The sequence below is a fragment of the Membranihabitans marinus genome, from assembly GCF_019802045.1.
Taxonomy (GTDB): Bacteria; Bacteroidota; Bacteroidia; order Chitinophagales; family Saprospiraceae; genus Membranihabitans; species Membranihabitans marinus_A.
On record NZ_JAHVHU010000004.1, the window covers coordinates 1 to 57671 of the forward strand.

43 protein-coding genes (1 of these 43 running past the window's edge) are annotated in these 57671 nt (G+C 43.6%); 20 read left to right on the forward strand and 23 right to left on the reverse strand.

Annotation, left to right across the window (positions count from 1 at the left end; translation table 11 throughout):
* Nucleotides 1-228: 228 nt before the first annotated feature.
* The 4 genes from KUV50_RS03000 to KUV50_RS03015 are packed head-to-tail and all read right to left on the reverse strand — an operon-like array spanning nt 229 to nt 2471.
* Nucleotides 229-1002, reverse strand: coding sequence for an enoyl-CoA hydratase/isomerase family protein (locus KUV50_RS03000; RefSeq protein WP_222578611.1), 774 nt, complete (start codon nt 1000-1002; stop codon nt 229-231).
* A 7-nt stretch (nt 1003-1009) separates the two neighbouring features.
* Nucleotides 1010-1486, reverse strand: a complete 477-nt coding sequence (locus tag KUV50_RS03005) for a DUF4252 domain-containing protein (RefSeq protein WP_222578612.1) — start codon at nt 1484-1486, stop codon at nt 1010-1012.
* A gap of 18 nt (nt 1487-1504) precedes the next feature.
* Nucleotides 1505-1969 (reverse strand): hypothetical protein, encoded by a 465-nt coding sequence (locus KUV50_RS03010; RefSeq protein ID WP_222578613.1) that lies wholly within the window; start codon nt 1967-1969, stop codon nt 1505-1507.
* A gap of 1 nt (nt 1970) precedes the next feature.
* Nucleotides 1971-2471, reverse strand: a complete 501-nt coding sequence (locus KUV50_RS03015) for an RNA polymerase sigma factor (RefSeq protein WP_222578614.1) — start codon at nt 2469-2471, stop codon at nt 1971-1973.
* Nucleotides 2472-2528: 57 nt separating this feature from the next.
* On the opposite strand from KUV50_RS03015, the gene KUV50_RS03020 reads away from it, so the two are divergent.
* Entirely contained in the window at nt 2529-4229 is a 1701-nt protein-coding gene (locus KUV50_RS03020; protein ID WP_222578615.1) for an LptF/LptG family permease, read from the forward strand.
* A gap of 266 nt (nt 4230-4495) precedes the next feature.
* Here KUV50_RS03020 and KUV50_RS03025 read toward each other — a convergent pair whose 3' ends face one another.
* The 4 genes from KUV50_RS03025 to KUV50_RS03040 all read right to left on the reverse strand — a co-directional run bounded on the left by KUV50_RS03025 (nt 4496) and on the right by KUV50_RS03040 (nt 12109).
* Entirely contained in the window at nt 4496-5032 is a 537-nt protein-coding gene (locus KUV50_RS03025; protein WP_222578616.1) for a hypothetical protein, read from the reverse strand.
* Nucleotides 5033-5038: 6 nt separating this feature from the next.
* Nucleotides 5039-6700: a hypothetical protein gene (locus KUV50_RS03030; protein WP_222578617.1), complete on the reverse strand. Its 1662-nt coding sequence runs from the start codon at nt 6698-6700 to the stop codon at nt 5039-5041.
* Nucleotides 6701-6764: 64 nt separating this feature from the next.
* Entirely contained in the window at nt 6765-9896 is a 3132-nt protein-coding gene (locus KUV50_RS03035) for a tetratricopeptide repeat protein (protein ID WP_222578618.1), read from the reverse strand.
* A 767-nt stretch (nt 9897-10663) separates the two neighbouring features.
* Complete coding sequence (locus KUV50_RS03040; RefSeq protein WP_222578619.1) at nt 10664-12109, reverse strand: acetyl/propionyl/methylcrotonyl-CoA carboxylase subunit alpha; 1446 nt, start codon at nt 12107-12109, stop codon at nt 10664-10666.
* Nucleotides 12110-12365: 256 nt separating this feature from the next.
* On the opposite strand from KUV50_RS03040, the gene KUV50_RS03045 reads away from it, so the two are divergent.
* From KUV50_RS03045 to KUV50_RS03060, 4 genes are all read left to right on the forward strand, one after another.
* Nucleotides 12366-12752: a DUF983 domain-containing protein gene (locus tag KUV50_RS03045; protein ID WP_222578620.1), complete on the forward strand. Its 387-nt coding sequence runs from the start codon at nt 12366-12368 to the stop codon at nt 12750-12752.
* Nucleotides 12753-12762: 10 nt separating this feature from the next.
* Entirely contained in the window at nt 12763-13815 is a 1053-nt protein-coding gene (locus tag KUV50_RS03050) for an NAD(P)/FAD-dependent oxidoreductase (RefSeq protein ID WP_222578621.1), read from the forward strand.
* Between the two features lie 320 nt (nt 13816-14135).
* Complete coding sequence (locus tag KUV50_RS03055; RefSeq protein ID WP_222578622.1) at nt 14136-19967, forward strand: MG2 domain-containing protein; 5832 nt, start codon at nt 14136-14138, stop codon at nt 19965-19967.
* Nucleotides 19968-20637: 670 nt separating this feature from the next.
* Complete coding sequence (locus tag KUV50_RS03060) at nt 20638-21900, forward strand: arginine deiminase family protein (protein WP_222578623.1); 1263 nt, start codon at nt 20638-20640, stop codon at nt 21898-21900.
* Nucleotides 21901-21961: 61 nt separating this feature from the next.
* On the opposite strand, the gene ychF is transcribed toward KUV50_RS03060, so the two are convergent.
* Entirely contained in the window at nt 21962-23059 is a 1098-nt protein-coding gene (gene ychF, locus KUV50_RS03065; RefSeq protein WP_222578624.1) for a redox-regulated ATPase YchF, read from the reverse strand.
* 102 nt (nt 23060-23161) lie between these two features.
* Between ychF and KUV50_RS03070 the strand changes: the two genes are divergently transcribed.
* A complete protein-coding gene (locus tag KUV50_RS03070; protein WP_222578625.1) occupies nt 23162-23761 on the forward strand; it encodes an ACP phosphodiesterase in 600 nt (199 codons plus the stop codon).
* 300 nt (nt 23762-24061) lie between these two features.
* Here KUV50_RS03070 and KUV50_RS03075 read toward each other — a convergent pair whose 3' ends face one another.
* Together KUV50_RS03075 and ubiE are read right to left on the reverse strand one after the other, a co-directional pair.
* Entirely contained in the window at nt 24062-24769 is a 708-nt protein-coding gene (locus tag KUV50_RS03075; RefSeq protein WP_222578626.1) for an outer membrane beta-barrel protein, read from the reverse strand.
* Nucleotides 24742-25485, reverse strand: coding sequence for a bifunctional demethylmenaquinone methyltransferase/2-methoxy-6-polyprenyl-1,4-benzoquinol methylase UbiE (gene ubiE / locus KUV50_RS03080; protein ID WP_261394974.1), 744 nt, complete (start codon nt 25483-25485; stop codon nt 24742-24744). Before ubiE ends, KUV50_RS03075 begins: the two co-directional genes overlap by 28 nt.
* Nucleotides 25486-25615: 130 nt before the next feature.
* On the opposite strand from ubiE, the gene gyrA reads away from it, so the two are divergent.
* The 4 genes from gyrA to KUV50_RS03100 all read left to right on the forward strand — a co-directional run bounded on the left by gyrA (nt 25616) and on the right by KUV50_RS03100 (nt 31449).
* The gene (gene gyrA / locus KUV50_RS03085; RefSeq protein WP_222578627.1) at nt 25616-28111 is read left to right on the forward strand and encodes a DNA gyrase subunit A; all 2496 of its coding nucleotides are present in this window, start codon (nt 25616-25618) and stop codon (nt 28109-28111) included.
* A 100-nt stretch (nt 28112-28211) separates the two neighbouring features.
* Complete coding sequence (locus tag KUV50_RS03090; protein WP_222578628.1) at nt 28212-29534, forward strand: tetratricopeptide repeat protein; 1323 nt, start codon at nt 28212-28214, stop codon at nt 29532-29534.
* Between the two features lie 89 nt (nt 29535-29623).
* Complete coding sequence (locus KUV50_RS03095) at nt 29624-30157, forward strand: TRAP transporter small permease subunit (RefSeq protein WP_222578629.1); 534 nt, start codon at nt 29624-29626, stop codon at nt 30155-30157.
* The gene (locus tag KUV50_RS03100) at nt 30157-31449 is read left to right on the forward strand and encodes a TRAP transporter large permease subunit (RefSeq protein ID WP_222578630.1); all 1293 of its coding nucleotides are present in this window, start codon (nt 30157-30159) and stop codon (nt 31447-31449) included. The genes KUV50_RS03095 and KUV50_RS03100 overlap by 1 nt, the downstream gene beginning before the upstream one ends.
* On the opposite strand, the gene KUV50_RS03105 is transcribed toward KUV50_RS03100, so the two are convergent.
* Nucleotides 31439-32365, reverse strand: coding sequence for a hypothetical protein (locus KUV50_RS03105; RefSeq protein WP_222578631.1), 927 nt, complete (start codon nt 32363-32365; stop codon nt 31439-31441). The two genes, KUV50_RS03100 and KUV50_RS03105, sit on opposite strands and share 11 nt — an antisense overlap.
* Nucleotides 32366-32491: 126 nt before the next feature.
* On the opposite strand from KUV50_RS03105, the gene KUV50_RS03110 reads away from it, so the two are divergent.
* The 4 genes from KUV50_RS03110 to KUV50_RS03125 all read left to right on the forward strand — a co-directional run bounded on the left by KUV50_RS03110 (nt 32492) and on the right by KUV50_RS03125 (nt 35780).
* Nucleotides 32492-32986: a hypothetical protein gene (locus KUV50_RS03110; protein ID WP_222578632.1), complete on the forward strand. Its 495-nt coding sequence runs from the start codon at nt 32492-32494 to the stop codon at nt 32984-32986.
* Nucleotides 32987-33133: 147 nt separating this feature from the next.
* The gene (locus KUV50_RS03115; RefSeq protein ID WP_222578633.1) at nt 33134-33838 is read left to right on the forward strand and encodes a DUF547 domain-containing protein; all 705 of its coding nucleotides are present in this window, start codon (nt 33134-33136) and stop codon (nt 33836-33838) included.
* A gap of 23 nt (nt 33839-33861) precedes the next feature.
* Nucleotides 33862-34449, forward strand: coding sequence for a porin family protein (locus KUV50_RS03120; protein ID WP_222578634.1), 588 nt, complete (start codon nt 33862-33864; stop codon nt 34447-34449).
* A gap of 371 nt (nt 34450-34820) precedes the next feature.
* On the forward strand, nt 34821-35780 hold the full coding sequence (locus KUV50_RS03125) for a D-2-hydroxyacid dehydrogenase (RefSeq protein WP_222578635.1): 960 nt from the start codon (nt 34821-34823) through the stop codon (nt 35778-35780).
* A gap of 61 nt (nt 35781-35841) precedes the next feature.
* Here KUV50_RS03125 and KUV50_RS03130 read toward each other — a convergent pair whose 3' ends face one another.
* Genes KUV50_RS03130 through KUV50_RS03145 form a run of 4 tightly spaced genes read right to left on the reverse strand, consistent with a single transcriptional unit; the run spans nt 35842 to nt 39927 of the window.
* Nucleotides 35842-36627, reverse strand: a complete 786-nt coding sequence (locus tag KUV50_RS03130) for a thioredoxin family protein (protein ID WP_222578636.1) — start codon at nt 36625-36627, stop codon at nt 35842-35844.
* Between the two features lie 9 nt (nt 36628-36636).
* Nucleotides 36637-37782 (reverse strand): acyl-CoA dehydrogenase family protein, encoded by a 1146-nt coding sequence (locus tag KUV50_RS03135; RefSeq protein ID WP_222578637.1) that lies wholly within the window; start codon nt 37780-37782, stop codon nt 36637-36639.
* On the reverse strand, nt 37757-39064 hold the full coding sequence (locus KUV50_RS03140; protein ID WP_222578638.1) for a replication-associated recombination protein A: 1308 nt from the start codon (nt 39062-39064) through the stop codon (nt 37757-37759). Before KUV50_RS03140 ends, KUV50_RS03135 begins: the two co-directional genes overlap by 26 nt.
* A 53-nt stretch (nt 39065-39117) precedes the next feature.
* Nucleotides 39118-39927 (reverse strand): glycerophosphodiester phosphodiesterase, encoded by an 810-nt coding sequence (locus tag KUV50_RS03145; RefSeq protein ID WP_222578639.1) that lies wholly within the window; start codon nt 39925-39927, stop codon nt 39118-39120.
* A 283-nt stretch (nt 39928-40210) separates the two neighbouring features.
* Between KUV50_RS03145 and KUV50_RS03150 the strand changes: the two genes are divergently transcribed.
* On the forward strand, nt 40211-40579 hold the full coding sequence (locus tag KUV50_RS03150; protein WP_222578640.1) for a hypothetical protein: 369 nt from the start codon (nt 40211-40213) through the stop codon (nt 40577-40579).
* 22 nt (nt 40580-40601) lie between these two features.
* Here KUV50_RS03150 and KUV50_RS03155 read toward each other — a convergent pair whose 3' ends face one another.
* The 6 genes from KUV50_RS03155 to KUV50_RS03180 all read right to left on the reverse strand — a co-directional run bounded on the left by KUV50_RS03155 (nt 40602) and on the right by KUV50_RS03180 (nt 52733).
* Nucleotides 40602-41252 (reverse strand): WbqC family protein, encoded by a 651-nt coding sequence (locus KUV50_RS03155; protein WP_222578641.1) that lies wholly within the window; start codon nt 41250-41252, stop codon nt 40602-40604.
* 139 nt (nt 41253-41391) lie between these two features.
* Complete coding sequence (locus tag KUV50_RS03160; protein WP_222578642.1) at nt 41392-43197, reverse strand: acyl-CoA dehydrogenase family protein; 1806 nt, start codon at nt 43195-43197, stop codon at nt 41392-41394.
* A 119-nt stretch (nt 43198-43316) separates the two neighbouring features.
* A complete protein-coding gene (locus tag KUV50_RS03165; RefSeq protein WP_222578643.1) occupies nt 43317-43664 on the reverse strand; it encodes a 4Fe-4S dicluster domain-containing protein in 348 nt (115 codons plus the stop codon).
* A 481-nt stretch (nt 43665-44145) separates the two neighbouring features.
* Nucleotides 44146-45219: a hypothetical protein gene (locus KUV50_RS03170; RefSeq protein WP_222578644.1), complete on the reverse strand. Its 1074-nt coding sequence runs from the start codon at nt 45217-45219 to the stop codon at nt 44146-44148.
* 259 nt (nt 45220-45478) lie between these two features.
* The gene (locus KUV50_RS03175) at nt 45479-47767 is read right to left on the reverse strand and encodes a BamA/TamA family outer membrane protein (protein ID WP_222578645.1); all 2289 of its coding nucleotides are present in this window, start codon (nt 47765-47767) and stop codon (nt 45479-45481) included.
* 7 nt (nt 47768-47774) lie between these two features.
* Nucleotides 47775-52733 carry a translocation/assembly module TamB gene (locus tag KUV50_RS03180; protein ID WP_222578646.1) on the reverse strand — a complete coding sequence of 1653 codons (4959 nt, stop codon included), beginning with the start codon at nt 52731-52733 and terminating at the stop codon, nt 47775-47777.
* Nucleotides 52734-52946: 213 nt separating this feature from the next.
* Here KUV50_RS03180 and KUV50_RS03185 point away from each other — a divergent pair, with 213 nt between their 5' ends.
* From KUV50_RS03185 to KUV50_RS03205, 5 genes are all read left to right on the forward strand, one after another.
* A complete protein-coding gene (locus KUV50_RS03185; RefSeq protein ID WP_222578647.1) occupies nt 52947-53276 on the forward strand; it encodes a cupin domain-containing protein in 330 nt (109 codons plus the stop codon).
* Entirely contained in the window at nt 53273-53701 is a 429-nt protein-coding gene (locus KUV50_RS03190; protein WP_222578648.1) for a hypothetical protein, read from the forward strand. Before KUV50_RS03185 ends, KUV50_RS03190 begins: the two co-directional genes overlap by 4 nt.
* 124 nt (nt 53702-53825) lie before the next feature.
* On the forward strand, nt 53826-54863 hold the full coding sequence (locus tag KUV50_RS03195; protein ID WP_222578649.1) for a sugar kinase: 1038 nt from the start codon (nt 53826-53828) through the stop codon (nt 54861-54863).
* Nucleotides 54864-54897: 34 nt separating this feature from the next.
* Nucleotides 54898-55563 carry a bifunctional 4-hydroxy-2-oxoglutarate aldolase/2-dehydro-3-deoxy-phosphogluconate aldolase gene (locus KUV50_RS03200; RefSeq protein WP_222578650.1) on the forward strand — a complete coding sequence of 222 codons (666 nt, stop codon included), beginning with the start codon at nt 54898-54900 and terminating at the stop codon, nt 55561-55563.
* 3 nt (nt 55564-55566) lie between these two features.
* Complete coding sequence (locus KUV50_RS03205) at nt 55567-57084, forward strand: NAD(P)H-hydrate dehydratase (protein WP_222578651.1); 1518 nt, start codon at nt 55567-55569, stop codon at nt 57082-57084.
* A 281-nt stretch (nt 57085-57365) separates the two neighbouring features.
* Here the strand turns inward: KUV50_RS03205 and fbaA are convergent, their stop codons facing one another.
* On the reverse strand, nt 57366-57671 hold the 3' portion of the coding sequence (gene fbaA / locus KUV50_RS03210; RefSeq protein WP_222578652.1) for a class II fructose-bisphosphate aldolase. 774 nt of this gene lie beyond the right edge of the window; only the last 306 of its 1080 coding nucleotides appear in the window; its start codon lies beyond the right edge, outside the window — the gene reads right to left on this strand; its stop codon occupies nt 57366-57368.

Consider the following 57671-nt stretch of genomic DNA (forward strand, 5'->3'; position numbering starts at 1 on the left):
TTTTACATTAGTATGCGGATAACTCTTTCATTCCTGAAATAATCCGGCTGAAATTATCGGCAGCTAAAGCAGCCGTTACTAGGGGTGTAGTGGGTTTTGACAACTTTGGTGGAGTGTCATTGGTAAGGCACTTAACTCCTAACGCCTAACTCCTAACCCCTTATAGCGCAGCGCCCTAACACCTAACCCCTTATAGCGCAGCGTCCTAACCCCTAACTCCTAACCCCCTTACTCAAACTCCGGTTTACGTTTTTCGATAAATGCGGTCATGCCCTCTTTGGCATTGTCGGATTGAAGCAGCTTGGCAAAAGCTTCCCGTTCATAACGAAATCCATCCTCGGCCTGCTCGTGATCGAGCGTGGCTTTTAATATTTTCCCTACCGAGGTCGGTGCATTTTTTGTCATCTTTTTGATGACTTCTATGGATTTTTGAACTTCAAATCCAGGCGTGGTGACATAGCTCACAATACCGAGTTCTTTGGCATACGTGGCATGGATCATCTCACCGGAGCACATGAGTTCGATGGCCTTGGCCCGTCCAATAATCCGGGGTAATCGTTGGGTTCCCCCATATCCCGGGATTAATCCAAGCGTACTTTCAGGCAATCCCATCTGTGCGACGGTATCAGCCACCCGGATGTGACACGCCAGAGCCAGCTCAAATCCGCCGCCCAACGCATAACCATTGATAGCAGCTATGACTGGTATGCTGCATTCCTCGATTAGATTAAATGTGGTGTGCCCATCCTTTGAAATCATGTACGCATCATCTACGTTCAGCGTCATTAATTCTTTGATATCGGCACCTGCCGCAAATGCTTTAGAACCGCTACCGGTAATGACCACCCCTTTGTACCCCTTTTCATTGCTTTTCAGTTCTTCAAATAGTTGGCGCAACTCAGCAACCATTTCATGGTTTAGTGCATTGAGGTGATCTTCACGTGACAGTCTGATGATCAAGATATTACTTTCAATCCGATTGTCCAAATACTTATATTCCATGATAAAATTATTTGTTCAGGGTATTGCTGAGTTTCGTTAATTGGTCGATCGACAGATTCCCAAGTATCTGCATTAATACAAAGTTATTGGTATCTCCGCGAAGCATTACGACTTCTTTGAGTTTTTCCTTTCCGTCACTCTTACCATAAATTTTGACATTTTCCCCTTTCTCCTTGATGGTCATCATTTCCTGTAAACCTTGATTTGTGATGGTTGTCAGGGCTTCGTTGTAATAAGGCTGTCCCCCGGATTCCTTCGTTAGAATTTTCAAACCGGTAATATTATCCAGGATGGCTTTGACATCCGGATCTATGTTTTCAATATCCATGCCTGATATTACCTGAAACATACTCGCACTGATGCTTACAACCGTAAAGCTGTTGTCATCCTGGTATTTCTGAAAATAGGCGTCCATGCTACCAGTTTGTGCAACGAGTGTATTCATTCCTACGATTAGCAGGCACATACTCAAAAAAGTCTTCATAGTTTTATATTAATTTATTTAAAATACGTTGAGATATTTATTGAAGTTATCAAATTCTTTCATTTGGTCGAGCGCAAGCGTACGCCCCCTGTTTAATTCTCCCGACAACAATTCCAAAGCTTGTGCTGCATTTTGCGCTGCAATTTCCGGATCATCGTACGTGTCTGCCGGAGCGGTTACCGGCGATTGATTGAAAAACAATAAGGTCACCACCAGAATCGCCACTGACGCTGCCACAGCCATCCAACGCATAGAAATAATTCGTGCGTTGGGTTGCTTTGACGGCGCAGCCGGATTTTGAAAATCGGGAACAACGGTATGTTCTTTTTGCAACTCATAATAGTCAAAAAGTGTACTCAAATACTTAAGATCAGCCGGAACATCTTGACCGCGCAATGCTGTTTTCAATTGTTCTTCCTCCTGTCTGGTTGACTCTGCATTTATATATTTTTGAACTAATGTGTCCATATCATTGCGTGTCATATCATAATTTGTTTTTCAATTTGTCTCGTAATTCCAATCGGCCTCGGTGAAGATTTACTTTCACTTGTGCCATGGTCAGATCCGTCATATCTGCTATTTCCTGATAGGTATGCCCTTCAATATCGCGCAACTGTATCACCATGCGTTGGATTTCATTGAGTGTTCCGATCGCTTTGTGAATGATGCATTCGACATCCATACTAATGACCCGCTGAACTGGATTCGCACTGTCAGCAGGGGTGTCATACCCTTCCGGTATGGTATACAGCTGATTGTTTTTACTTTTTAATTTGTCCAGTGATAGATTTTTTGTCATCGTATATATCATGGCATTCATATTGCGCCATTTTTCCCAGTCTTCTCGTTTATCCCATACTTTAATGAGTATTTCCTGAACTACATCCTCTGCAATATCGTTCTTACGAACAATGCTCAAAGAAAAACGATATAACTTGTCGCGAAGCGGAAACACATCTTCGTTAAAAACTTGATGGTAATTCATTACATTGATTTGACGAATTATCTGTTATTTTTGTTACAAAAATAAGACAAACATTCATTGAAAAAATTAGACCGACTCATATTATTTGAAATTCTACCCGTTTTCATCGTTTCATTCCTGATCTCGGCTTTTGTGTTGATGATGCAATTTATGTTTTTGTACATCGACGATATTGCCGGAAAAGGGGTAGGGATACTTGTCATCATGGAATTCATTTTCTATTTGACATTGACATTTATACCGCTCGCTCTGCCCATCAGTGTCCTCATAGCCAGTGTGATGGTGTATGGTGCCTTGGGAGAACGGTATGAACTGGCTTCCATTAAATCTGCTGGGATTTCGTACCAACGTATGCTAGCGCCCACACTCGTCTTTTCCGTATTTGTCGCTTTGTTTTCATTTATCGCCTCCGAATATATCATTCCTGTCGCCAATGTCAAAGCTCGGAGCCGATTGTTTGATATGTCGACCAAAAAACCGACGCTCAACATCAAAGAAGGAATCTTTAATAATGACTTTGAAGGGTATGGAATCCGGGTCGGCGAAAAAGACGCCGACGGGAGCCACATCCGGGATATCATACTGTATGATTATAGTTCCAACTACAAAGGGAGTTCAAGTATTATTATAGCCGAAAAAGGCCAAATGGTTATTACCCCGGATGAAAGCGCTTTTGTTATGGTGCTGGAAAATGGAAGACAATACCAGGAGGTGAAACGGTACAACCGTGGCCAGGCCGCTAACGAACCCTTTATGGTGACCCATTTCAACAAATATCAAAAAGCTTTTGATCTGTCGGATTTTCAACTGCAAAGTACCAATGAAAATTATTTTAAGAACCATGAATCGACGATGAATACGGCGCAGCTTCGTTCCACCATAGATTCTACGAAGACGCGGCTGAACAATCTTCAGGACCGGGTCGATCTTGAGATGTCCTATGAGCTGCCCTTTATACGCTCTGCCATTCTGGAAAAAAGAGAACAGGAAAAGCAAAGAGAAAAAGACAGTCTCGCTCAAGTGGAAAAAGACAGTTTGCTGCTGGATTCGGTGCAGCTGGATACGGACACCACGATCGCTGCCATGGATTCCGTGGATACCGATGAACCGGAGGAAGATACCGTCGAATTACTGACCAAGTCATCGACCATCATCAATCCAAACCGGACAATTGATGTATCCGGAGAAGAAGGGATGAAGGCTTACGATGCTTTTTCATGGAAACACCTGACTCCGACCTATCTGGCCAGCTTGCCGTCGGACAGTCTGTTGATGGAGGTTATCCCGGGGGTCAATAAGTCGGATATGGTTAGTTCACTGCGGAGTAATCTCCAGTCAATGAAAGATCAAATCTCTTATCGCTCCAAACAGATGGATTCTGATCACCGTAAAATAATTAAATCGACGTATGAACTACACTTCAAGTTTGCCTTGGCTATTTCCTGCATCCTGTTTGTTTTGGTGGGTGGCGCCATGGGTTCCATCGTACGAAAAGGAGGTTTCGGTTATTCTCTGCTGATATCCATTGTCTTTTTTGTGGCTTTTATCATGATGACCATTTTATTTCGAAAAACTTCTGAGGGAGGACGGATCTCGCCGGTACTAGCGGCCTATCTACCTGTGCTCATCTTGCTTCCTATCGGTGTTTTCCTGGTGTATAAAGCGGTTAAAGATTCCAAAATGGCGTTGGACGTGGATCGAATACGAGCCTGGGTCCTCAAGTTTGTGAACAGAAGAAAGATGCAAAAAGAAATGTAGGATTTATAATCCATTGAGTAGATTACTGTTGGTCAATGGTATAATTTGCCACCACAAAATAGCTGACATCATTGGTTGTGTGTCGATCTTGTTGCGTTTGACAGGTGTATTCATACGGATGAAGTTTCCACCCAAAGTAGTTGAAAAAGGGGTAGCTATTTGTGTATGTCGAGAGCTCCTGCTCGCGGAAAAGTCTCATCCAAAGTAGTTGTAAAAAGGTTAGCTACTGGCTGAGGCCGAAACAGCTAATGCATGATTATACCATGTCAAATCACCAAACCATTCTCCTGAAAGGGTTTATTAAATCCAATGGTTTGGGGTAGATCATCGTCATAGTCTTCCCACTCGATGATTTCTGTGAGAAAGGTATCCAGATACCGAAGCATAAATTCGTCTGTCAATTCTTCTGGACGGATAATTTCCAGGGTTTTTGGTTGCTTGGGTTTGGCGACCTCTTCGATGTGCGGGTAGGCAATCATCACGATAATCTTTCCATTGTACAGTTGTTGGAAGACCAGCATACCATTGCTTTTGTAGAGTTGTTTTCGGAACTGATCACTGACGGGTTCAAAAATCCCGCTGGGTTCTACACCCAGTGTAAATATGACGGATTCCAGATTTTTTAAGTTATTGCGTATTTCAATATCCCCGGCAATGTCGGTCTCATCAATAAAGGATTGAATAAAATCACGAATTTTCTGCTTGATAGAAGTGTCCCAGGCTTTTCTATAGGATTGGGTGTTAGCAAGAATCTGCTCGTATTTTTCTACTTTTGTGGATAGCGCGCTGAAATCTGTAGCCATAAATGTTTATTTAAATCGAACTGAGATCCCGGCCAGAACATTGAGACCAAGACCTTCGTAATCCTGCCAGCGAATATACCGGCTGTCGGCTAAGTTATTCAATTGTATAAAAGCACCAAAATTATCCGTGAAAAGATACTCGCCATTCAAGTTAATATCAAAAACGGCGTTGGGTTTTTCAAATTCATTTTCAGGATACTTGACGGCTGTCAGAAAACTAAAGTCTGCACCAAGGTTCAGCCGACCTTCCAGCATGCTGTATTTCCCGCCGAGTTGTACTTTGGTCGAAGGGATGTAATAGGCTTCCGGTAAGACGTCCATTTCATAGTGATCATAGCGAATCAGTGTGTACAGATTCAGATTGTCCAATAAGGGCATGCTCACCGAAAGCTCACCATATATGTTTTGCGCATCGTCAAAGACAGGAGCGTACAGCAGAAAGTGAGGCTCCAGGGGATTAATCGGTGGATCAAGCTGAAATATGGGCAGGTCCTTGCGAAGGCGATAGCCACCCTGCAGATTGTAAGTGATGGCACTGATGGTACCTTTGACCCCGCCATAATAATGGTTGGTGTTTGTGATCTGCAGGCTGTCCATGGTGTGTGCCATAAATGGATTCTCCGTGATCAGGCTTCGAAGTGAATTGATCTGATAACCACCGTCTGCTCCGATAAACGCATGCAGCCGGTTGGGGAGAATTCCGTATTCTATTTCTGCATCGGGTTTGATACTGGCATCATCGCCTGACGAAAGAACATAGACACCACCGCTCAAACGAAATCGGCCGGTGGAGTAGGAAAGCACGGGGTTGAGTTCAAAATAATTTTGTTTGATTTTCTTGATTTCTTCGTAGCTGTCATTGTAACTGGCCAATCCAACTTCCAGCAAAACAGATTCGCCAAAGCTTTTGGATACCTTTCCCTGGATGTTGAAGGTGTGGTTTTTTTGTGCGAAACTGGATTTTAAAAATTTTCCTTCCAGACCAATTTCATAATCGATTCCCAATGCATTTTCTTCATAATTTTTGAGGGAAGCACCAATTGAAAAATCACTGTAACTGACTTTATTTGTCGTTAAACTATCTACATAGACGGGCGGATTATAGTAGTGATACATATCTCGCTGATAGCCGGCAAATCCGTTTAATTTCAGACCAAGATCGGTGTACCAATTCATATCCCCCTTGACATTGGCGTTCATCACTTTCCGGTTTTCTATTTTGCCGTCATTGAGCCCACGCAGATCTGCATACACATTCGCATTGCGATCTCGATCCAGATCAAACCGATATCCAAATTGTCCCAAATAGTTTAATGGCCATCCGGCACCGGCTTTTAAAAATCCGCGATAAGCCTCCGGCCCTTTTCCGGTTCGGTATCCACGTGGCTTGATTACCGGCGGATCGTACGATATAGATTCCTGATGGTCGATCACGTCATAGTCAAAATTGTGGGGCAAAGGTTTGACCACTACTTCGCCGGGTTCCACCGGTATTCGCTGCGATTCTATGAGCCGGGCTTCAAATTGCTTAACGACCTCAACTTCACTGGTCGGTAGATCCCCTTGGGCATACATGGCTGGTGCACAAACGGAAACAATAAAAAGGAGTCCGAAGATTGCGGAAAGCTTCCGATTGCGGCCAATTTGTTGATGATAGTGGGTCTTCATGAAATGAAACGATATTGATTGAGCGAATTGATTTGGGTGATTCATGGTGTTGTTCTTCTCTGTACTATTGATTTCCATAATCCAATTCCAGTTCTCCGTTTTGCGGACTTTTTTCGATCCGACTGGATTTTGCTTCGAGGTCTTTGATCTCGGCATGCAGGGCATTGGCCTCTGCTATGATCTCCGGGTCACCGGGGAAATTGTCTATGACGGCTTCCACCGCCGCTTTGGCGTTGAATAGATCGTCCTGTTTGATGAGTATGCGGGCATTGAGGAGCAAACTCTTAGCTACCCACTGCGGATAGGCTCCGTTTTGGGTATAAGCTTCTTTGACCTTTACCGCAGCCTCTGTCAAATTATTGTTTTCGTACAAGATGCGTGCAATAAGAAATCTGGACTCTGCCGTCTGTTCGTTGTTGGAATGACCGACGACAAACTCCAGATCACGCAACGCTTCTGCAGAATTTCCGGCTTGAATTTTTGATTTTGCTAGTGTGAAATAAGCCAGGCTGCGTTGTTGGTCGTTTGCTAGCGGATTGTCTTTGACCTTATCTGCAAATTTTAATATAGCCGCCTGATCCTTTATTTTAAAAGCAGAATTCAGTGCATTGACCTGCGCTTTAAAGCGTTCCTCTTCATCAGTTACCAAGGTTTCATAGAGTGCATAGTATTTTAGTGCTCGTGTGAAATCTTCCTGGTCATTGAAGGCAATAATAGCGGCTTTGCGGACAGCGTCTCTGTAGTACGAGCTGTTCCCTCGCTGGATCACATTTTCATAATCCGAAAGCGCAGCATCAAACCGTTTGAGGAGAACATTGGATTCTGCCCGGTTGTAGTAAGCATCCAGGGCGTAAAATCCCTTGGGGTATCGGTTGAGGTACTCTCCAAATGCAGTGACTGCTTTTTCATATTCTCCATTGTTGTAATAGCTTCCGGCCACGCTGTACTGAAGTGAATCTTTCTGGCGCTGCCCGACCTTCATACCTGGAATAGACTCGAGAACTTGAAAATACGCATCCGGATTGCCCCGGTCGATGACATAGATTTCTTCGATGGCTGCCAGCGCATTGGTCGACTCCTGGCTGGTTGGATTGTTGGACAGGATTTGTCGATAATAATTCAGAGCCTGATCACTGTTGCCCAGGTTGTATTCGATCAGCCCCAGTTTGAAATACGCTTTGTTGATGAGTTCGCTTTTGCCTTTGTACTTTTGCACCAGAACCTGAAGGGGATTTCGTGCTTGTGCCATCTGATTGGACTGAATTAACGCATCTGCTTTTTCTAGTAAGGCAATATCGGCGTATTTTGAACTGGGTGCTTCCTGCACCAATCGGTCGAGGACCGTTGTCTGCCGGGATGTGTTTCCTTGCAGAGCAAGAATCTGGGCATATTGATAAAGCGCATAGTCATAACCGGAAACTTTCTCATTTGCAGCTTTTTGATACCATTCGGAGGCCTGGTTGTACCGGGACATTTGAAAATAATTATCTCCAATTCGAATATAGGCATCCCCCATGATGTCATTCAATCGCTTTTTGTCCGTGGGGTCCTGGAACGAGATCCTCCGTCCTTCATTGATGCTGTTTTGGAGTGCCTTGACCGCCATTTGATGTTCTCCACTCCGGATGTAATTATATCCCTGGATGTACGAAGCAAATGCCGGATTGACCTGTGTATGCGTGGATTGATTTGCTTTTGCCAGGGCCAGGTATTTATTGAGCGCTGCTTCGCTTTCCGGATAGTTTTTCTTTCGATTTAGTATTTCACCAATCCAGAAGTATGCTTCTGCCTGCATTTCAATCGATGCGGCATATTTCAGGCTTTTATTAAAATGGATCAACGCCTCATCGAGTTTGTTTTCTTTCAGATCCAGGTTGGCTTGGCGCAGGGTAACCTTTTGATACGCCGTTTTCAGGTCGGGAGAAAGGTCATTGATGGATTCCAAAATCTCGATGGATTTTTTATAGTTGTTGGTGTTAACCAGGACATCAGCCATATATCGCTGTGCCTCGTTGTAGTATTTTGAGGTAGCCAGGAATTTGGAGAATGCATTGATGGCATCAATGTCGTAATCCAATTCTGCCGAGAGCTTTGCGTAGTTGAACAGGGCGTTCTCACGCAACGGCATGTTCTCCGGATACTGAACCACATTGTAGAATGCGTTTCGGGCAGAAGCTTTGTTCCCGGATTGAAGGTAGGATTCAGCGAGGTAATACATGGCCGTTTGGCCCATATCGCTCTTCTCATTGCTGAGCTCGCGGAAATTGGGGATGGCTTTTTCATAGTCCCCGTTTTTATACTGTACATACGCTAACTGATAAAAATCCTCGGCTCGCATGGTGCCGGAGTTGGATTCGTATTCCTCCAGGTACGGCTGTGCATTTTTAAAATCACCAAGTTCAAAATAGCTTTGTCCGATCAGGTGATTGATTTCTTTTTGATTTTGAATTCCACTTTCCTTGGCATAGGGAACCGCATAGCTGATTAATTTTTGATAATCGCCGTTGGAAAAATAGATCTGTGTCAGGTAGTAGGGGATGAGTCGCTCATAGGTCTTATCCTGCTGCGCAATTTGCCACGACCGTATCGCGGTGTCATAATCGCCTTCAAAATAAGCAGCCATGCCATAGTAATAGTTTAAGTCATGATAATAGGTCCCCCGTACGTTTTTACCCGATTGAAAAACCTCCATGGCATCTTCAAATTCTTTTTTTACAAAATGACTATAGCCCAACTTAAAAGCCACTTCGCCAGCCTGGTCGGCAGGTAGAGTACCCTGACCGATCCGGTTGTAGTATTTGATCGCCAAATCATACTTCCGGCTGCGGAAATAGTAGTCCGCCAGATTGTACAACGCTTCATTAGCCTGTGGATCAGGCTGGTATTTGTCAATAAAATTGACCAGCATTTCTTCGCCGTCCGGATCTTCATTGTAGAGCGTGGATTGGGCTTTCAAGAGCTCAGCATGAACTCGAATATTACGGAACTCCGATTGATACACCTTGTTGTTCTCTTCTAAAAACTCGTCAATGACCGGTATGACCTGTGCAAAATTGTTCTTTTGATAGAGCTCAACGGCTTGACGGTATTTTTTGAATTCATCCTGATCCTTGTAGGAGTACTGCCCAAATGAAGATTGGGCGATGAGTAGTAATCCGGTCAGTAAAGGAAATATTCTCAAAAAGTTGACTTTCATTGGATGGTATTTTAACTCTATTGAAAAAGCGTAATCGGGCTGTTTTATTGTATGTAATTGAATCTTATGTAAAGTTTATATGCCGTCCATGGCTTTATAGATGCAATATAGTTATAATATGTTAACTGAATGGAATGTTGGCAGAGGAAAATGGAAAAGAGGGGAGGCCAATAGAATTTAATTAAGATGTGAGCTCTAATGTGCTAGGAACTAAATACCGCGTGGCGCGGCAGGCGATATGTATCACTATAGTAACGGCGAATTCATTCGTCTAGAGTCGGCGGTTAAAACCGCCGGTACGGGGGATACTGCATGTTTATGGTGTTTAGTAAATGATGAGCTACACTGGTTCGCTTTTTTTTGTATTTGAGGTATTTGTAATTGGATAGAAATTTTCATCGTATCCCACCTATGTGCTGATTGATAAGGATGGAAAGATAGCGATGGATAAGGCACCGAGGCCAAGCGGAGAGCAGTTGATAAAAGAGATCCGCAAGCGGTTGGATTGATGGATAATAGAATAAAACACCAAGTTCTAATCAGGATGTACCAGGGTTTAAACACGTGCGGTGAGAACGAGAGATGAGCAGTGCCCGACATCTAAAACACTCAATCTCAGGGTCTGGGTCTCCACCAAGGGTCGGAACCACGCACCATCGAAAGCTCCATTTTTTTTTCTCGACGGCGGGACTGCGGTTTCGAACATTATTTATCTATAAAATTAACCTTTATTCGTTGATCCAAACTTGGCATACCATCAATTTGTGCTACTCCCCCAGCAAATACGCTTCACCCTTTTCCTTCTCCAGCAGCCAATGCGCAAATGCCGCCGCCGTTTCTCCTTTTTCTTTTTCTGCACTTTCCAAGTCTTCTTGTTCCAGATCCGCATAGTAAGTGATGGCATAGTCACCGGATTGGAAGTCCGGTGAACTAAGCACATACTGGCCAAAGGGGATGGTGGTATCAATCCCCGTGACCAGGGTTTTCTTTAACCACTCCTGCATCTTCCGGATACATCGCTCACGATCTTCTGCATGACCGATGATCTTCCCGATCATCGGGTCAAAATACAAGGTGACTTCCTGACCGGCCTCAAACCCCATATCCAATCGGATGGATGGATCCTCCGGAAATCGCATATGATCGATTCTGCCTGGGGACGGCGAGAAGTTATCGAGATAATCTTCCGCGTATAGACGAAGTTCGATGGCATGACCATCGATACGAAGTTCGTCCTGGGAGCGGGGCAGGGGCTTTCCCTCGGCGACCAGAATCTGCCATTTTACCAAATCAGTACCTGTAATTAACTCGGTCACGGGATGTTCGACCTGCAGCCGCGTGTTCATTTCCAGGAAGTAAAAATTCTGATCACGATCCATCAAAAATTCCACGGTTCCACTGCTGAAATAGCCCACTTCTTGCGCCAACCGAATCGCTGCTTTCCCCATTTTTTGCCGCGTCGAACTCCGAATGGTGGCACAAGGAGCCTCCTCGATGACTTTTTGATGCCGGCGTTGAATGCTGCAATCCCGCTCAAACAAATGCACATAATTTCCCTGCTGGTCACCAAACAATTGAATCTCTACGTGCTTGGGATCCTCCAGGTATTTTTCAATAAAAACCTCTTCATCTCCAAACGAAGACTTGGCTTCACTTTTGACGCGGTCATACATTTCCTTCATCTCTTTATCGCTTCGGATGGTACGCATCCCTTTCCCGCCACCCCCGGCTGCGGCTTTGAGCAGCACGGGATAACCGATCGATTGTGCCTCTGACAAGGCTTGATCCAGGGACTGGACTGGCGAAGTATTGCCGGGGATCAGCGGAACATTCGCCGCCAAAGCCAGTTTTTTGGCTCGTATCTTATGCCCCATCGCCTCAATACTTTCTGGGGATGGCCCTATAAATATCAATCCACTATCTTCAACGGCCTTCGCGAATTCAGCATTTTCACTGAGAAAACCATACCCGGGATGGATAGCATCTGCCCCCTGGTCCTGAGCAATCCGGATGATCTTTTGACCATCAAGGTAAGTGTTTGTACTGGATGTCCCCGGAAGATGCACCGACGTGCTAGCTTCCCGAACGTAGGGGAGGGGTTCGTCCGGATCGGCGTATATGGCGATGGTTTCAATGGCCATTTTTGTACAGGTGCGGATGATCCGTCGTGCAATCTCACCTCGATTGGCTATCAGTATTTTCTTTATTTTCATGATAGAGGTAAATATAAAAAACTAATCTCAAAACCCACCTGCATTGGTTTTTTTTGGAAAAGCGCATGAATTTCATCGACTGATTTATTATTTTAGATTTCTTAAAAATAAGCACTCTTCGTCGCGAAGTGACATGTTTTTTCCGACTAACCCGTATATTTGCACGCCACTAAATCCAAGTCCGGAACAATTCGAATTGCAGTTTATTATACCGGATAGAAAAAGGTATTTCTTTCAACCGTAAAGCATATTTAAGATGGAATCAGTCATGGGATTAATAAAGTCAATATTTACTTTAAAGTGCCCGCGCTGTCGCAAAGGGAAATTGTTTGATCAACCTTTCAATTTTTCCAATGCTTTTTCCATGCCATCGCACTGTCCGAAGTGTGGACTCAATTTCTATCGGGAACCCGGGTTTTATTATGGAGCGATGTTTTTCGGATATGTCATCACCTCCGGGCTGTTTCTCGTGATCGGATTGGTCATGACTTTTGGTTTGGGTATGGATGTGAACACTGCATTAATCGTTATTGTAATCCTGGGTGTTTTACTATTTATATATTTTTTTCGTCTGGCTCGGTCGTTGTGGATCCATATGGTGGAAAAATACGATCCGGATGTATTGAATTCAGAAACCTGCTGAATATGCGTTTATGCAAGAAGTAGATGCCATTATAGTGGGAGGTGGTCTGGCGGGCATTCACCTGGCCTTGGCGATGAATCGGAAAGGTTTCAACCCCCTGGTGGTTAATCGGCCGGATGCTCATTCCTCTTCCCGGATTGCTGCCGGCATTATCAATCCCATCACAGGCCGCCGCTTTGCATTAACTTGGTTGTATGAAAAGCTCGAACCGGCATTTTTAGAAGTGTATGAATATTGGCAAAATAAGTGGGAAAGCCGGTTTTTTGGTCCAAAAAATATCTATCGGTCCGTCCCTGACAATAAATTGGTCAATGATCTTGATGCTAAATTAACTTCGCCTGCTTTTGAGACGTATTGCCGTAAAATGACCGAAGCTGAAATCAATGAAAGTAAATCTGTCGTTCAATTTAAAACGCCGGGCTATGTCATGAAAGGCTACCAGCTGGATACCGTGGCATTTCTTGACCAAGCCATTGCTTATCTTACCAAGAAAGGGCAATATATGGAAGCTGATATGGACAAGAAACATTATTCGTTGGCTCAAAATAAATATGAATTCAAAGGGTATCGGACCGATAAGCTGATCTGGGCAACAGGAGCAGCTATTGTGGAGCATCCCCATTTTGCCTGGGTAAAAATGAATCCGAACAAAGGTGAAATTCTGCACTTGAATACGACCCCACCACATTTGGATCACATCGTCAAACAATCCACCTTTTTTGTTCCATTGGCGCAGGATGAAATATGGATAGGTAGTTACAACTCCTGGAATCCGCGTGATAAGACTCCCACCAAAGCAGGATTGGACTACCTGGAATCAAGAGCAAAATTCCTGAATAAACCTTACCAGATTACCGCACATCACGCGGCGATCCGCCCGGCTGTGGAAGATCGCCGGCCTGTGATTGGTGCACATCCGGATAATCCGACCCTGTTTTTGTTCAATGGTTTTGGCTCTAAAGGATCCAGCCTGATTCCGTATTTTGCTGAAAACCTGGTGGAGCATATAACTAACCAAGTGGAGATCTGCCCGGAGGTGAGTGTGTCTAGATATTGGTCGTGATTGAACGAATGTTTCATTAAGATTCCCAAATATTAATCTTTATCCGTTTTGATATTTGAATACTTTAGCTTCTAATAAATATCATTTCTAGTGCTCAAGGAACTAAATAGGTGCCTTACCCATGGACTTTTGTCAAAGCGGGTTAGCTTGGCCACATAGGACAATCCGTGCAGCCCACGCTTCCTCCCGCACGTTGATGCTGACGCTTTATCGCTAGAGTTGGCTTTCCGACCTGGTTGATTATCGTTAATTATCTGTTATTTTGGAGTTTGTTTAGACTTTTGGCGCCTCCCAATTCATCTTACAGGTAAATAACTTATATGACAATCGTCCGGAATTTCTTTATCTTTCTCTTTTTAATATGGTTTTCAACTGCCATAGGACAAACGGATACTTCAGCATTGAACTGGTCTGATAATTATGACGCCGAACTCGCGGAAATCGCCTCGTTGGAACAGCAGGGCCAGAACAGATCAGCTTACCTGAAGGCCGAAAAACTTTTTGACCAGAAGGTCCATGAAAAGAATATTCCCGGCATGGTGGGGTCGCTTAATCTCCTGATCCGGAATATTTACAGGGTCGATGACGAAGCCCTACTCAAGGTTCTGAAAAAAATGGGTTCAACCCAATCCGATCATCCTGTGGTGTCAGCAGTGGTGAATAGTTATCTGGCTGAGCTTCTCACCCAATATTATGAACGAAACCGGTATCAGATCAGTCAGATCACGGCTCAAGAGTCTCTTTCTTGGGACGACGTAAATAGATGGGCTGCACCCCAGATAGAGCATGCGATCGACAGTTTGTATCATAAAAGTGTCAAACCCGAATCACTCAAAGAGATTTCATCGGAGAAGGTAAAACCACTTCTTGACCACAAAAACAAAGAAATACATTTTGAACTGCGACCTCGTTTATATGATTTGCTCCAAGAGCGATTACTGACCTATTTGCAGAATAATCGGTTGAACTGGCACGCACAGCTGAGCCAGTATGATGAATCCATGGTGGATCAATTAACGAAAGAGGATCTTTCAGACTATCTCAAAGCTCCACAGAAGGACACCAGGCTGTATCTCATCATCAAAGCCTATAATCAGTGGGAGCAGTCACTTAAAATGACAAATCATACCGAAGGATATATAGATGTTCTATTGCAGCGTATTAAATATGTGGGTACTAATCTGGATAAGAAATATATCCCTGCTTCTGGATCCCTGCTTCAGGCCCTTATTGACAAATATCCGTCAGTGCGAAACCGGGCGGAAATTTCTTTCACCCGGGCGCACTTCCAATATACGCAAGGGGATTATGTGGCTGCACTCCGGACGCTCGAAACTGCTTTGGACCAAAAGGCCGATGACGCTTATAAAAACAACATCGACCAGATCCATTCTCTGATCAAAACCATTAAGACACCAAGCACATTTATAGAAACCGAAGAGACCTATCCAGATGGCCAACGACCACTCCTCATGATCCATTATCGAAATTTGGATCAGGTTCGTCTGGAATTGTACCCGCTCGATTTGGACGAGTATGTCAAGTGGCGTTTTACCACCGTCCGGCGGGAAATGAGTGATTTCAATTTGACGAGACTAAAAACACCGATCTGGAAAAAGACGGTCGAACTACCGGATGTATCAGACTACAAGGAACACCGCACCGAAACCCTTTTAAACCGGAATCTTAAGAAAGGTGCTTATGCATTGCGGTATTGGCATCGAAGAGATGGTCTGGATATATCCGGGATGGTCTTATTCCAGGTATCAGATCTTACCTTGGTGGGTTCCACACAGGAGCATAACCGGCAGTTGCACGTCTTACACCGGCAGACAGGTAAGAATATTCAGGGCGCCCGGGTAGAATCCATTACTGTGGACCGGCGTAATCAATTTCGAAACTCAGAAATCCGGATTCTTCGTGAACAAGGTTCTGGGATCTTTGTTCCGGACGATAAGGCAATGAATCAGTATTACAAAGTCACCCATGGCGATGATTGTTATATTTCTCCGCTGACTTACCAAAATCATTCCTACCATAGCGCCTATCAACCCTTTCGCCGGACGGTTCTAAAAACAGATCGCGCCGTATATAAACCCGGACAAACGATTCATTTCAAGGCGCTGACCGTATTGGCCCGAAAGCTCGATGCAGAACTTTTAAAAGACCAACCTATAGACATTTCGCTGCGAAATGCAAATGGCAAGGAAGTGTGGCAGAAAACCTACCGGACTGATGAATGGGGAACTGTAACCGGAAGCGTACCCATTCCTGTATCGGGGCTCAAAGGAAGTTGGTCATTACAAGCCTCACCGGCAGGACACGCCAGAATTCAGGTGGAGGATTATCAACGGCCCAACTTTGAAGTAACCGTGCCCGATTCATCCGTTTATCGCCCGGATAGTAACCATGTTGCATTACCCGGAAAAGCCCTAACTTATCATGGGTTTCCGGTTCAGAACGGGCAGGGAGAATTCCGTGTTGAGCTTCAGAGACATCATTGGTTTTATAGTATCCGGCCAAGTCACACAGAAGAATTAATGTCAGGATCATTCCGAACCAATGAAGAGGGAGCTTTTGAAATCACCTTTGAAGGTGTTGATCCTCCAGAAGAGAAATATCGGTATGGGGCATTTTATTTTTATGCTATCCACGTTTCCGTGCAAGCACCTTCCGGAGAGATTCGTGCGGTGATGAAAACCCTTCCACTCGATCCGGATCAGGTGCAGGTACAGTTGAATTACCCTACTTTTCAGGTCCTTGAGGACATGGCTCCATTGCGGTTTTCGGTGAAGAATGCCTGGCAAAAACCCGATAGTGAGCAAGTGGAGATGCGGATCAGCCGATTGGAGGCCCCGGAAAACTACAAAGTCAATCGAGCCTGGTCCATGCCCGATCAACCCATTTTGACCCCAAAAGACTTCCAGAAGCACGTAGACCACTTGTTTTATGATCATTCCGCAAATATGGAGGATTGGGGGGTGAGAAATTCCATTAAAGAATGGTCTCAGCACTTGGAGGATGGGGATTCCCTGGATCTGGTACCACTGATTAAACAACCTGGATACTACCGGGTCATCGCTGTGTCTGCGAAAGGAGACACATTATCCACGGCGTCATTTGGAATAGGGAGCTTGAAAAAGCGGTTCGCCATGGTTCATGATGCTGTAGAGGTCGTGGCGAGCAGTGAAAGCGCTCAACCCGGAGAAACGGTTCGACTGAATTTATTCACACCACCAGAGACCCGTGGAGGGCGAATTGTAATTTCCCGTTCAGATGGATCTTCTGATACATACAATCTGTCAGACCAAAAGTATATAGAAGTAAAAATCAAAGAAAAAGATCGGGGCGGGATCCATGTCCGTTTTTTTGGATATTTGGCCAATCGCTTCTATGAGAAGAGTTTGTTAATAGAGGTACCGTGGAAAAACAAAACGTTGGATATCGGTGGGTTAGATGATCTAGTAAAACTTGAAGTGAATACCGATACAGCTTTGAATATAAGTATAAAGGACTATTTGGGTGAAGGTGTAGAATCTGAAGTAGCCATCGCTATTTACGATGCTTCTCTGGATGCTTATGTGCCGCATGACTGGTCGATGCAACAGCGTTTTTTTCGGGACTTTTCTAACCCGTTGACGATTCATCGAATTGCAGGGACACACGGTGATCGGATTATTTCCCGGAACAATTACTTCGACCATCGAATCTCGATACACCCTCTTATTATTCCTCATTTACCGGGTTTGAACTTCGGGTATGGGGGGCTCCAATATATGCGACGTAATCTGAAGGTGACAGGGATGGTCAGTGCCCCAGCCATGGAGTCTTCTGATGTGGCCGTGGAAGAGTTTTCGATGGACGCTGGTTCCTCTGTCGAGAAGGAGCAAGACTTGGCAGGACCAGAGGATAACGCGGTACACGTTCGAAAAGACTTTTCGGAAACGATCTTATTTCGAGGTAAATTAAAAACGGACTCCAGCGGTCAGATTCGCATACCTTTTCATACCAACGACAAGGCAGGTCGTTGGAAAATAGTGGTTTTTGCGCATACACCGGATTTGAGTTCTGGTGTCGCATCGCATACTTTTGAGACTTTTAAGGACCTTATGCTGGAAAGTTATCTGCCGGGTATGGTCCGTCAGGGAGATCAAATGAATCTTAATTTTACCCTATACAACAATGCAAACAAAGCCATTTCCGGAAAAATTCAGTTTGAGATGCACGCTTTGTTTGATAACGACAAATCGGTATATCAAAAAAATCTTGGGTTTGATTTGAATGCCGGTGCATCTTCCGTTTTATCCATACCTGTTTCCATTGCTTCGGATGAAGTCGGTCCTTTGATTTTTAAGACGCGTGTGGTCGACGATGCTGGTAATGTGTGGGATGCTACCGAAGAGGTGGTGCCGGTGTATCCGGCTTCTGAAACGATCTATGACGGTGATGTGATTGTGCTCAAAGAAGGGGAAAGTTGGTCTGGCGAGGAGATCGCACCTATGCTTGATAATGGGCAAGGAGATGTTACAATTCGTATTGTTCATAATATGTATTCGGAGTTATTGAAGTCCATTCCATATTTGCAAAGTTCCAATCCGGTGACGACGGATCAGTTTTTCCGCAATGGTATTCAGGCGCTCTTAGGACAATACCTGACGGACAAAATTCCTGATTTTGAAATGATCTATCAGGAATGGAAACGAAAAGGAGAGTTGGAAAGCCGGCTGGCTCAAAATGAGGATAAAAAATATGTCAACCTGGAAAACACGCCTTGGGTGCGCCAAAGCGATTCCGGTACGGAGCAAATGGCTTTATTGGGCTTGTTCTTTGATGATTCACATATGAATCAGGTCATCGAAGAAAATATAGCCAAATGGCTTCAAAGTCAAAATAGTGATGGTGGATTCCCCTGGATAAAAGATGGACCATCCAGCTTTTTTATGACAATTCGGTTTCTGAGTCAATGGAATAAACTAAAATGGGCTGGCTTGGCACCGGAATATTTTTCGGGGGAGGATCAAAGGAGAGCACAGGCGTATGTGGATTCAGAATTCCTCCGTCAATGGAAAAAGATGAAGAATGATTCATCGGATTCTACGGTGCATTTTCAGCGATTTATTTCCTATTTTAAAGAACGTGCGCTTGGCTTTGCGGCTCAGGATGATCGCGACGGTTACATGGAAGCCTGGAGCGAACTCAAAGACTCTGTTTATGCCAACTGGCCGGATTATTCACCCGGGTTTCGGGCGGATATTGGGATTGCCGCCTGGCATCTGGGGGATAAAAATGTGAGTCAAAAGATTACAGCGGCGACGGTGGACAATGCGGCCCATGACCAGAAACTTGGTACCTATTGGCGGTATAACAACCGCAGCTATCAAAGCGGCTACCTGGGAGATTTGGCAAAAATTACGGAATTGCTGATTTTAAATGATAATTCCAGTCTGAATCCAGGCATCACGCAATGGGTGTTGGTGAATAAAATGACCAACGACTGGCAACAAAATCCGGATGTGCTGCCTTTGATGCTCAGTCTGTTGAAAATGGATGGCAAATGGACGACGACTTCTAAGTCAACGATCATAAAGGATGGAAAAGAAACCGCCTTGAAGGGTATTGGCGATGCCGGTGAAATTGTTCTTGATGCCAATACATTGGCGACTTTCAGAATCGATCACCGGGAAGGACCGCCCATCTGGTTGGGAATGATCACCCGGAAAGAAGTCCAGCCGGAGGACCAGTTGAAGCAGCGTGGCGACATCTTGAAGATTGAGAAATGGATTGCTGGTATAAAATCCACAGACACGCTCCAGGTGGGTGATCAGGTGACTGTTCGATTGACGGTGAAAGCAGATCGCGACTTGGATTATGTGTATATCAATGACCCCTTGGTACCAGGAATGGATCCCGGGATCAGTTTGAGTGGTTTTCAATGGAAACTAGGATTGTCTTATTATCAAAGTTTTGATGCAGGATCTGCTCAATTTTATATCCAGCACTTACCCAAGGGAGAATATATTCTGGAATATAAACTGGGGGTGGTTCGATCGGGGGTATTTCGTCATCCACACACCAAAATACAATCGTATTTTGTGCCGGAAATTAACGGTTTTGATCAATGGAAACCGGTAATTAAAGTGGATAGTCGATAGTTTGTGGTAAAAAGTTAGTAGGATTCATAAGCTTCCGTTTAGGTTGGAGACGCTGTGGATTGTGAAGCCGGCTTAACCCGCAAAATTCATGGCTTTTGATTTATGCAGATGCAAGGAATGACTGAATATAGTCGGAGTGCAACGCAGACCAAAGATGGTAAATCCATCTTTGATGAGGGAACCAAAATGCCCTCATTTTGGAAGGGTAGCCTCACGAATAGTATTCTATTTCAAGGAGTTAGTAACATGAGCGAATGTAGTCTCATCTCGGCAAGGCAGAGCTGAGACAGAAAGTTCAGTGAACTTTCTATGAGAGAACCGAGGGCTCTGTCCCGAGGATAATGTATGAATCAAAAGTCAAACGTCAGCCAAAATTGGGCTATGTAATATGCCTAATTTTGGAATTTAAGCAATTGATGCACTGTGTATTATGCGTCATAATAGATTGACGTGGTGAATAAAGCGGCTTAAGTATAGAAGTTTAGGAAACATAGCCATCAAGTCCAGTTTCATTTTGGACGAGACAAGTGATGAGGGGAAGGGGCAACGTCGAGTCGCCTACGTACACTCTCAGCTGTCCACACGCTCACACGGTCTTGTCAGGAAAGTCGAGACCACATAGCAGTGTCATTTTTCATATTGCATGATTTAATGCTATATTTACGTCAATATGATCGATATCAGCGTAAATTCAGAAATTCAGCCTTTACAGAAGGTACTTGTTCATTCTCCGGATGAGGGTGTCAGCCGGGTCAGTCCCCAAAGATCTGGCGAACTGCTCTTTGACGATATAGTCGATTATCAGGGGATTCGGGAGGAACATGCTACATTCATTCACTTATTGAAACTTTTGATCGGGGAGGAGCATGTACTCGAAGCGGAAGATATGCTCTGCGAAGCCATCGAACAGGGGAAAAATGTGAAAAATGCTCTGATTCATGACCTTCTCCAATTTGAAGAGTTGCCTGACCGCGTGGGTGAAATCCTGGGTCAATTGTCTGCAAATGAACTGGCGCATTCTGTGATTACAGGTTATCTGGAGAAAGAAGATATCTATTTTCTGGATCCGATCCCCAATTTTATTTTCACCAGAGACATTGCTGCTGTGGTGAAAGATCACTTGATACTGACCCGAGCTGCGCGCAAAGCGCGGTATCGTGAAAATCTGCTCAGTCGATATATTTTCAAGCATCATCCTTTCTTTGAACCATTGAATAAAGCGGGTCGGATCATTGATATGAATGATGTGAATCTGTTCCCACCCTCGAAAATGGGTGAGTCTGTCTCCATGGAAGGGGGTGATATTATGATGATCAATCAGGAATATCTGCTCATCGGAGTCAGTGAACGAACCAACGAATATTCCGTACAGATACTACGGGATGTTCTTTTTGAAAAAGGTCTGGTCGATCATGTGGTACAGGTAAATATTCCGCTCGAGCGTTCGTTTATGCATCTGGATACGATCATGACCTGGATTGATCATGGCATGTTGGTGAATTATAAGCCGGTCATCCAGGAAGGCAGGAGTTCGTATGTGACGCTTTTTCATCGAAAAGGGATGGAGCGGCACTATCCCTCCGTACGGGAATTTGTAATCAATGAAATTAATCAAGATACCCGATTTTTACCCGTTGGAGGGGGCGAGAGTCCATATCAGGAGCGCGAACAGTGGACAGATGGCAGTAATCTGGTTGCCATCAAACCTGGTGTTGCGATCGCTTACGATCGCAATCCCAGGACGGAAGAAATTTTTAGAAATCATGGATTTTCCATCCGACCAGCGAAGGAGGTGATCCAGGAACTGGAAAATGGAACGATAAATGCTGAAGAAATTCGCAATACCATAATCACACTTCCATCCGCAGAATTATCCAGGGCTCGTGGGGGGACGCATTGCATGACCTGTCCGTTGGTTCGCGTGCCCCTCTAGGAAATGGTACAAATGCAACCTGCTTTTGGAGATTATCCCGAGGCTGGAAGCTTTGGCTACTTTACACATTAAACCGGAAATGCATGATGTCTCCATCCTGGACGACATACTCTTTGCCTTCGACAGCCATTTTGCCTGCTTCTTTGACCGCGGCTTCCGAACCGTATTTTATATAATCTTCATACGAAATGACTTCTGCACGAATGAACCCTTCTTCAAAATCAGAGTGAATCACACCGGCGGCCTGGGGAGCTTTCGCGCCCTTGGGGACAGTCCATGCACGAACTTCCTTCACCCCGGCTGTGAAATAAGTGATGAGTTCCAAAAGTTCATAACTGGTTCTTATGAGGCGGTTTACGCCCGGTTCCTGCAGTCCCATTTCTTCCAAAAACATCAACCGTTCTTCCGGATCGTCCAACTGGATGATTTCCGATTCAATTTCGGCAGAAATCAGGATAACACCGGCTTGCTCATCTTTGACGGCCTCTTTGAATTTTTCGGTCATTGCATTTCCACTGATGACGGAGTTTTCATCTACGTTGCAGACATACAGTACTGGTTTGGCGGTCAGTAACATCATGTCATTCATCAATTCCTGCTGGTCTTTGGAAAGTTCAATGGTTCGTGCTGGATGGCCTTCTTCCAATTGCTCTAGGATATATTGGCCAAATTCCAGCTGACGGACAGCTTCTTTATCACCGGATTTAGCATTTTTCTTTAATTTTTCTACGCGTTTTGTGACCGCATCGATATCTTTTAGCAATAATTCGGTATCAATGATTTCTTTGTCCTGAACCGGGTCAATTTTTCCATCGACGTGAATCACGTTGTCGTTCTCAAAACACCGGACGACATGGAGTATGGCATTAACTTCTCGTATGTTGGCCAGAAATTGGTTGCCTAACCCTTCCCCTTGACTGGCTCCTTTGATCAGTCCTGCTATGTCGACGATTTCCACGGTGGTCGGAAGAACGCGTTCCGGATTAACGATTTTTTCCAGTTCATTGAGCCGGTCGTCAGGCACCGTAATGATTCCAACATTGGGGTCTTTGGTGGCGAATGGATAATTCGCTGCCAAAGCTTTTGCTGCAGTTAACGCATTGAACAAAGTTGATTTTCCTACATTGGGTAACCCGACGATGCCGCATTGTAAAGCCATACTGTTATAGTTCTATATAATTTAGAAAGGGCGCAAAGATAGATTTATATCTTTGTAAATCCAATGCCTGGTCCTTGAAGTCACGCAAAAAGTAAATATTATATGAATTATTTGGCTCATCTGTTCTTGTCACGTGATTACCCCGATGCTGTCATCGGAAATTTTCTTGCAGATATGATGACCGCTTCTGAAATAAAACTACATGCAGATATTTTGTACCCAGGGGTTCGATTTCATCGGAAAATAGACTCATTTACCGACCGCCATGAAGTAAACCGGGCTATGAAACGAACGTTGAGACCCTACTTTCATAAATATGCCGGTGTGGCATTGGATCTCTATTATGATTATATACTTTATCAGCAGTGGGATCGGTATTCTGAGAATGATTTTCGCAGTTTCGCCCAACAGCAATATACACAGATTGAAAACCAGATGGCTGTGGTACCTGAACGGTTGAGATCGCGAATCAACAATATGGTGACCGGAGATTTCCTGTATCGATATACCACCATCGAAGGTCAGTTGTTTGCATTTTCTAAAATGATTCAACGCGCCCGTTTCCATACCGGATTTGAAAATGCTGTGGATGTGCTGGAACTGCATAAACAAGAGCTTTCCGAGCATTTTAATCAGTTTTTCCCCGATATGATCGCTGAAGCAGAGAAGCTGAAAGCACAGAAGCTCAAAGGTGAAAGGTGAAAGGTGAAAGGTCAAAGCAGAGAAGCTGAAAGTGCAGAAGCTGAAAGGTGAAAGGAACAAGGAGAAAGGGGGAAGGTGAAAGGTGAAAGCTCAAAGCATAGAAGCAGAAAAGGTCAAAGCTGAAAGTGCAGAAGCTGAAAGCAAACAGGGCTCAAAGCTCAAAGGCACAAGCTAAAAGTGATACACCGAGCGGAATCAAGATGCAGTAAAGGTCAAAGCTCAAAGGCAAATTGGTGGAACGATATAGATTAAGAATGTACCATTCTACATACCGAAATCTAAAATCTAAAATCTTCCCTGTTAGCCTTCGAAGTGAAAAGAAAAGGTCAGCATTTGAGAAAGTGCTTTTTGCAGCAAACCGGCATCTGATTCCTGATTGTTGTTGATGAGTATATTGGAGATCCCTTTGGTGAGTTTGATCTCGGGAGACAAGATAAAATACGGGAAAAAGAATTGCATCCCGATACCACCTTCCAATGAATAATCGGAAGCAGAAACATGGAAGTCTGTATTGATTGACCTGGACTTACTGGAAATATCAAAAGCGTACTTAAATCCCCCAAAAACATATACCCTCATATCTTTGTATGGATGGGATTTATAGCGGACCTGAAAGGGGAGTTCCCCATATACATAATCCAGTTTGAGCGGTTTATCTGTGGGCGATGTATTGTGTTGGTACATCATTTGCATCTGCCCGAATGAAAAACCAGGAAGTAGCCGAAAATCCCAGTAGTCACCTATTTTTAAGTTTCCGATCACCTTAATGTCATACCCGGGACTTGAATAAGATTCGATCAGTGAAATATTCTTTTGATCTTGAAAATCTTCACTATGCAGGACTTTAAGATTGCTTTTGTGCAGACCAAAGGAAATGCCAAAGTAGTAGTTCTTGTGCTGTTTATTCCGGTAGTTGTGCAGTCCATCACCGTGTTGTGCCAATACCATCGTCCCGAAAAAGGAACAACAAAGCAGACCAATTATTTTTTTCCTGAATATATCTGACATATACCTAATGTGAGTTCAGTACATTGAACGCTATTAAAACCAACTTCTTGTAATTTATCCAGGAACTTTTCGCGATCAGGAAAAGCCTGTACGGATTCATATAAGTATTGGTAGGCCTTGGCGTCCCCCGAGCGGATTTTTCCGATAAAAGGAAGAATGTTTTGAAAATAAAAATTATATCCTTGTTTAAAGGGGAAGATTTTGGGCTTGGAAAACTCCAGTATATAAATATGTCCGCCTGGTCGCAATACGCGATGCATTTCGGATAACCCTTTTTGAAGATTTTCAAAGTTTCGAACACCAAAGGAGGCTGTGACGACGTCGTAGGTCTCATTCTTCATAGAAAGGTTTTCAGCGTCTTCTACAGATAGCTTGATCCGGTCCTCCATTTTTTCCCGACGGACTTTTTTCTCGGCCACATCAAGCATTTTCCGAGAAATGTCCACGCCATCAATGAGAACATTCTTATCTTTGTGTCCGAGCGTGATCGCCACGTCACCCGTACCTGTAGCTACATCAAGAATATTTTTTGGAGAATGGACGAGTATTTGACTGGTGAGCTTGTTTCTCCATTTGACATCAAATCGTGCCGACAGCAGTCTGTTGAGAAAATCATAGCCACCGGCAATATTGTCAAACATGCGGGTGACTTGTTCTTTTTTGCCTGCTGAATCTTCCTCGTAAGGCTTGATTTTTTCCCGTTTAGGATCGGTCATAGTAATGTGGTGTTTTAAGATTAACGGCGAAAATACAGGTTTTGTGGATAATTCAGTTTGATATTGATTATTAAATACTATATATTTTTAATACATTTGCATCGCTTAAAAAAACCATAGATAACTATAAATGCCACAACAACAAACAATTATCCCAATTAACATCGAAGAGGAGATGAAGACCGCTTACATCGATTATTCGATGTCAGTGATTGTTTCCCGGGCTTTGCCTGATGTAAGAGATGGGTTGAAACCTGTACACCGGCGTATACTATACGCTATGCAGGACCTGGGGTTGGCTCATAATAAGCCACATCGGAAGTCCGCCCGGGTCGTCGGAGAAGTGCTTGGGAAGTATCATCCGCATGGTGATTCATCTGTGTACGAAGCCATGGTACGGATGGCTCAGGATTGGTCACTTCGATACCCACTGGTTGATGGACAGGGAAACTTTGGTCACATTGACGGTGATAAAGCAGCTGCCATGCGATATACCGAAGCCCGGTTGGGCAGATTGGCAGACGAGCTTCTCGGCGATATCAAAAAAGATACGGTTGATTTTAACTTCAACTTTGATGACTCTCTGAAGGAACCTTCAGTATTGCCATCCAGCTTTCCAAACCTGCTTGTCAATGGAGCTTCAGGAATTGCAGTCGGAATGGCAACCAATATGCTTCCACACAATATGTCTGAAGTTATAGACGGCGTCATAGCTACGGTTCAGAATCCGGATATTGATACGGAAGGCTTGATGGAACATGTCAAGGCGCCTGATTTTCCAACCGGCGGAATCATTTATGGCGTAGAAGGGGTAAAGGAGGCTTTTGAAACCGGACGTGGACGGATCGTTCTTCGGGCAAAATCTGAAATAATAGTCGATAACCGAGGGCGGGAGACGATCATTATATCCGAAATTCCTTACCAGGTTAATAAAAGCTCCCTGATTGTAAAAATCAGCGAGTTGAAAAGAGATGAAAAAGTCACGGGAATATCAGAAGTTCGTGATGAATCGGATCGCGAGGGAATCCGGATCGTCATCGAGGTGAAACGGGATGCTATGGCGCAAGTAGTGCTCAGTAAACTTTATAAATACAGCCAGTTACAAGCCTCATATGGGGTGAACAATGTTGCGCTGGTAAAAGGCAGACCTCATTTACTTTCACTTAAAGAACTGATCGAGGAATTCATTGAGTTTCGGATTGAAATCATTGTTCGGCGTACTCAGTTTGACTTAAAGAAAGCTGAAGATCGGGCACATATAGTGGAAGGTCTTATCATTGCTGTCGACAATATCGATGAAGTCATTAAGATTATCCGTGGATCCAATACGGTTGATGAAGCCCGCGATGGGTTGATAGAACGCTTTGAGTTTACAGAGAAGCAGGCCAAAGCAATTCTGGAACTGCGACTGCAGAAGCTGACCGGTCTGGAAATCGATAAACTACGGGCTGAGTATGACGAGTTAATGGAAAACATAGCTTACTACAAAGAAATTCTGGCCAGCATCGATCTTCAAAAAGAGATTGTGGTGGAAGAGTTACGAGTGATCAAAGAGAAATACGGCGATGAGCGACGGACAGAGATCAGTTATGCCGACGGTGAAATTAGCATCGAAGATCTGATCCCCAACGAGGAAATGATTGTTTCGATTTCTCATCTTGGTTATATTAAGCGAACAAAATCCGCTGAATATAAAGTGCAAGGCCGGGGTGGAAAAGGATCAAAAGGATCCAGAACCCGGGAAGCCGACTTTCTGGAACATGTGTTTGTCGCCGATGCCCACAATTACCTATTGTTGTTTACCGAGCAAGGCAGATGTTTTTGGTTGCGGGTTTACGAAATTCCAGAAGCAAGTCGAAATGCTACAGGGCGGGTTATTCAAAATATACTGCAAATTCCGAAAGATGATAAGGTGATGGCTTACATCATCGTCCAGGATCTTACCGATGAAGAGTTCTTGGTCAATAATTATATCATGTTTAGTACGGTAAGAGGTTTGATCAAGAAAACTTCTTTGGAGCAATATTCTCGACCACGTGTGAATGGTATCAATGCGATAACCATCAACGAGGGTGATCAATTGATGGAAGCGAAACTGACGAACGGAAATAGTGAAATTCTGCTAGCCAACCGGAATGGTCGGGCCATCCGATTCAATGAGTCCAAGGTGCGTCCCATGGGCCGAAATGCAGCCGGTGTGATCGGAATCCGACTTGACGATGAAGATGACCGCGTGGTAGGTATGGTTTGCGTCGATCAAGATGATGACGATGCAACGATTCTGGTGGTGTCGGAAAAAGGAAACGGGAAACGATCATTGCTGGAAGAGTACCGGGTCACAAACCGGGGTGGCAAAGGGGTAAAAACCATTAATGTCAACGAAAAGACGGGCCAGCTAATCGGCCTGAAATCTGTCACAGAGGAAGATCATCTCGTGATCACGAACAAATCGGGTCTGACGATTCGCATGGATGTTGCTAATATCCGGGTGATGGGTAGAGCTACCCAGGGTGTACGTCTGATTTCACTGAATAAAAATGATGCTATTGCAGATATAACTGTCATCCGGGGTGGTGATGAAGAAGATGATTTCGAAGAAGTTGTTCCCATTGATGAAGAGGAGTGATTTTAACGATTTTGTAGAATTACCTTAACATGAATAAAATAATTTTTGTTATATTTCATTAGTCATAAGAATGAATTTAATCATAAACAGCATTTTACCAATGAGAAAAATTATAACTTTTGCCTTACTGGCATTATTCGGAACCCTAAGTGTTCAGGCGCAAGACGTCAATCCGAAAAAAGCCTACCGGCAAGCCAAACGAAATCTCAGCTCTTTTGAACTCGATAATTCCAAAGTCGATGAATTGAATGAAGCTGTAAATCTGATCATGTCTGCGGCGAAAGATGAAGACATGAAGTCTGATGCAGGTATGTGGAATACGATGGGAGACATCTACAGCGCCTATTTGGAATTGGATTATAAGCGCAGTTTGATGGACGAAGCGTACAAACCTCAGTTTCTTCAGGAAGCGAACAAAGCGTACATGGCTTACAAAGAGGCGTATAAAGTAGCGGATAAAAGCCGTGATAAAGACGATGCCCTGGCCGGGATGGCTGGATTAATCCAATCCATGAGCAATTCCGGTATCACCGTATTGCAGGCTGGTGATCCGATGGGCGCGTATAATATTTTTAGAAATGTATTGGACATACATGAACTGCTCAAAGAAAATGAGAAGGACAGTCCCCTCAATGACGAGGAGGCGATGAATAATCAATTGTTCCTGGCTGGCTATGCAGCATTACTGGCCGAACAGTATGAATTGGCTACTCCGTACTACATGGAATTGAAAGAGAATGATTATGATGATCCGAGTCTATACGAAGGATTGTTCAAAATCAAGGCCCAGGATGATCCTGATGCCGCAGCTGCTATATTGGAAGAAGGAAGACAAAAGTATCCCGATGATCTGACTCTTTTGTATGCTGAAATCAATGCGGCGCTTAAAAATAATGAAATCCAGTCCCTGGAAAGCAAATTAAAAGAAGCCATTGCCAAAGATCCGGAAAATGTGTCCTTGTATACGACAACCGGCTCAGTGTATGATCGCTTATTTCAGGAAATGATGGATTCGGACGCTGAACAGGCCGCAGCTTATTTTGACAGCGCCAAGGTGTATTTTGAAAAAGCATTGGAAGTCAATCCCGACAATGTAGATGCCATTTATAGCATCGGTGCGTTGTATTATAATCAAGCTGCACAAGGTACTCAAGAACTTCAGGCTATGGCTGATGACCTGACATCCGAGGGAATGAAAAAATATGATGCTAAGAAAGCAGAGGTCGATAAAATATTTGACGAGGCGTTACCATACTTTAAACGAGCAGAGAAAGTAAATCCAAGTGACCGGAATACCTTGATTGCGCTCAAAGAGATCTTTGCACGGAAAAATAAGATGGATATATCTGATGAGTTTGCCAAACGACTTGAGAAAGTCGAAGCTGGTGGAACGATCGATTCCTCTTATTTTGAGAATAATTAAACAATCTGCATTCACATAAGAGTATAAAAAAGCCACGATATTTTCGTGGCTTTTTTTATTTTATCAATCTATTTTTTCATATTGAGCACATGAAACCAGCTATGTTCGGACGGATTGATCAGCTTTTTGTCAAAATAGGCGAATACGTCAGTCTTCTTAATATTCTATTGGTGGTTTTGATTCTGGTGGATGTGGTGGCACGTTATTTATTTTTCTCCTCCTCAGCCTGGCTTAATGAACTGGAATGGCATGTTTTTTCAATGATATTTCTCTTTGGAGTCGTTTACACATTACAGTATGACGACCATGTCCGGGTCGATGTCTGGTATTCGAACAGGTCCCCGATCCAACAATTGTGGATCAATCTATTGGGAACTGTGGTATTCCTTATACCGTGGTGTGTCATCGTGTTACTGACTTCGCTTAAATACGCTCATCATTCTTTTGAAATGAATGAAATGAGTGCTGATCCGGGTGGACTTCCATACCGATATATTATCAAATATATGATGGCATTGTCATTTGGATTACTGCTCGTATATAGTTTGTTATTTGCAGTAAAATGTGGTGTACGACTGACCAACCCGGAAGTGGAGGTTTTTCTAAAAAAACTTGGGAATTGATGGAGTGGATCGCATTGGTCATGGTCGGCGTAGTTTTCTTGTGCCTGGTGTTGGGATTTCCGGTAGCTTTTACGTTGGCCGGGGTAGCGACCATAACCGGCCTGCTGACGCTTGGTCCTGATTTTTTCAACTTTCTTCCATCCAGAATCATGGGGATTATGAGTAACTACGTGTTGCTTGCCGTACCCTTGTTTGTATTTATGGGGATTATGCTTGAAAAGAGTGGAATGGCAGCTACACTACTCAAAACAATGGCGCAAATTTTTGGGAAAGTCAGGGGTGGGCTTGGTGTAAGTGTGATTATTGTAGGAACATTATTAGCTGCTTCCACGGGGATCGTTGGAGCCACAGTAGTCACTATGGGACTCATCAGCTTACCATCCATGATCGAGTCGCGATATAACATTCCATTGGCTACAGGAATTATTGCTTCATCAGGTACCCTGGGTCAGATCATTCCGCCTTCCATTGTTTTGATTCTTCTGGGTACAGTATTGAATGTGTCTGTGGGCGATCTCTTTCTGGCAGCTATTTTACCTGGATTGATCATCGTGGGATCGTACATAATTTATGTGTTGGTCGTTGCGAAAGCAAAGCCTGAAGTAGCTCCTCCGGTGGCTCGCCATTCAACGGACCACATTTCCGTTCAATCGATATTCACGGCACTTCTGATGCCACTGTTTTTGATGGTAGCTGTCTTGGGTTCTATTTTTGCCGGGGTAGCTTCTCCGACGGAAGCCGCAGCGGTAGGTGCATTTGGGGCGGTCCTATTGACCGTGATAGCCGGAAAGTTCAGCTTTAAAAAATTAGTAGAAACCAGCCGGGAAACCACCCGGTTGACGACGATGGTTTTTTTTATTCTTATCGGTGCGACTACGTTCTCTCTCGTTTTCCGTGGGCTGCATGGTGATGACCTTATATTGGAATTAATACAGTCTGCTCAATTATCCCCGGATATTTTGGTTCTTCTGATTCTATTAATCGTATTTATCCTTGGGTTTTTTATCGATTTCGTGGAAATCATTTTTATCATCGTGCCCATTGTGCTGCCCATCCTCAATGCCTATGAAATAGATTTACTATGGGTGGGAATCCTACTTGCGATCAATTTACAAACCTCATTTTTGACGCCACCGTTTGGATTCTCTCTGTTCTATCTCAAAGGGGTAGCTCCTCCTGAAGTAAAAACACGGGATATATACCGGGGCATCATCCCCTTTATTATTATTCAGTTGGTGGTCCTTACGATGATTTATATATTTCCGTCCGTTCTGCTTTTTTTTACTCCGTAATGGAAACGAGTATTTGACGGACCCGGGGTTCGAGTTTGAGTAAACTGCTGTTATCTGACGAAATCACTTTATCACCGATAAGAAATGGGTATACTGATATATCTCCATGATAATCAAAGCTCAATGTGAGTTTGGGGTTGAGATCGCCACCTTGCCAGTTTAATGTTGTACCGGCCAAATCCCATTGGAATCCGGTCAATTCAAACGGCGTCCCATTGATAGCTGTTACTTCTTGAATCGATTGACCGATATGGATCCCTGATTTGGTTTGCCATTGTGCACCGGGTTTTGAAATTATGACCTGCTGGATGTTTTCAAAATCCTGATTTTTCCAGTAGATTTTCAATTCATTGTTGGAGTTCGGGTACAAAATAGTGCCCTCTACGGTTTCTTCTCCACCCAGATGAAGCTTGTCTTTGATGACTTCACCAGGGCCCATCTGACTGACGAGTTCTTCATGCGTTGACTCTTTGGTTACAATACCTGCTCGGATGCCTGGTTCGATAATAAAATCTTTGACTCGACCGGCAATGGTAAGCTCGTCAGATTCCAGAATTTCCATTCCACCACCATAAATCCATCCTGTATCACCATTGAATATTATTTCATGCCAATAATGTGGTTTATTCAAACCTCGAATTGAGATGGTCTCTGTAGTGTCCGATTTTTTCCCGGTCAGGCGGACATACTGACCCTTACCAATCTGGGTGATTTCATTTCCACCTAAACCCGACCCATCGCGCATTCGGAGATTGTCCACGACAACTTGTCCATATTTTAGTTCTTCTTCAACTTCACGTTCTGTAGAATCATTATCCGTTTCATTTCCGTCTGAAAAGAAATTGCAGCCCGAAAGCAATAACCCGAGTATCACAGAAATTGCTAAAAAATAGGGGAGTTGCTTCACTGTAAACATGTCTTTTCGTGTTAATTGAATTATCTTTCCGTAACTGACCTTAAATGTCTTAATATTTTTTGAGAAAACGAATGAGAATACGCAGGATAAATTTAATTTTGCCAGTGTAACGAAAAATTAAGAACAATGATTGAAGAATTCAAAGGTATTAGTGAAAGCGAGTATGAGAATCTGAAAAATGCCATCTCATATATAACAGTTTTGATCGCGGGAGCGGATGGAACCATCGAAGACCATGAAACAGACTGGGCAGCAAAGGTTACTGATATAAGGTCTTACAATTTGCCGCGTCGTCTATCCACATTTTACAAAGAAGCAGGCGAGACTTTCCAGGAAGATGTTGAGTTCTGGGTGAATAAGTTCAATGAAGATGCAGATAGTACCATGAAAGAACTGAAATTCAGATTAGCCAATTTGAATGACGTGTTTGCAAAATTGGATGACCACCAGTTAGCTTATGAACTTTATCTTAGTTTTCGCAGCTTTGCACGCCATGTTGCCCGTTCTACTGGTGGGTTTTTGGGGTGGGGTGCAATTGGTCCCGAAGAAGATGAACTGATTGGGCTTACAATGATTCATCCCATAGCACCACCCATCGAGGAAGACAGAAAGGGATTATAGGGTTTGAAGAAACGGGCGTGACGATGGGTCAAGCCTTTTTTTAGCTGAATAGGAATTGGCGCATAATGTTAATTTCCATATAAAAGCTTGTGATATAGTAACAATTATAGTTTTATTTCCTTGATGTTATTGTATTACATAAAAACGATGTTTATAAAACTGATAATTCCCTTTTTGGTTATTGCACTATGCTTGAATAAAACGACCGGGCAGGTAGATTATAGTCTTTATGGAAAGATATTATCCCAAAATGTATCACCTGCCGGGCAGGTGAATTATGAAAATATAGTCCAAAATCAAAAAGAAGAACTTGGCCAGTTTCTCCGTGATCTGGCTGATGTCAACCCAGAGAATCTAAAGAAAGACCAACAATTGGCCTACTGGATTAATGCTTACAATGCATTTACGATCCAATTGATCATTGATCATTGGCCTGTAAAGTCCATAAAGGATATCGCCAACGGGGAGCCCTGGGATAAGCAATGGATAACGCTGCATGGAGGTACCTATTCTCTGAATCAAATAGAGCATGACATCATCCGTCCTGGGTTCAATGATCCTCGTATTCATTTCGCGGTCAACTGTGCAGCCAAAAGCTGTCCGCCCTTACTGAATAAACCTTATTATGGGGATCAACTGGATCATCAACTGAACAATCAAAGCAGGCTGTTTATAAACAATCCAAAATACAACAGACTTTCAAAAAAGAACATCGAAATATCCAGACTATTTGAATGGTACGAAAAAGATTTTGATGATGTTATTGATTTCATCAATAAATACTCGAAAATCACTATTGATCCGGAGGCAGAAATACGTTATAAAGGATACAATTGGGCATTGAATAATTAACCATTAACTAAAAAACCAATACTATGAAAAAGATTATTTTAAGTGTGTGTATGTTTGTGGCTCTGGGTGTCACTGCACAGGCGCAGGCAGACTTTATTATTAAAGCAGGACTGCATTCTGTGTTAAGTTCTGAATCTGAAATTAATTCAACAAATGTCAAAGGCGGACGCGTCGGCTGGAATCTGGGAGCTGATTTCCGATTTGGAAATATATTGTTTTTACAGCCCGGAGCGCATTTTTATTCCTCCTCGTTGTCCCTGGAAGCAGCAGACGGGACTGTAACGGACTTTAAAGAGTCAGCCCGGCTGCAAAGCTTGAAAGTTCCGTTGATGGTCGGATTGTCTCCATTCAGTAACGCCGGGGGCGGAAACTTTGAATTTGTGATCAATGCCGGCGTGGTTCCCACATTTAACCTGGGGATAAAAGATGAAAATGATTTTATCAAAAATGACGATGTGAAAGATGTGAATTGGAGCGGAAAAGTTGGAGCCGGTTTGGAGTTTGGAGTGTTTGTGGTCGGTGTGGATTATGAGTTCGGTTTCAATAAAATTCTGGATGATGCTGAGAGTAATTTCTCCATTATCGGAGCCACTGTCGGTCTCAAGTTCTAACCTGAACTATTCACCACAACTAATAAAGTTTGGGATGTTAGAACGTTAACTAATACATTCTCAGTCCTATTTGAGAAATTGAATATTTCTCAAATAGGGAAGTTGTTTGAATTAAATTCATCCATCTCCTTCGTTGCGAAAGCCTTGAAATAGTACACTATTTCTAACGGCCCACCCAAAATGAGGTCATTTTGGTTCCTTCATCAAAAATGGATTTACCATTTTTGGTCTTCGTTTCACTCCGACTCCATTCAGTCATGCCTTGGATCTGAATAAATTTAATTTCATGAATAATCCAGGCTCAGAAGAAATTTTGAAATTAGAAATTAAATGGGCAACTTTGGTTGCCCATTTTTATTTAAAACAGTACTATGGCACAAATCGTATTTTTGGAAGTTGATACCGTTACCACAGGAGATTTGGATGTCAAGCAATATGACGAATTCCATCAAGCTATTCTTCTGAACTCCACAGACACCGATAAACTTTTTGATCAATACAGCAATGTAGAGGTCTTATTGATCAATAAGACGGAGATAAACAGCTCGGTTCTGGAAGATCTGCCTAATTTAAAGTTGATACAAATCCTGGCGACAGGGTATGATAATGTTGATCTGGAAGCCTGTCGAGAACGTGGAATCGAAGTATGCAATATCGAAGGGTATAGCACCTATAGCGTGGCTCAACATGTCTTTTCGCTGATTCTTACGCTGACTAATAAAGTAAATTATCACTGGCAGATGGCCCGGGACGGAATCTGGTCCAACGAACCAAAATTTACGTTTTATACGCCGGGTATTCCGGAACTGCATCATAAAACACTGGGGATCGTAGGAATGGGAAGCATTGGTTCTGCTGTAGCCCGGATAGGAAAAGCTTTTGGTATGAGAATTATAACCCATACCCGGAGCCCCGAAAAGATATCGGACGGTGACATTCGGTTTGTCGAACTCGATGAATTGGCACGCACCGCTGATTTTGTGAGTTTGCATTTGCCTTTGACACAGGATACTGCACAGCTCGTCAATGCAGAATTTTTATCTAAAATGAAAGAAGAAGCGATATTGATCAATACCGCACGGGGTGGACTAATAGATGAACAAGCACTGCATGATGTACTCATTGTCAAAGGGATAAGAGGTGCAGGACTGGACGTGCTCACAGAGGAACCACCGCCGGTGGATCATCCGCTTCTTTCCCTTCCCAACTGTATAACCACGAGTCATATGGCGTGGGCTACATTGGACGCTCGCCAACGACTGATGAAGAAAGCAGCAGAGAATGTAAGTATTTTCCAGAGAGAGGGAACTGTGCCACATTCATTGGCGTAATGTAACATAAGCATCCTGCTTTTGGAAATCCCCGAGTTGCTCTCCAAGGATTTGGCGACGGCTATATAACCTGTGAGAACTGCGTACTATATTTCCGATTGAGCTCATGCGTAGCGCCGAGAAACTGTCGAAAAGCCAGAAGTGCCATTTTGGGAAGTTCTTGGGTAGAAGGATCATTCATCCGATTGGCTTGAAGTAAAAATTGGTAGGTAGATTCAAAGTTTTTCTTTGCCAAAGAATTTTTTGCCGCCCACATTTTCTTGATTACCGGATCATCAGAATATTGGACTTCCATTAAGGCGAACAGATCTGTTATAAACAATCGGTCCTCCATTTGGTCCGATTGATCGGGAATCATGCCCAGGAATTTTCTGCTTTTATCCGGGTCAGTAAAAAAATAATGGCGGGCTAAGGTTAGCAAGTAAACTTCTTTTCTGGATGAGCGCTCAATACTCTGCTCCAGGTTTTCAATCCATTTATTTTCCGGATTTTCGGTATAATGACTGTATCTTAAAATATATGGCCAAAGCAATGCATTTTGTATAAACAAAGTAAGTTCAAATTCTGATAACGGATCGGAGAACTGGTCGATTGGATATCCACTAACGAAGGCTTTTGTATGGGGTACGCCCATCACTTTTTGGTCCAGCGCCAGATCTGTGTTCTGATCGACATCGATTCCCGCCGTGGTGATCGGAAAAGGATAGTTGCTCTCGACGTGTTGGATGGTATCTGTCAATGCATGGCACGGACCACACCAGGGGGCCCAGAACTGAAGAATAACTGGTTGCTGGTATGAAGCTTTGATAATCTCCTGATAAAAGGTTGAACTATTAACTTGTTTCATGCGTATCAGTTATTCATTTAAAATTTTTCTGGAAATCACAATTTTTTGAATTTCACTCGTTCCTTCTCCAATCGTACACAGTTTGGAATCTCTGTAAAATTTTTCCACAGGATACTCTTTCGTATACCCGTTGCCCCCAAAAATTTGGATCGCATCAGTGGCAACGCGGACACAAACTTCTGATGCAAAATATTTAGCCATCGCGGACTCTTTGGTCATCGGCAGATGTTTATTCTTTTTTTCAGATGCCTGTTCAATAAGTAATGCTGAAGCTTGAATTTCGGTGGCCATATCAGCCAGTTTAAAGCTGATTGCCTGAAAATTGGATATGGGTTGGCCAAATTGTTCCCGTTGTTTTGCGTATTCCAGGGCGGCTTCGTAAGCACCCACCGCTATGCCTAGGCTCAAGGCCGCAATGGAAATACGTCCACCGTCCAGTATTTTCATAGCTTGCTGAAATCCCTGACCTTCTTCTCCCAACCTGGCACTGACTGGTATGCGACACTGATCGAAGATCATTTCTGCTGTTTCGGAGGCCCGCATTCCCAGTTTGTTTTCTTTTTTACCGGCTTCAAATCCTTTGGTTCCACGCTCCACAATAAATGCGCTCATGCCTTTACTATCCATCGGTTCTCCGGTGCGGGCGATGACTACTGCTACTTCTCCGCTGATTCCATGCGTAATCCAGTTTTTCGTTCCGTTGAGAATATAGTGGTCACCATCTCGAGTGGCGGTGCATTTCATACGCATGGCGTCGCTTCCTGTGGTAGGCTCTGTGAGTCCCCAGGCACCGATCCATTCCCCTGATGCCAATTTGGGCAGATACTTGTTTTTTTGTTCCTCACTGCCAAACTGGAGGATGTGATTCGTGCAAAGTGAATTATGTGCAGCGTACGAAAGACCGATTGATGGATCTACTTTAGAGATTTCTTTGATGATAGCTACATATTCGTGGTAGCCAAAACCAGCCCCCCCATATTGTGTCGGAACCAAAGCGCCCATGACGCCAAGTTTCCCCATGCGGGTGAACAACTCTTTGGGAAATACCTGAGCTTCATCCCACTCCATGACATAAGGGGCGATGTGCTCCTTGCAAAAGTCGGAAATACTTTCCGCGATAAGTTGAATCTCATGGTTCCCTTGTTGTTTTTCCATCTTTTTTCGATTGATTTGGGTGATTCCACCACTTGTTTAGTTGTTCTTGAATTCTTTTTTCAGCTTGATTATTCTGAGGCTGATAAAATTGCGTCCCTTTTATTTCTTCCGGTAAATATGATTGCCGGGTAAAATGACCGGGATAATTATGTGGATATTTGTATTCCTTTCCATAATCCATGTCCCGCATTAATTTTGTCGGTGCATTTCTGAGGTGCAAAGGTACGATATGTGACTCAGAATTTTTTACTTTAGCCATAGCTTTGTTAATGGCAGTGTATGCAGAGTTACTTTTAGGTGATGTCGCCAGATAAATGGTGGTTTGGGCTAACGGGATCCGTGCCTCGGGCATACCAATGTGATGAACGGCCTGAAAGCAATTGTTGGCGAGCAATAACGCATTGGGATTGGCCAGACCGATGTCTTCCGAGGCCAAAATGATTAGTCGTCGGGCGATAAAAACGGGATCCTCTCCACCATTTAGCATTCTGGCCAACCAGTATATAGCTGCATCCGGATCACCACCGCGAACTGATTTTATAAAGGCAGAAATCATATCATAGTGCTGCTCACCTTTTTTATCGTAGTTCATCGGATTCACGCGAGCTGTTTCACGGATTATATCTTCCGTGAACTGGACCTCGTTGCTTCCATCATTGGCCTGATGCGCCACCTGTTCCAGAAGGTTGAGTGTCCGTCGCGCATCTCCGCCGCCAAATTTGATCAAGGAGGTATAATCCACGTACCGGATCTTTAATTTACTCAAATAAGGATCTGTTTTCAGGGCACGGTCTATGATTTCTGTAAGCTCTTTCTCCGACAAGGGATTCATCCGGTACACCTGCATTCTGGACAACAGTGGAGAGATAACCTCAAAAGAAGGATTTTCTGTTGTTGCACCGATCAGGGTAATTTTACCTTTCTCCACAGCATTCAGCAAGGAATCTTGCTGACTCTTGCTAAACCGGTGAATCTCATCTATAAAAAGCAGCGGTGATCCGTGATCCAAAACCCGGGACTTATCTGCTTTCTCGATAATTTCTCGAAGTTGCTTTACGCCCGAATCTACCGCAGATAATGTATAATATGGCCGGTCCAATAAGTGCGCAATAATTCCCGCTAAGGTAGTCTTACCAACGCCGGGAGGGCCCCAAAGTAAAAATGATGGGATAAATCCCCGGGAAATATTTTTTCGGACAATCCCTTGTTCTCCCACCAAATGCTGTTGACCATAAAAATCATCTAGTGTCACTGGCCTGATCCGGTCAGCTAATGGCTGCATAATATTGTTTTTCGATCATATGTGTACGTTAGGATAACGAGCTTAATAAAGGATTAGTTCGTTTTACGCTCGAAGTCCATATCACTGAGCAAATGTTTGCGAATGTATCCAGGACGATCTGTCGTGATGCCATCGATACCCATATGGGCCAGTCGTCGTGCATCTTCCACTTTGTTTACAGTCCAGCAGAGAATTCCCAGGTCATCTTTGTGTGCCTGATTAATCAGATCCTGATCAATTATACTGTGATGGAGGTTGATTCCATCCAACCCGTTTGACTTGACAGATTCCCAACGTGCTGCCACATCAGCTTTTTTGGAGGACAACCAAAAACAAGGCAGATCGGGAAATTCATTTTTTAGGTCGTTGATCACTTCCCATCCAAACGCGATAAAAATAATTTGTGATCTTTTGGGATGATCCTCTAATAGCGATTTCAAAATTGGAACAATTTCAGACCCGGATTTTACCTCTACAACCAGTTTTTTATAACGGGGAATTACTTCTAAAATATCAGTTAACAAAGGCAAGCGCTCTCCCTCAAATTGTGGTGCTTTCCATTTTCCGGCATCAAGTTTGGTTAGTACGTCAGAACTTGTCTCGCTGACCTTATAATCAGCGCCTGTCGTCCGTTTGGTGGTTCGGTCATGCAATACCGCTATTTTTCCATCGGCTGTGGGGTACACGTCTATTTCTACGGCATCTGCTCCTTCTTCCCACGCCTTCACTGCAGACAAAGTCGTGTTTTCCGGGTAGACATAGGAAGCCCCCCGGTGACCAATAATTAATGCATTTTGACTGTTTGCCGCCGTGAGCCCAACCAAGGAACAGAAAAACGTCAATAAAATGTGTTGATGTACCATTGCTGTAATTTTTTAGATGAATTTAGCGCCGAATGTACCTAATTATTTAAACATATGCAACGGATAAAATCGTGAACTGTTTAGCGGATCAGGTGCTAAAATGAACCAATCTATATAAGGTGTGTTATTAATTTTGTATATTTCCTCATTAAATTGGATAAAGTGTGTCATATTGCACCTTATGTGCGGAGGGATAAGCGGGTAGAAATACATTTTCAGGCCTAAAAGACGAATAGCATAAGGCGCAGTAGATTGAATGGAATTAAATAATTAAAGCAATACTATGGTATCTATCGAAGAAAAACGGGATTACATTGAGAAAGCGATTGAGTTCGCAAAAACCAAAGGATTTAAAGAATTCCGGGCTAATCTTGATGATTTTGAGGATCCCAAATCCTTTACGAAGGTTTCTTCGGACAAGGAAATATTGCCCGATTTTACAGCCAAAAGAAGAGGAAAAAAACATTATTTTGATATTGCTCTCAAAACAGAGAATGTTCAACCATTGATTACCAAGTGGAAGTTACTCAGTCAATTAGCTGAATTAAAAAATAGTAAATTGATCCTTTTTGCACCACGGGGTCATAAAGCTTTTGCTGAACGTCTTATCAAATTATACAAAGTGCCAGCGCAGGTCGAAGCGTTGAAATGATTTGTAAGCTAATTGTATGCACTTATCCACTCCAGTGAATGCGTGCACCATATTCATCAACCAATCGCCGGGATTCGGGACCATAGGAGAATAATACCTCCAAGAAAGTATGTCCCGGGATGAAAGAAAAATATTCAAGCTCAATGCGTTTCAATAGCCCTGGATGATTTTTAAAAAATAGCGGGGTTATCTTGGATCTTAGATCAAGGAGGTCTTCCGAATACTGGGGGACATAGCTTTCGGTCAATGAATAATTTGTAATTTCAAGCAACTCAAAGAAATATTGGATTAAACGCATATTCAGGTCAAATAAATACCGGTACTTTCTGCCCACAATTGCATGAATGTCTTCTATATAATGGGGGTAGTATGGAAAACTTCCGTATTCGGTCTGAAGCCTGTTTTTCATAATTCTAAACCAATCTTCATCATAGGCAATCTGGACCATTTTAATCGGTTGGGAGCGGTGTTTGCCTTTCACGAGCGGAACGATCAGGTATTGATTGTTCTGATTACTCCGGACCACACCTTTATTCCTGTATGTCCCTTTGGTGTAATTTTCATATTGTTCAAATAGGATGTGGTCAGCCTGGGCTAACAACGCCATGGTGTAGACTGAGGGAAGGAACGGAGCTTCCGTGATAACAGTGTCATAAGAGGGTATCGATGCCAATTTTAATGTTAATTTTTTAACGCCAAAAGTGATCCTGGTGCAAGATAAAAAAACATGCTCCGAAAGTATCAGAGCATGTTATGAGTTGCCGATCTGGCAACTGCATTAAGTTAATTAACCATGTCAACTTAATAGATCTTTAATTCATGCGGAATGGATATTTGTTCTCAGCAATGGCCAAGTCTGCAATCGTGGTTCTTAATTTACTTACATTCTGGATAGGGTAGGAGGTAAACCTTTTGATTCCCATGGTATAAGTTTTCAGCAAGTCACCACTGGTGTACCCCGTCACGGCATCGATGGCGTTTTTCATTATTCGATGGTTGACATCGTGCATAAATACCCGCAGCATGGCTTCATAAATTTCCAAATGTCTGATTTTCTTTTTCTTTATTTCTAGAACCCGCAAATAAAATGACTCTGCCATATATATGTCGATTAGGATGTCTGCTGTGTTGAGAATTAGCTGTTGTTCCTTCTCCAGGTTTAGTTCACCGTCCATTTGTTTTTTGACCGCACCTCCGGAAACCATTAAAAATAATTTCTTGAAGTCTTGTATCGACTTGCTTTCTTCAGCCAGATATCCATTTTTCTTACCCGGGGAGGCAAATGAAGTTAATTCTTTTTGGACCTCCCAAGCCGGACCAGTGAGATCATATTCGCCCTTACCAGATTTTCTAAGCAGCATATTAATACTCAATAACCGGTTGATTTCATTGGTTCCTTCAAAGATACGATTAATACGTGCATCGCGATAGGCTCGGGATACCGGGGTCTCCTCTGAGAATCCCATGCCACCATAAATCTGAACCGCTTCATCTGCTACATAGTCAATAATTTCACTTCCGGCTACCTTTAGAATGGCACATTCAATCGCATATTCTTCGGCAGCTTTCAACTTGGCTTCTGCATAGGTGCTGCCACTCTCCATGAGTTGTTTGGATTTGTGCTCCAGGGAACTGGAGGTCCGGTAAAGTGTGCTCTCCCCAGCAAAAGTCCGAATGCATTGTTCAGCAATTTTTTTCTTTATTGCACCAAATGAGGAGATGGGTACATTGAACTGTATTCGGTCAGTCGCATATTGCACGCTGTAATCGATGAGGGTTTTGGATCCAGAGATGCAAAGAACGCCAAGTTTGAGGCGACCAATGTTCAGAACATTGAAGGCGATAATATGGCCGCGACCGATATCACCCAGAACATCTTCCACAGGTACTCTGACATCTTCTAGAAAAACCATGCGCGTCGATGAACCATGGATCCCCATTTTGTCTTCCTCTTCGCCCAGACTAACGCCCTCAGCGTGGGCATCTACAATAAAAGCGGTGAACTTCTCTCCGTCAATTTTGGCAAAAACGATCAGGATATCAGCGAAACCACTGTTTGAAATCCACATCTTTTGACCATTAAGGATATAGTTTTCACCCGTTTCATCCAACACAGCCACCGCTTTCGCCGATAGGGCATCCGAACCGGATGTCGGTTCTGTCAGGCAATAAGCAGGTTTCAGATCACCGGAGATTATTTTTGTGAGGTATTTTTCTTTTTGTGATTCTGTTCCGAAAAATAAGAAGGGTAGCATTCCAATTCCGGTTTGCACGGAATAACTGACATTGAATGAATGCAAGGGGCCCAACAATTCATTGACAATAATATCGGTGTTCGTCCCCATTTGCATGCCACCGTATTCCTCGGGCATATGAATTCCTAGAAATCCCATCTCGCCCATCTTTTCAATGATCGATACCGTATTGCTAAATTCTCCCTTTTCAATGGCAGGAAGCTTTGGTTTTATCTCTGAGTCAATAAAATCTGAAAGCGACTCCATGATCATTTTTTGATCTTCAGTCGCATCTTCCGGAAAGAATATGGATTCCGATTCTTCCTGAGCTATAACAAACTCACCGCCCTTTATGATTCGTACGCTATTTTGGACTGTCTCCATTGAATATTTCTTTTTAAATTTCTCGTATGGCTCTAAAAATACTCAATTTTTGAACGAAAGTCAAAATAAATCGCGAAAATTTTTACAGGTTTTATGTTCCTTAATTTCAGGTTACTAATTCAAGCGTGAAGTGTTGCCTGACGAGCTGCCAGAACTTCCTCTGATTCTTCATGATTGGGGTCGGGGAGACAGCAGTCCACCGGGCACACTGCCGCACACTGAGGTTCTTCATGAAAACCGACGCATTCCGTGCATTTATCCGGTACAATGTAATAGACTTCCTCATCAACTGGTGGATTATCCTCCAGCGCATCCACGGTCGTTCCATCGTGAAGGGTATAGTCACTATCGATCGTAGTGCCATCTGCCATGCGCCATTCAACACCGGGTTCATAAATGGCATTATTGGGGCATTCGGGTTCGCAAGCTCCGCAGTTTATGCATTCATCAGTAATATATATAGCCATGGTTTATTGCAGTTTTGAATATATAGGCAAAAATATTGATATTTTATGGAATAAAAAATATTGTATGGTTTATATTCTAAGTTTAATAAGTCTAAATAAATACAAGAAGAAGAAAATGGTTCGATCTTTACCTTCATCATCTCCTATCAGCGCTTGGGAGATGTAGATAAAAATGGGATCTATTGCATCTGATAAGGCAAGATGGCATCAAGAAATCCTCCAGTTCATGAATGGGTATTCTTGGGTTTTATGAAGTACAGAACAGATAGCTCAGAAGATTCGATAACTATCTGGACGCTATTCGCCGTACTTTCTGGCTAGTGTCAGATATTGATTCCTTGTTTTACGTTATATCGCGGAAGCGTTTTCGATCAGTAAGGGGATCGACAAAATAACCCGGATGACTTAGAGTAGCTACAGATTGCACTAGAAATGCGACTTATATCTGGAAAATAAAAAAAGGGTGGTTGGCCAACAATTATTATTCTTCTTCACTGATTACCGTCGCATCATCGACGATTTCATTTCCATCGCCATCTTCATCAACGAATCCGGGTGCGGGAGAAGAAGGTTTTTTCGAAGGTATCTCCCTGGTTTTTTCCAGTTTGACTTCTTTGACCCGATCGTAGTCTCCGGCGGCAAACGCTTCTGCTTTTCGCCAGAATTCATCTTTATCATCCATTTCCGAATTTCGCAGGTTTGCTTTGTCTTGCGGCGAAGACTGATAGGGAGTGTCCTTGTTTTTTTCGTGTTCCTTGGCAGCATCCTGAGCTTTGTCCACCGTTTGTTGCCATTTTGATTTGAGTTGTTCAATGTTCGCTTTGGCTTTGTCGATCAGGCTGAGCCCGTTTTCATCCTTTTCATGGAGGTATTTGGTGGCTTTTTGCTGAATTTCTTCACTTTTATGTTCTAGTTTTTCACTCATTGACGAGGCACCCTGACGCAATTTATCCAAAATGTCAGCAGCACCAGCAAGGATTGATTCACCGATGGCTTCTGTAGAATCTTTTATCCGTTCTGATCCTGTTCTGACTTTCTCTTGTTCGTCGTGGATTTGGTCTTTCATTCGATTGCTGATGGACTCCGCTTTATAACGGATTTCTTCCGCCTCATTTTTAAGATCCTCTTGTATGGATTCTCGTTCTTGTTCCATACTTTTGATCGTATCCTTGATCTCATCTTCCGTATGATGCTGATCATCTTCTTCAAGTTCCTTTCGAAATTCAGCAGCTCGTTGTTGCAAAGCTTCCATTCGTTCATCGGCTTTAGAAGCTGCTTCATCAAACTTTTCTGACATCTCAGAAGTGAATTCTTCGGATTTATTTTTAATATCAGAACGCCAATGACGGTATTTTTCTAAAAGGTTATCCACGGCATCTTCCGCTTTATCGCCAAATCGATCTGCATTCTTGCGGGCTGATTCATAAAGTTCATTGCCTTTTTCTTTGATACTTTCCGAAAACTCATCGCTTTTCTTCGACGCTTTTCGACCGGTGGATCGGGCAACGGACTTGGCTCCGAAAATTACCTTTTTGAGATCATTGAGTATTCCCATTGGACGTATTTATTTAAGTTGTTACTAAGATAGATATTTCTCACGAGATCTGCATGCAAGCAGCGTTACTTTATTCTATTTAACATAATAATAATTATAGGAAAACGCAGAGCGTTCGATTTTCACCGCTGTTGGAGTTGTGTAAATGGTATGACTGCTCTGGTTGGTATGACTGCTCTGGTCTAGACAAACCAATACGGAAATTCAATGTAGTATGAAATCGGACTACGATGCAATAAAGCTTCGGCGGTAGCTCCAATCAAAAAGGATATCCTACGGCAAGATTCAGAACCGGGTGCTCAAAATCATAAACCCATCGCTGCCCGGGTTCATGTCCAGGATCGTGCATGGGTGCTGCGAGATCTACTCTGATGACAAAGCTTTGAATATCTAGCCGTAGACCAACGCCTAGACCAATGCCGAGTTCGTTCATGAAGTTTTTATCAAATCGTCCACCAGGTAATGCTTCATTTTCGGTGGTGATCCATACATTTCCGGCATCTACAAACACTGCACCATGTAAATAGCTGTACACCGGAAAGCGGTACTCTACATTGGCTTCCAGTCTTAGATTACCGGTCTGATCAAAATAAGTGGCACTGGTTTCCTGATTCTTTTCCGAATCATAGGTGCCGGGACCCAACTTGCGCGTATTGAATGCCCGGACGCTGTACGGGCCACCCGAATAAAATTGTTTATTATATGGCAGGACATCAGAATTTCCATAAGCCTCTCCAAGACCGGCATATATACGGCTGGCAAATTTCTGATTTCTTCCCAGCTTAATGTGGTAATGCAAATCCAGTGCGGCTTTGGCATATTGAGCATACTCCAATTCCAGGAACGTCTTTGGAGGTCCTGTCCGCTGACCTGTAATCAGACTCAATAAATTCCCGGCAACATCAAAACTACTATTGAGAAAAAATTGATGTTTTTGACTTTGGTCAACCATTCCATTGTATGTGTACGAATAGGTCATGCCCGAGATAAATTGTTGATTGAAGCTACTCTGAAGAAATGGATTGCGATCCAGAATATCTTCAAAATCTGAAGTGCTTTTAAGGAGGTTCAAGTACGTAATAGAAATCGGGTTCAGATCATGGGTCACAAATCGATTTCCGCTCCAGAAGAATCCATAAGCAGCCGTTACGGAAGACATTGAAAATAGTTGAGTTCTGGCGATGTACTCCCCGCCGAGTGAGATACGAGTTTTGGGGATGGAGTAATCAAACCAATCGTTATTAATCGGTATCGGCAGGATCACCCGGGGAAATACCAAATCGCCTTTAAGACTAAGTTGCAGACTATTGAGACCGGGTTCTTTACTTCGGCTCAGTTGTGTCTCGTATCCGGCATTGGCAGTCAAATCCAATATCTCGCCCCCGTGAAACAAATTTCGATTGGTGTAGGTCAAGGCCAAGGAGGGGCCTGAAAAATTATTGGATTTGGTGACAGCTTGAAGCTGAGCCCTAACCGCTCGTTGTGTGAGCGGAGACAGATAGATATTGGCCGTAAGTTCTCCTACGCTATCTCTTCCAAGTCCATCGTGGTCATCAAAGCGTATATTGACAAATTTATAAGCACCCGTAGAACCTAACCGACGGCTTGTGGTCTTCGCATAATCGGAGTTATAATAGTCTCCTTTTTCAATTTTTATAAACGGGTCTAGTTTCTCTGGCTTGAAGTACAATTCATCGCGAATAAAATTTTTATTCTGAAACCGGACGGTATCTAATGGAATGGAATCCTGCCCGATGTGGTAATTGGGATACACGTTCACTTTCTTTATTCGATAAGGGAAGAGTGATTTTTGGGGAACATCATTTTTGATTTTTAAATACAGGTCAAATTTCCGGCTGTCGTATTGATTGGTGTCTGCCTGGAATTCAAGGAACTCGCTGTTGAAATTGTAATAGCCGCGCGTTTTGAGATATGCGTCGATGTTTTGGCGTTCCAATTTCATTCTCTCCAGATCAAACCTCGATCCTTTGTGAAGAACGGTTTCTTCCTGGTAGTTTCTGATCTGTTGATGAATGGTCAGGGAGTCCCCTTCCAATTGGTATGTTTCCAATTCATAATATTCCGGAACTATGGCGTGGTAATTAATACTGGCCATTTTCTTATCCTCGCTATATACGATATCACTTGTGAGAACACTGTTGAAATGTCCTCGGTTTTCCAGCCTGTTGCGCATCAGGTCTTCTACAGATTCCCTATTAACCGCAGAAAGATAAACAGGCTCCTCCCCTATTTTTCGATCTAAAAAACGATATAACCATCCGGTATCTCTTTCTGCCTTAAAATGAACATACAGCCCCGGTTTTAACCCTAAGATACTGCTATTCGGACCAGGCTGGATTAGATTTTCAAGTACATATGACAGCTCTTTGTAATCCTGTACTTTCCCCATCGTATCTAGGTCAAGTTGGGCTCCGGTATAGAGCGTCTTTTCTTCCGGAATGAATTTTTTGACACTACAGGCAAAAAGTAATGGGATGGCTAATAGGCAACTGATTAATCTTATTTCTTTGATTTGCATGTTGTTCATTCACTTATCAGTTATTTTTTTCTGTACCCTGCTCAGTTCTCAGCGGGCTCCACAGTTCATTGAACTTATTGAACTCCCGTGTGAAAATAAGCGCCAGACCGCTGATGATGGTTTGTCCATCGATGACATTTTCAAAGGTGTTTTTACGAAAACCTCTTATGCGGAATTGTCCACTTTCGGTCAGCAGGTACTCTACGCTGACGTTCCCGATTAAAGGATTTTCTTCCTGTGGATTGGTGTTGCCCCCTTCCAGGTCGACTTCGCTGCCTACTTTTACGATGAGTCGATCGTCCAGAAATGTTTTTTTTGCAGCGATATCCAATTGGGTTCTGTTTTGGGGATTTTTGCCCTGGTAGTCGGTGTAGCTATCGAGTCCAAAATTTAATTCCAATCCGGTATCCCCGAGCAGTTTATCTGAGAACAGGTTGAGTTGGTCCGATAATGCTTGATTGAGATTGTCGCGGGCTACATTGACGATGCCTCCAGAGCTGCCGTCGCTGCCGGACCCCGGATAGAATCGTCCAAGAACCAGCAGAGAGAATACTTGTTTATTCAAGAGCTGGTCTTGCTGGTTAATTTGCTGAATGCGTCCATAAACTTGCCCACCCATATCACCGCGGGCGTCATCAGGCATATCAAGACTAAAGCTAAGTTTGGGTTCGGTCAGTTGACCGTCCAGGTTCAGGTACACCAGAAACGGCATCTTTTGTTGATACTGATTCCGAACAGATGGATCAGCGGCCGAGGTTTGACTCGCCATAAGCGATGATGGCGTGGTCTCAATATCATAAATGGCCCGGACATTCAGTTTCGCATCAAACGGGTCGCCGGACCAGGCTACTGTACTTCCCTGTGCAATGTCAAATCTTCTGTTGACGAGATTGTACAGATTCATTTCATAATGTCCATCTTGAAGTCTATAATTTCCAGAAAGGGACATTCGTCCGGTTGGATCGATGGTGAAACTTAAATCACCTTCACCGGCAATCTTAAAATGATCTCCCGTTTGTTCACTGATGATGACTTTGAAAGATGCGTTTTTGGATAAGGACAAAATGGCATTGATATCGTACCCTTGCACCACTATTGATTGTTCCTCCTCTTCTTCTGTCATGACGGGTTCGGGGGCCTTTTTGTTGACAAACTCCACGATTCCTTCTTGTTTGTTCAGATTGGCTTCGCCCTGAGGCATGATGTAGGTGACATTGGTGCCTGCATTGACGTCCAGTTCCACATGGAGTACCGGTAGATTTAAATCTCCCTGGAGTGTGGCTTTTGCATTGAAGCTTGCTTTCCCGTAAAACTGCGCATCGTCCGTTTTCGATGCATTCAAGATCTGAAAGTCCTTCGCCTGCATCTTCAGATCAAATGATGGATTGGTCAAGTCATCTGTGATGATTTTTCCGTTGGTCGTGAATTTGTTGCCATCTGCATCCGAGATCTGAAACTGATTGAGGTTTATCCCTTCATTGTCAAATGTAATTTGCTGGCTTCCCAGATCAAATGGGGTTTGGAGCATCGTAGGTGTGACACGGGCATCGTGAAACACCAGTTCGCCGTTATAATTGAGATTGCTCATAGAACCTCCGGCACGAACATCGCCTGACAAGTAACCAGATGATTCCTCAATCTCTCCCATCGAGAAGGACTGAATGGCATTCATACTAATCCGGTCGATGGTAACATCCAGATTAACTTCAGCGTCGTTCGCTGTAGTCTGGTATTCACCAACTGCCGAAAGGTCCACTTCTCCACCCCGCAGGTTGAGGTCTGCTTTATAATTCTTAGCATCCTCAGTACTTCCGGACAAGTTTAGTTCCCCCATATTAACTTCCATGACCTGGAGATCACGGATCGCGATATCAGCAATCAAACCAGCATTGCCCAGCGGTTCCTGCACGGTAAATCCCCCATTGATATGTCCGGTGGCCAGTAGAGAATCAGGATTAAAGTAACTCATTATGTTAGCCAGGTTAAACTCCTCAAATTGAACGTTTAGGCTTGTATTGCCAGGGTTGTCGTCAATGGTGAATTTTTGGGCTCCGCTTTGCATGTTGAAATTTTTAAATTCTATTTTTTGCTGCCCTATTCGTATCAAATTTCGTTCGGGTATATGCCAGTTTTTGGCATCAAATACCAGCACGGAAGGATCAACATGTATTAAAATACTATCGTTCCGGCTCATGGTTTCTGTTTTGAGATGGACGAGTTCATCATTCTGATATCTGGCTTCAAACTCAGAATACAAAACCTGGTTTTTAACGATATTTCTGAAATAAGTACGATTGATGGTCAGCGGACCAGCCACTATCTGTTGCAATCCCATCTGCATATTGAAATGTTCCTTATCCGAAGAAGCTGAAAAGCTCAAACTATCGATTTCAATGCCGGAATAATTCAAATAGGGAACTTCAATAGCGGCCATTAGGTTTTTATCTTCTTCGTGAAAGTCCACTTTTAAGTTCATCGTGTCCAGTTCTTCCAGGCCCTTCAGAAAAACTTCATCCAACAGTGGATCCTGTCGTAGAGAAGCTTCCACCAATACATGTACCGGCTGAGAAGTGGTATCTGCTATTTGAGTCGAATCACTCAAATAACTGGTGATGTGGCGCGATATAGCGGTTGCAAATCCATCCGGCGAGGTATTGGATTGCAGGTCCAGATCCAACATTCTGCTATTGATGGATCCGGCTGTTGTATCCGGGGTGACATAAGCGCTTAGGTGAATTGTGCCGGTCGGGTAACTGGTGCCGTCGTAGAGAATCTGACCATTGTTAAGGGTGGCATTCGTGGTGAACGTGGTTCCGTTCCCTTTAAAGTAAGCATGGAGTAGAAATGATGATTTCACTCTTTGGTTCATCAGACCTAGTGAGGCCAGGTCAGCATCTTTGACATCGAGTGTGGCATCTACTTCCGGTGATACGGAATCCAGTACGACCTCTGCCGTCAAATCCATGTTGAGGTTGCTGTCCTGGTACGTAGAATGAATCGAACCGACTCCATTGTTAACTGACCCTTTCATGAGCAGATCCTCCATGCTGTAATCGTTTAGTGAGAACGAATCAATTCGGGCTTCCAGAGTGGCATCCAAGGATGAAACATCATGTCCTTGTCCCTCCGCTTCTGCTGTAAGGCTTAGTATGCCCAATTGAGGATTTTTCAATAAAGTATCCAATTGTAGATTTTGAACGTTGACCAGGGCGGAGAATGACAAGCTGTCGGTCTCTGCATAGCGACCCTCCAAAGCAACTTTTCCCAGGGATGTTTCCAATAGTGTCGTGGTTTTGATGTCACTGGGGCTCCCGGAGACATCTGCGGTTAGCCTCATCACTTCCGGGTACTGAATCCCGAGGCTATCTTCACTCATGAAAGTGTTGATGTCCGATCGGGTGGTTTTGATTAAAATATTCGGAAAGTTGAATTGGAGCAGGTCTGGGTTCGTGACATGGTCAACGCTGCCTGAAGCAAATGCGGCAGTGTGCGTACCCCATCGGATTCCCGCGCCCTGAATGCGAAGGGATGCCAATGGTCCTTTTGCCTGGAGATTGCCGGTCAATGGTTTTTGACGTAGAGCTTGCAGGTATGGATTTTCCTGAAGTTCGGGAACAAATTGAGCGATGGGGGTTGGATTTACTTTAAACTCCGGTATGTCCAAGTCGATATTCGTGGTTTCTGGTCTGTTGATTAAATCATTGACCGTCTCATAAGTGCCGGAAATATGACCTTTCAGCCGGCTTTTCATTGCTTCGATCTGAATGTTGGACAGATTAAATTTCTGATCATCCATTTGCCACTGCATTTGAACCTGATCGACGATGATTCCTGATTTTTCTTTGAAATGCAGCTGGTTAAGTTTGCCTTCGGTCGATTTATCATTCAGTTGTATGTTTTGGCCCCTAAGTGTGAAATCACTAATGAACAACGCATCCGGATTAAATTGTCCTGATGTCGGCTGTGCAGGACCAGTCACGTAGGTGATCTGATTATCAGACAAATCGATTTCTTCTAAAGAGACGCCCCATTCCGGCCAGGTAAAAGCTACCAAGGAATCGGATGTTGTGGTTTCTTCGGTAGGTATATCGGTGGCTATCGGGTCCGCCATATCCAGGTGAATCTGTGATTCGGACAATCCTATTTTTTCGATCCGGATTTGATTGTTTTGCAGATCGATGGTTGATGCCCGTAGTACAAAGTCTCCGATGTTTACATCCGCATCAATTCCATCCGGTGTAGATTGATATCGGCCCGTCACATTGGATACTTCAATGTCGTGCAAGGCCAGGTCAGGAAGTAAGGTGTTGGTGGTGGTTTCCGAATCTGGAAATGGTTTGGTCTGAAGATACACAAAGTGGCTATTACTCAACATCGCAGATTGCACCTCAAAGATCATGCTGTCCAGTTCTACCCGATCCATACGAATATCGAACTCGCCGACACGCACTACAGCGTCCATTCCAGCTACTTCATCGTGATAGTTTGCATGGATGTCACTCAAGTGTATATCGCCGACTGAAATATTTATAGGAGCGGCAGTAGTATCTGTGGAAATATTTTCCGTAGAATCTGTAGAAATAAAGGCATCCAGTAAAAACTGGTAATTAAAATGATCAGATCCTTGATCACGGTAAACATTTGCCCGGGCCCCTGTCCACTTCAGTTGGTTCACAGAAATTCCCTGACCGGTGATGATCGGCCAAATGGGAATACCAGCTGTAAGTGATCTGGAATAAAGTAAAGTATCTTGATTCAGATCTTCGACGTAGAGATTCTCGATGGTGATATCTCCGGCAAAAGAGATGTAAATTCGGTCCAGTGTAATGGTCGAATTGGTTTTGGATTCAAGATAGGAGAAAACCTGATTCTTAATTACATTTTGCCCCCAGGGGCTTCGTACAAACAAGACCAGGAGAAAGAATGTTATGAGAATTCCTGCGATAATCTTAAGTAGTATAGATAGCAATCTCAATATGATATTCTTTTATTTATTCAAGGAGTTTCTCCATAAAATGTTCACATAATAAATATTAGATAAAAGTCGCAATTCCCTTGATGGTATCGTCATAAATGGGCGTTGTATCACTTTATTTTTTTAAAAATAATACGGATATCATGGTCCTTATAATCTAAAAGAGCTATATTTGATCAAAATATTATTTGTAATAATTCTAAATAGATGGGTATGGAAAATTCATTAAAACTTAAAACCCCACCTGATCTTTTGCCATTGGCAACCGGAGCTTCGCTTAAAATTTTTGAACTTGATGGAGCCGCAGGCATGATAATGCCGGTCCATTACTGTACCGAGGAAGCGGTCGTCAGTGTGAAGGCAGGTTCTTCCCGATTGCAATTTGAAGATCATGCAATGATTCTTGAGAAAGGGGAATCTTTTCTTCTCCCTGCCGGAAAAACACATTCGTTGACGTTATTGGAAGATTTCCAAGCGCTCGTGGTAATGCCGGTCGAATCCGATATAAAGTGCAAGGTTTCACCACACAATACTTCCTTATGATGACTGTTATTGATCCCGTGCTGATTGTTCTCACGTTTTTATGGATTGGTTTTGTTTGTGCGATCAGTTTTATGGAAGCCGGGTTAAAATTCAGAGCCCCTGGTGTAACTATTCCGGTAGGACTGAGTATTGGTCGGGTGGTTTTTGGTGCGCTTAATAAGGTGGAGTGGGTACTGGCCGCTGCCATCGTACTGAACTATGTCTTATTTCACCATGTTTATTCATGGAATATGGCTTGGATAGCGGGCGCAATTTTGATCCTGAAGATTCAAACGCTATGGATGCTGCCGGCGCTAAGTCAACGCGCCAAAAATATTAGTGAAGGCGTTTCGCTTCCACCCTCATCGTTGCACCGGTATTATCTTTTGTTGGAGGTCAGTAAGGTGGCTATTTTATTTGTTTATGGCGTGCATTTGTTTCATTAAATAAACTCGAAGAAGTTGGAACCCGGCATCGGGACCGGAAAAAATTACAGAATTTAGTGCAAACGTTTTAAATTCATGATATTTATTTGAATATTACGCTTTAAATCAAAATTGCACTATACATATGAAAAAGGTCATCACTTTTGGTGAGATTATGCTTCGACTGAGCCCTCCGGGGTATTTGCGTTTTTCTCAAGCGGATTCGTTTGATGTCGTCTATGGCGGCGGCGAATCCAATGTTGCCGTATCTTTAGCGAACTATGGCATCCCTGTGGAGTTTGTCAGCCGGATTCCGGACAACGACATTGGGGAATGTGCAGTTGCCGAATTGCGAAAGAAGAACGTAGGTACTCAGTTTATCGAACGAGCGGGCGACCGACTTGGGATTTATTTTCTGGAAATGGGCGCTGTCTCCCGGGGCAGCAAGGTCGTGTATGACCGGGCGCATTCTGCCATTGCTGAAATAAAACCAGGGACGATCGATTGGGAAGAAGTATTTGCTGATGCCCAATGGTTTCATTGGACAGGGATCACACCGGCTATATCTCAATCTGCCGCAGATGTCTGCCAGGAGGCCATACAGGCTGCGAACGATCTGGGGATTACTGTTTCTACCGACCTGAATTACAGAAAGAATTTGTGGACTTACGGTAAAAAAAGCCACGAAGTCATGCCTGATCTTGTCGCAGGATGCGATATAATACTGGGAAATGAAGAGGATGCAGAGAAGCACTTCGACATTCATCCGGAAGGCGTGGATGTATCACAGGGTGATACTATTGATGCGGATGCGTACATATCCGTCTGCCAGCAATTGATGGAACGCTTTCCCCGGACCAAGAAGGTGATCGTCACTTTGCGGGGTTCATTGAGTGCCTCACACAACACCTGGTCCGGCGTCCTGTACGACGGAACTAAACTGTACAAAGGACCCGATTTTGACATCACACACATCGTTGACCGAGTAGGTGGTGGTGATAGTTTTATGGGAGGACTCATTTATGGTTTGATACATTATGGTGAAGATGTTCAAAGTGCATTGAATTTTGCAGTTTCCGCATCTGCACTGAAACACACTATATTTGGGGATGCCAACCTGGCTACCGTAGCAGAAGTGGAAAAACTGATGGGCGGTGATGCCAGTGGCCGGGTGAGCCGGTAATATTATTCAATAATTAAATTCAAAAATAAATTTTATGGCTACATATGCCCGTACGGAAGTGATACAGACGGTGTTGGATCAACGATTGGTCCCTTTATTTTATCATCCTGACCCTGAACTCGGTAAATCCGTGCTCAAAGCGTGTTACGAAGGCGGTGCCCGCCTGATGGAATTTACCAATCGGGGTGATTTTGCGCAGGAAGTATTTTCTGAGCTCAGCAAATATGTAGGACAGGAACTTCCGGGGATGGTTCTTGGTATTGGGTCTATTAATGACGCACCCACGGCAGCGATGTATTTGCAGTTGGGAGCAAACTTTATTGTCGGGGCTTCTTTCCGGGAAGATATTGCCCGTGTTTGCAATCGGCGAAAAGTGGCGTACGTGCCCGGTTGTGGTACATTAACGGAGATTGGAACGGCCGAAGAGATGGGGTGTGAACTCGTGAAATTATTTCCAGGTAGCGTGTATGGTCCGGATTTTGTAAAATCGATCAAAGGCCCGAGTCCCTGGACGCGTATTATGCCTACAGGTGGAGTTTCTACGGATGAAGAAAACCTTCGATCGTGGTTTGATGCGGGCGTATCAGCCGTGGGTATGGGGTCTAAAATGATCTCTAAAGACATTATCGCAGAAAAATCGTGGGATGAACTGACCCAGCGGGTAGAGCGCACATTGAAACTTATAGAAACTATGAAGTAAACGATGAAAATACTCAACCAGGAACAAATGCATTGGGTGGATCAGCAAACGATGATCGATCAGCGTATTAGCTCTACCGAGTTAATGGAGCGTGCGGTGCATGAACTTTACAAATGCATCCGAAGTTTTACCTGGTTTGATCCGCTCTCGCCCGTGTTTGTATTTGCCGGTTCAGGGAATAATGGTGGTGATGGCATTGGGCTGGCCAGGTTGTTGGCTGAAGAAGGTGTCGAGGTCCATTTATTTTACTGCGATTATTCCGAACCGAGCGCGGATAATCTGCATATGCGGGAACACCTCCCCCATCGGAAGTATCTGACAGAAAAGTCGATCACGAACCCGGCGGATTTTCCAACACTGGATCGGAAAGGGCTGATTATTGATGCATTGTTTGGTTCGGGCTTGAATCGGCCGATCGAAGGAGTCTGGCGGTCGGTCGTGGAAAGCATCAATACACAGCACACCAATCGTGTGATTAGTATCGATATTCCCTCGGGAATGCATCCCGACAAAATTCTCGAGAATGCCGTGTGCATACATGCTGATATTACCCTGACGATCGGGCAACCCAAGTATAGCTTTTTCTTTCCCGAGCTCGGAGATATTATTGGGGATTGGGTAGTGATTGATATTAAGTTGTCAGAGGCTGCTTTGGAAAAATGTGATACGCACATGTATTATCTGGATGCACCGTTTATCAAAGGGTATGGCGATCTGTCCCGGAAAAGATTTTCACATAAAGGAACCTTCGGTCATGCTTTGCTCATCAATGGGTCCTATGGAAAAATGGGCGCTGCGATTTTAGCTGCCCGTTCGTGTCTGCGGAGCGGTGTGGGGTTGTTGACTTGTCATGTGCCTCGTATTGGTTATCCCATTATGCAGATATCGGTCCCTGAATCGATGGTGTCGGTGGATCAGCATGAGTTTTATTTTCATACTAAAATTGATGTGTCCGGTTATGATGCGATAGGAATAGGATCGGGCATTGATCATGGAAATGGTGTTTGTGAAGCTTTGTTGCATGTGATTCAAAATACGACAGTCCCCCTGGTCCTAGATGCTGATGCACTTAATATTCTGGCAGAACATGCAGATTGGCTGGGTAAATTACCCCGTAATAGTATCCTGACCCCCCACCCTGGTGAGTTCAAGCGATTGTTTGGATCTTGGATCAATGATGCGGAAAAGCTGGACAGACAACGAAATCTATCGCGCCAGTATGGTCTTTTTATTGTGTTGAAAGGTGCGAATACCTCAATATCTTGCCCGGATGGACAAATCTATTTTAATTCAACGGGAAATCCAGGCATGGCCACAGCCGGGAGTGGTGATACGCTGACAGGCATCATTACCGGACTTTGTGCGCAGAATATGGGGACCAAGTCAGCCGTTTTAATGGGCGTTTACATCCATGGTCTGGCTGGCGATCTGGCTGTGAAGGGCCAAAGTCAGCTTTCTATGGTCAGCTCGGACATTACCAATCACCTTGGCGCTGCATTTTACGAGACCTTTCAAACGTAAGTCGGTATTGGTTGATTGTTAAAGGTAAATGGTTGATCACTCCTGAAATTTATTTTACAAAAGATCCTACTAGGTCGTCGGGGGGGCATTTGTGCCTATCTACCATATATGTTGTGCGCTAACTACGGAACTTACCAGTACATAATTTTCCTACACGTAAAGCAGTCTTGTAGCACGCCCTCCCACACGTCTTGATCCATCAACCGCCATGCGTGTTTCATGGAAGTTGACGACACGCCCTTGGATCCACTACATCATGATCAACCATTCACCATCGATAATTAAATTTTGTTCTTACCAACAGCATTGAGATCTTCAAAAGCCTGAGTCAGACGAACACGGAAAGCGTCTTCGGCTGCACGCAACCATTTGCGGGGATCGTAGTACTTTTTATTGGGAATGTCGTCGCCGTCCGGGTTTCCAATTTGTGCCTGCAGATAACCGCGGTTTTTAGCCTCATAAGCGCGTAATCCGTCCCAGAATGCCCATTGTTGATCGGTGTCAATATTCATTTTGATGGCGCCGTAGGTGATGGCTTCCCGGATGTCCTTTAGGTCAGAACCACTGCCTCCGTGGAATACAAAATG

Bases quoted from the DNA above. Each gene is read 5' to 3' on its own strand.
- KUV50_RS03075 (WP_222578626.1), bottom strand. From the start codon at position 24,769: ATGTCAGATATATTCAGGAAAAAAATAATTGGTCTGCTTTGTTGTTCC.
- ubiE (WP_261394974.1), bottom strand. From the start codon at position 25,485: ATGACCGATCCTAAACGGGAAAAAATCAAGCCTTACGAGGAAGATTCA.
- KUV50_RS03110 (WP_222578632.1), top strand. From the start codon at position 32,492: ATGATTGAAGAATTCAAAGGTATTAGTGAAAGCGAGTATGAGAATCTG.
- KUV50_RS03170 (WP_222578644.1), bottom strand. From the start codon at position 45,219: ATGGGAATACTCAATGATCTCAAAAAGGTAATTTTCGGAGCCAAGTCC.
- KUV50_RS03120 (WP_222578634.1), top strand. From the start codon at position 33,862: ATGAAAAAGATTATTTTAAGTGTGTGTATGTTTGTGGCTCTGGGTGTC.
- KUV50_RS03070 (WP_222578625.1), top strand. From the start codon at position 23,162: ATGAATTATTTGGCTCATCTGTTCTTGTCACGTGATTACCCCGATGCT.
- KUV50_RS03005 (WP_222578612.1), bottom strand. From the start codon at position 1,486: ATGAAGACTTTTTTGAGTATGTGCCTGCTAATCGTAGGAATGAATACA.
- KUV50_RS03145 (WP_222578639.1), bottom strand. From the start codon at position 39,927: ATGGTACATCAACACATTTTATTGACGTTTTTCTGTTCCTTGGTTGGG.
- KUV50_RS03055 (WP_222578622.1), top strand. From the start codon at position 14,136: ATGACAATCGTCCGGAATTTCTTTATCTTTCTCTTTTTAATATGGTTT.
- ychF (WP_222578624.1), bottom strand. From the start codon at position 23,059: ATGGCTTTACAATGCGGCATCGTCGGGTTACCCAATGTAGGAAAATCA.
- KUV50_RS03160 (WP_222578642.1), bottom strand. From the start codon at position 43,197: ATGGAGACAGTCCAAAATAGCGTACGAATCATAAAGGGCGGTGAGTTT.
- KUV50_RS03165 (WP_222578643.1), bottom strand. From the start codon at position 43,664: ATGGCTATATATATTACTGATGAATGCATAAACTGCGGAGCTTGCGAA.
- KUV50_RS03140 (WP_222578638.1), bottom strand. From the start codon at position 39,064: ATGCAGCCATTAGCTGACCGGATCAGGCCAGTGACACTAGATGATTTT.
- KUV50_RS03090 (WP_222578628.1), top strand. From the start codon at position 28,212: ATGAGAAAAATTATAACTTTTGCCTTACTGGCATTATTCGGAACCCTA.
- KUV50_RS03205 (WP_222578651.1), top strand. From the start codon at position 55,567: ATGAAAATACTCAACCAGGAACAAATGCATTGGGTGGATCAGCAAACG.
- KUV50_RS03060 (WP_222578623.1), top strand. From the start codon at position 20,638: ATGATCGATATCAGCGTAAATTCAGAAATTCAGCCTTTACAGAAGGTA.
- gyrA (WP_222578627.1), top strand. From the start codon at position 25,616: ATGCCACAACAACAAACAATTATCCCAATTAACATCGAAGAGGAGATG.
- KUV50_RS03190 (WP_222578648.1), top strand. From the start codon at position 53,273: ATGATGACTGTTATTGATCCCGTGCTGATTGTTCTCACGTTTTTATGG.
- KUV50_RS03115 (WP_222578633.1), top strand. From the start codon at position 33,134: ATGTTTATAAAACTGATAATTCCCTTTTTGGTTATTGCACTATGCTTG.
- KUV50_RS03010 (WP_222578613.1), bottom strand. From the start codon at position 1,969: ATGACACGCAATGATATGGACACATTAGTTCAAAAATATATAAATGCA.
- KUV50_RS03000 (WP_222578611.1), bottom strand. From the start codon at position 1,002: ATGGAATATAAGTATTTGGACAATCGGATTGAAAGTAATATCTTGATC.
- KUV50_RS03030 (WP_222578617.1), bottom strand. From the start codon at position 6,700: ATGAAGACCCACTATCATCAACAAATTGGCCGCAATCGGAAGCTTTCC.
- KUV50_RS03105 (WP_222578631.1), bottom strand. From the start codon at position 32,365: ATGTTTACAGTGAAGCAACTCCCCTATTTTTTAGCAATTTCTGTGATA.
- KUV50_RS03045 (WP_222578620.1), top strand. From the start codon at position 12,366: ATGGAATCAGTCATGGGATTAATAAAGTCAATATTTACTTTAAAGTGC.
- KUV50_RS03100 (WP_222578630.1), top strand. From the start codon at position 30,157: ATGGAGTGGATCGCATTGGTCATGGTCGGCGTAGTTTTCTTGTGCCTG.
- KUV50_RS03195 (WP_222578649.1), top strand. From the start codon at position 53,826: ATGAAAAAGGTCATCACTTTTGGTGAGATTATGCTTCGACTGAGCCCT.
- KUV50_RS03130 (WP_222578636.1), bottom strand. From the start codon at position 36,627: ATGAAACAAGTTAATAGTTCAACCTTTTATCAGGAGATTATCAAAGCT.
- KUV50_RS03095 (WP_222578629.1), top strand. From the start codon at position 29,624: ATGAAACCAGCTATGTTCGGACGGATTGATCAGCTTTTTGTCAAAATA.
- KUV50_RS03040 (WP_222578619.1), bottom strand. From the start codon at position 12,109: ATGAAAATAAAGAAAATACTGATAGCCAATCGAGGTGAGATTGCACGA.
- KUV50_RS03175 (WP_222578645.1), bottom strand. From the start codon at position 47,767: ATGAACAACATGCAAATCAAAGAAATAAGATTAATCAGTTGCCTATTA.
- KUV50_RS03050 (WP_222578621.1), top strand. From the start codon at position 12,763: ATGCAAGAAGTAGATGCCATTATAGTGGGAGGTGGTCTGGCGGGCATT.
- KUV50_RS03135 (WP_222578637.1), bottom strand. From the start codon at position 37,782: ATGGAAAAACAACAAGGGAACCATGAGATTCAACTTATCGCGGAAAGT.
- KUV50_RS03015 (WP_222578614.1), bottom strand. From the start codon at position 2,471: ATGAATTACCATCAAGTTTTTAACGAAGATGTGTTTCCGCTTCGCGAC.
- KUV50_RS03185 (WP_222578647.1), top strand. From the start codon at position 52,947: ATGGAAAATTCATTAAAACTTAAAACCCCACCTGATCTTTTGCCATTG.
- KUV50_RS03150 (WP_222578640.1), top strand. From the start codon at position 40,211: ATGGTATCTATCGAAGAAAAACGGGATTACATTGAGAAAGCGATTGAG.
- KUV50_RS03125 (WP_222578635.1), top strand. From the start codon at position 34,821: ATGGCACAAATCGTATTTTTGGAAGTTGATACCGTTACCACAGGAGAT.
- KUV50_RS03035 (WP_222578618.1), bottom strand. From the start codon at position 9,896: ATGAAAGTCAACTTTTTGAGAATATTTCCTTTACTGACCGGATTACTA.
- KUV50_RS03025 (WP_222578616.1), bottom strand. From the start codon at position 5,032: ATGGCTACAGATTTCAGCGCGCTATCCACAAAAGTAGAAAAATACGAG.
- KUV50_RS03200 (WP_222578650.1), top strand. From the start codon at position 54,898: ATGGCTACATATGCCCGTACGGAAGTGATACAGACGGTGTTGGATCAA.